Source organism: Burkholderia sp. 572, from assembly GCF_040545135.1.
Taxonomy (GTDB): Bacteria; Pseudomonadota; Gammaproteobacteria; order Burkholderiales; family Burkholderiaceae; genus Burkholderia; species Burkholderia cepacia.
In genome coordinates this window covers 1-55,723 of the sequence record NZ_JBEPLH010000010.1, presented here as the reverse complement: position 1 = coordinate 55,723, position 55,723 = coordinate 1, and the positions used below count along the sequence as shown (strand labels likewise).

Annotated in this window: 57 protein-coding genes, 1 tRNA gene and 1 rRNA gene (1 of these 59 cut by a window edge); 38 read left to right on the top strand and 21 right to left on the bottom strand. The window is 64.6% G+C overall.

Annotation, left to right across the window (positions count from 1 at the left end; all coding sequences use genetic code 11):
- The 10 genes from ABIC51_RS19940 to ABIC51_RS19895 all read right to left on the bottom strand — a co-directional run.
- On the bottom strand, positions 1–599 hold the 5' portion of the coding sequence (locus tag ABIC51_RS19940) for an SDR family oxidoreductase (RefSeq protein ID WP_354006598.1). 163 nt of this gene lie to the left of the window's left edge; only the first 599 of its 762 coding nucleotides appear in the window; it begins with the start codon at positions 597–599; its stop codon lies beyond the left edge, outside the window.
- A gap of 22 nt (positions 600–621) precedes the next feature.
- Positions 622–1,203, bottom strand: a complete 582-nt coding sequence (locus ABIC51_RS19935) for an LOG family protein (RefSeq protein ID WP_175898291.1) — start codon at positions 1,201–1,203, stop codon at positions 622–624.
- On the bottom strand, positions 1,200–1,958 hold the full coding sequence (locus ABIC51_RS19930; RefSeq protein WP_021161119.1) for a TetR/AcrR family transcriptional regulator: 759 nt from the start codon (positions 1,956–1,958) through the stop codon (positions 1,200–1,202). The genes ABIC51_RS19935 and ABIC51_RS19930 overlap by 4 nt, the downstream gene beginning before the upstream one ends.
- A gap of 206 nt (positions 1,959–2,164) precedes the next feature.
- Positions 2,165–2,701 (bottom strand): diacylglycerol kinase, encoded by a 537-nt coding sequence (locus tag ABIC51_RS19925; RefSeq protein ID WP_027786854.1) that lies wholly within the window; start codon positions 2,699–2,701, stop codon positions 2,165–2,167.
- Positions 2,698–3,732: a glycosyltransferase family 4 protein gene (locus tag ABIC51_RS19920; protein ID WP_027786855.1), complete on the bottom strand. Its 1,035-nt coding sequence runs from the start codon at positions 3,730–3,732 to the stop codon at positions 2,698–2,700. Before ABIC51_RS19920 ends, ABIC51_RS19925 begins: the two co-directional genes overlap by 4 nt.
- Positions 3,733–3,763: 31 nt before the next feature.
- A complete protein-coding gene (locus tag ABIC51_RS19915; protein WP_027786856.1) occupies positions 3,764–4,702 on the bottom strand; it encodes a UDP-2,3-diacylglucosamine diphosphatase in 939 nt (312 codons plus the stop codon).
- 233 nt (positions 4,703–4,935) lie between these two features.
- Complete coding sequence (locus tag ABIC51_RS19910) at positions 4,936–5,442, bottom strand: RDD family protein (protein ID WP_060086020.1); 507 nt, start codon at positions 5,440–5,442, stop codon at positions 4,936–4,938.
- Positions 5,443–5,448: 6 nt separating this feature from the next.
- Positions 5,449–6,207, bottom strand: a complete 759-nt coding sequence (locus ABIC51_RS19905) for a DUF3106 domain-containing protein (RefSeq protein ID WP_027786858.1) — start codon at positions 6,205–6,207, stop codon at positions 5,449–5,451.
- A gap of 26 nt (positions 6,208–6,233) precedes the next feature.
- On the bottom strand, positions 6,234–6,668 hold the full coding sequence (locus ABIC51_RS19900) for a DUF3619 family protein (protein ID WP_027786859.1): 435 nt from the start codon (positions 6,666–6,668) through the stop codon (positions 6,234–6,236).
- Positions 6,665–7,228, bottom strand: a complete 564-nt coding sequence (locus ABIC51_RS19895) for an RNA polymerase sigma factor (RefSeq protein ID WP_027784998.1) — start codon at positions 7,226–7,228, stop codon at positions 6,665–6,667. Before ABIC51_RS19895 ends, ABIC51_RS19900 begins: the two co-directional genes overlap by 4 nt.
- A 355-nt stretch (positions 7,229–7,583) precedes the next feature.
- Between ABIC51_RS19895 and ABIC51_RS19890 the strand changes: the two genes are divergently transcribed.
- From ABIC51_RS19890 to ABIC51_RS19865, 6 genes are all read left to right on the top strand, one after another.
- Complete coding sequence (locus ABIC51_RS19890; protein ID WP_027786860.1) at positions 7,584–9,347, top strand: acetolactate synthase 3 catalytic subunit; 1,764 nt, start codon at positions 7,584–7,586, stop codon at positions 9,345–9,347.
- Positions 9,348–9,458: 111 nt separating this feature from the next.
- The gene (gene ilvN, locus ABIC51_RS19885; protein ID WP_011352712.1) at positions 9,459–9,950 is read left to right on the top strand and encodes an acetolactate synthase small subunit; all 492 of its coding nucleotides are present in this window, start codon (positions 9,459–9,461) and stop codon (positions 9,948–9,950) included.
- Between the two features lie 104 nt (positions 9,951–10,054).
- The gene (gene ilvC / locus ABIC51_RS19880; protein ID WP_021162800.1) at positions 10,055–11,071 is read left to right on the top strand and encodes a ketol-acid reductoisomerase; all 1,017 of its coding nucleotides are present in this window, start codon (positions 10,055–10,057) and stop codon (positions 11,069–11,071) included.
- A 127-nt stretch (positions 11,072–11,198) separates the two neighbouring features.
- On the top strand, positions 11,199–11,843 hold the full coding sequence (locus ABIC51_RS19875) for a phosphatidylserine decarboxylase (protein ID WP_011352710.1): 645 nt from the start codon (positions 11,199–11,201) through the stop codon (positions 11,841–11,843).
- Positions 11,844–11,858: 15 nt separating this feature from the next.
- Entirely contained in the window at positions 11,859–12,731 is an 873-nt protein-coding gene (pssA, locus tag ABIC51_RS19870) for a CDP-diacylglycerol--serine O-phosphatidyltransferase (RefSeq protein WP_021162801.1), read from the top strand.
- A 315-nt stretch (positions 12,732–13,046) separates the two neighbouring features.
- A complete protein-coding gene (locus tag ABIC51_RS19865; RefSeq protein ID WP_027786861.1) occupies positions 13,047–14,591 on the top strand; it encodes a 2-isopropylmalate synthase in 1,545 nt (514 codons plus the stop codon).
- Positions 14,592–14,662: 71 nt separating this feature from the next.
- On the opposite strand, the gene ABIC51_RS19860 is transcribed toward ABIC51_RS19865, so the two are convergent.
- The 3 genes from ABIC51_RS19860 to ABIC51_RS19850 all read right to left on the bottom strand — a co-directional run bounded on the left by ABIC51_RS19860 (position 14,663) and on the right by ABIC51_RS19850 (position 17,784).
- The gene (locus tag ABIC51_RS19860; RefSeq protein WP_175898292.1) at positions 14,663–16,213 is read right to left on the bottom strand and encodes a SulP family inorganic anion transporter; all 1,551 of its coding nucleotides are present in this window, start codon (positions 16,211–16,213) and stop codon (positions 14,663–14,665) included.
- Between the two features lie 34 nt (positions 16,214–16,247).
- Entirely contained in the window at positions 16,248–16,889 is a 642-nt protein-coding gene (locus ABIC51_RS19855) for a carbonic anhydrase (protein ID WP_146253608.1), read from the bottom strand.
- A gap of 382 nt (positions 16,890–17,271) precedes the next feature.
- Positions 17,272–17,784, bottom strand: a complete 513-nt coding sequence (locus ABIC51_RS19850) for a hypothetical protein (RefSeq protein WP_027786864.1) — start codon at positions 17,782–17,784, stop codon at positions 17,272–17,274.
- A 169-nt stretch (positions 17,785–17,953) separates the two neighbouring features.
- Here ABIC51_RS19850 and ABIC51_RS19845 point away from each other — a divergent pair, with 169 nt between their 5' ends.
- The 28 genes from ABIC51_RS19845 (at position 17,954) to ABIC51_RS19710 (ending at position 44,714) form a co-directional block, all read left to right on the top strand.
- Positions 17,954–19,213 (top strand): branched-chain amino acid ABC transporter substrate-binding protein, encoded by a 1,260-nt coding sequence (locus ABIC51_RS19845; RefSeq protein ID WP_175898293.1) that lies wholly within the window; start codon positions 17,954–17,956, stop codon positions 19,211–19,213.
- Between the two features lie 118 nt (positions 19,214–19,331).
- Positions 19,332–19,601 (top strand): 30S ribosomal protein S15, encoded by a 270-nt coding sequence (rpsO, locus tag ABIC51_RS19840; protein ID WP_006398792.1) that lies wholly within the window; start codon positions 19,332–19,334, stop codon positions 19,599–19,601.
- 290 nt (positions 19,602–19,891) lie between these two features.
- Positions 19,892–22,039 carry a polyribonucleotide nucleotidyltransferase gene (pnp, locus tag ABIC51_RS19835; RefSeq protein WP_146253610.1) on the top strand — a complete coding sequence of 716 codons (2,148 nt, stop codon included), beginning with the start codon at positions 19,892–19,894 and terminating at the stop codon, positions 22,037–22,039.
- A gap of 152 nt (positions 22,040–22,191) precedes the next feature.
- Positions 22,192–23,211 carry an NAD(P)H-quinone oxidoreductase gene (locus ABIC51_RS19830; RefSeq protein WP_060357746.1) on the top strand — a complete coding sequence of 340 codons (1,020 nt, stop codon included), beginning with the start codon at positions 22,192–22,194 and terminating at the stop codon, positions 23,209–23,211.
- A gap of 141 nt (positions 23,212–23,352) precedes the next feature.
- Entirely contained in the window at positions 23,353–24,108 is a 756-nt protein-coding gene (gene tpiA / locus ABIC51_RS19825; RefSeq protein ID WP_021162811.1) for a triose-phosphate isomerase, read from the top strand.
- Positions 24,109–24,180: 72 nt separating this feature from the next.
- Positions 24,181–24,561, top strand: coding sequence for a preprotein translocase subunit SecG (gene secG / locus ABIC51_RS19820; protein WP_027786867.1), 381 nt, complete (start codon positions 24,181–24,183; stop codon positions 24,559–24,561).
- Positions 24,562–24,673: 112 nt separating this feature from the next.
- A tRNA-Leu gene (locus tag ABIC51_RS19815) sits at positions 24,674–24,758 on the top strand.
- 153 nt (positions 24,759–24,911) lie between these two features.
- Positions 24,912–25,271 (top strand): NADH-quinone oxidoreductase subunit A, encoded by a 360-nt coding sequence (locus ABIC51_RS19810; protein ID WP_006398798.1) that lies wholly within the window; start codon positions 24,912–24,914, stop codon positions 25,269–25,271.
- Between the two features lie 62 nt (positions 25,272–25,333).
- Positions 25,334–25,813, top strand: coding sequence for a NuoB/complex I 20 kDa subunit family protein (locus ABIC51_RS19805; protein WP_006398799.1), 480 nt, complete (start codon positions 25,334–25,336; stop codon positions 25,811–25,813).
- A 21-nt stretch (positions 25,814–25,834) separates the two neighbouring features.
- A complete protein-coding gene (locus ABIC51_RS19800; protein ID WP_006478264.1) occupies positions 25,835–26,437 on the top strand; it encodes an NADH-quinone oxidoreductase subunit C in 603 nt (200 codons plus the stop codon).
- A gap of 9 nt (positions 26,438–26,446) precedes the next feature.
- A complete protein-coding gene (locus ABIC51_RS19795) occupies positions 26,447–27,700 on the top strand; it encodes an NADH-quinone oxidoreductase subunit D (RefSeq protein ID WP_006478265.1) in 1,254 nt (417 codons plus the stop codon).
- A 185-nt stretch (positions 27,701–27,885) separates the two neighbouring features.
- Complete coding sequence (nuoE, locus tag ABIC51_RS19790; RefSeq protein WP_006756903.1) at positions 27,886–28,371, top strand: NADH-quinone oxidoreductase subunit NuoE; 486 nt, start codon at positions 27,886–27,888, stop codon at positions 28,369–28,371.
- Positions 28,368–29,678: an NADH-quinone oxidoreductase subunit NuoF gene (gene nuoF / locus ABIC51_RS19785; protein WP_006478267.1), complete on the top strand. Its 1,311-nt coding sequence runs from the start codon at positions 28,368–28,370 to the stop codon at positions 29,676–29,678. Before nuoE ends, nuoF begins: the two co-directional genes overlap by 4 nt.
- Positions 29,679–29,760: 82 nt before the next feature.
- Positions 29,761–32,091: an NADH-quinone oxidoreductase subunit NuoG gene (gene nuoG / locus ABIC51_RS19780; RefSeq protein WP_175898295.1), complete on the top strand. Its 2,331-nt coding sequence runs from the start codon at positions 29,761–29,763 to the stop codon at positions 32,089–32,091.
- Positions 32,092–33,159, top strand: a complete 1,068-nt coding sequence (nuoH, locus tag ABIC51_RS19775) for an NADH-quinone oxidoreductase subunit NuoH (RefSeq protein WP_027786869.1) — start codon at positions 32,092–32,094, stop codon at positions 33,157–33,159.
- A gap of 10 nt (positions 33,160–33,169) precedes the next feature.
- Positions 33,170–33,658, top strand: coding sequence for an NADH-quinone oxidoreductase subunit NuoI (gene nuoI / locus ABIC51_RS19770; protein ID WP_009691265.1), 489 nt, complete (start codon positions 33,170–33,172; stop codon positions 33,656–33,658).
- 103 nt (positions 33,659–33,761) lie between these two features.
- Positions 33,762–34,412: an NADH-quinone oxidoreductase subunit J gene (locus ABIC51_RS19765; protein WP_021162815.1), complete on the top strand. Its 651-nt coding sequence runs from the start codon at positions 33,762–33,764 to the stop codon at positions 34,410–34,412.
- A gap of 18 nt (positions 34,413–34,430) precedes the next feature.
- Entirely contained in the window at positions 34,431–34,736 is a 306-nt protein-coding gene (gene nuoK / locus ABIC51_RS19760; protein WP_006478272.1) for an NADH-quinone oxidoreductase subunit NuoK, read from the top strand.
- Between the two features lie 17 nt (positions 34,737–34,753).
- On the top strand, positions 34,754–36,808 hold the full coding sequence (gene nuoL, locus ABIC51_RS19755; RefSeq protein WP_021162816.1) for an NADH-quinone oxidoreductase subunit L: 2,055 nt from the start codon (positions 34,754–34,756) through the stop codon (positions 36,806–36,808).
- A 16-nt stretch (positions 36,809–36,824) separates the two neighbouring features.
- Positions 36,825–38,315: an NADH-quinone oxidoreductase subunit M gene (locus tag ABIC51_RS19750; protein ID WP_175898297.1), complete on the top strand. Its 1,491-nt coding sequence runs from the start codon at positions 36,825–36,827 to the stop codon at positions 38,313–38,315.
- A gap of 36 nt (positions 38,316–38,351) precedes the next feature.
- Positions 38,352–39,806 (top strand): NADH-quinone oxidoreductase subunit NuoN, encoded by a 1,455-nt coding sequence (gene nuoN / locus ABIC51_RS19745; protein WP_027786870.1) that lies wholly within the window; start codon positions 38,352–38,354, stop codon positions 39,804–39,806.
- Complete coding sequence (locus tag ABIC51_RS19740; RefSeq protein ID WP_021162819.1) at positions 39,806–40,102, top strand: DUF2818 family protein; 297 nt, start codon at positions 39,806–39,808, stop codon at positions 40,100–40,102. The genes nuoN and ABIC51_RS19740 overlap by 1 nt, the downstream gene beginning before the upstream one ends.
- 36 nt (positions 40,103–40,138) lie before the next feature.
- Complete coding sequence (locus ABIC51_RS19735; RefSeq protein ID WP_059697917.1) at positions 40,139–40,729, top strand: NUDIX domain-containing protein; 591 nt, start codon at positions 40,139–40,141, stop codon at positions 40,727–40,729.
- Positions 40,730–40,865: 136 nt separating this feature from the next.
- Positions 40,866–41,288, top strand: a complete 423-nt coding sequence (locus ABIC51_RS19730) for a DUF1178 family protein (protein ID WP_048020504.1) — start codon at positions 40,866–40,868, stop codon at positions 41,286–41,288.
- A gap of 104 nt (positions 41,289–41,392) precedes the next feature.
- Positions 41,393–42,589 carry an acyl-CoA dehydrogenase family protein gene (locus ABIC51_RS19725; protein WP_060086026.1) on the top strand — a complete coding sequence of 399 codons (1,197 nt, stop codon included), beginning with the start codon at positions 41,393–41,395 and terminating at the stop codon, positions 42,587–42,589.
- A 19-nt stretch (positions 42,590–42,608) separates the two neighbouring features.
- Positions 42,609–43,742, top strand: a complete 1,134-nt coding sequence (locus ABIC51_RS19720) for an acyl-CoA dehydrogenase family protein (RefSeq protein ID WP_175898299.1) — start codon at positions 42,609–42,611, stop codon at positions 43,740–43,742.
- Between the two features lie 37 nt (positions 43,743–43,779).
- On the top strand, positions 43,780–44,241 hold the full coding sequence (locus ABIC51_RS19715) for a MaoC family dehydratase (RefSeq protein ID WP_027786875.1): 462 nt from the start codon (positions 43,780–43,782) through the stop codon (positions 44,239–44,241).
- Entirely contained in the window at positions 44,238–44,714 is a 477-nt protein-coding gene (locus ABIC51_RS19710; RefSeq protein WP_059697913.1) for a MaoC family dehydratase, read from the top strand. Before ABIC51_RS19715 ends, ABIC51_RS19710 begins: the two co-directional genes overlap by 4 nt.
- A gap of 47 nt (positions 44,715–44,761) precedes the next feature.
- Here the strand turns inward: ABIC51_RS19710 and ABIC51_RS19705 are convergent, their stop codons facing one another.
- Together ABIC51_RS19705 and ABIC51_RS19700 are read right to left on the bottom strand one after the other, a co-directional pair.
- Positions 44,762–45,454 carry a glutathione binding-like protein gene (locus tag ABIC51_RS19705; RefSeq protein ID WP_059688508.1) on the bottom strand — a complete coding sequence of 231 codons (693 nt, stop codon included), beginning with the start codon at positions 45,452–45,454 and terminating at the stop codon, positions 44,762–44,764.
- A 204-nt stretch (positions 45,455–45,658) separates the two neighbouring features.
- Positions 45,659–46,450 carry an oxepin-CoA hydrolase, alternative type gene (locus ABIC51_RS19700; RefSeq protein ID WP_027786878.1) on the bottom strand — a complete coding sequence of 264 codons (792 nt, stop codon included), beginning with the start codon at positions 46,448–46,450 and terminating at the stop codon, positions 45,659–45,661.
- 202 nt (positions 46,451–46,652) lie between these two features.
- Between ABIC51_RS19700 and ABIC51_RS19695 the strand changes: the two genes are divergently transcribed.
- On the top strand, positions 46,653–47,309 hold the full coding sequence (locus ABIC51_RS19695; protein ID WP_175898300.1) for a glutathione S-transferase family protein: 657 nt from the start codon (positions 46,653–46,655) through the stop codon (positions 47,307–47,309).
- A 42-nt stretch (positions 47,310–47,351) separates the two neighbouring features.
- Here the strand turns inward: ABIC51_RS19695 and ABIC51_RS19690 are convergent, their stop codons facing one another.
- A complete protein-coding gene (locus tag ABIC51_RS19690) occupies positions 47,352–48,524 on the bottom strand; it encodes a pyridoxal phosphate-dependent aminotransferase (RefSeq protein ID WP_027786880.1) in 1,173 nt (390 codons plus the stop codon).
- A gap of 34 nt (positions 48,525–48,558) precedes the next feature.
- Positions 48,559–49,038, bottom strand: coding sequence for a putative toxin-antitoxin system toxin component, PIN family (locus ABIC51_RS19685; protein WP_175862592.1), 480 nt, complete (start codon positions 49,036–49,038; stop codon positions 48,559–48,561).
- A 57-nt stretch (positions 49,039–49,095) separates the two neighbouring features.
- On the opposite strand from ABIC51_RS19685, the gene yaaA reads away from it, so the two are divergent.
- Both yaaA and ABIC51_RS19675 read left to right on the top strand, forming a co-directional pair.
- Positions 49,096–49,878: a peroxide stress protein YaaA gene (gene yaaA, locus ABIC51_RS19680; protein WP_175862591.1), complete on the top strand. Its 783-nt coding sequence runs from the start codon at positions 49,096–49,098 to the stop codon at positions 49,876–49,878.
- Positions 49,879–50,015: 137 nt separating this feature from the next.
- Entirely contained in the window at positions 50,016–51,170 is a 1,155-nt protein-coding gene (locus ABIC51_RS19675) for a M14 family metallopeptidase (protein WP_146253615.1), read from the top strand.
- Between the two features lie 82 nt (positions 51,171–51,252).
- Here the strand turns inward: ABIC51_RS19675 and ABIC51_RS19670 are convergent, their stop codons facing one another.
- The 4 genes from ABIC51_RS19670 to ABIC51_RS19655 all read right to left on the bottom strand — a co-directional run bounded on the left by ABIC51_RS19670 (position 51,253) and on the right by ABIC51_RS19655 (position 55,061).
- Positions 51,253–51,906 (bottom strand): BspC domain-containing protein, encoded by a 654-nt coding sequence (locus ABIC51_RS19670; protein ID WP_027786881.1) that lies wholly within the window; start codon positions 51,904–51,906, stop codon positions 51,253–51,255.
- A gap of 139 nt (positions 51,907–52,045) precedes the next feature.
- A complete protein-coding gene (locus ABIC51_RS19665; protein WP_048020521.1) occupies positions 52,046–52,720 on the bottom strand; it encodes an energy-coupling factor ABC transporter permease in 675 nt (224 codons plus the stop codon).
- A 75-nt stretch (positions 52,721–52,795) separates the two neighbouring features.
- Complete coding sequence (locus ABIC51_RS19660) at positions 52,796–53,632, bottom strand: response regulator transcription factor (protein ID WP_027786883.1); 837 nt, start codon at positions 53,630–53,632, stop codon at positions 52,796–52,798.
- 211 nt (positions 53,633–53,843) lie between these two features.
- Entirely contained in the window at positions 53,844–55,061 is a 1,218-nt protein-coding gene (locus ABIC51_RS19655; protein WP_027786884.1) for a DUF2863 family protein, read from the bottom strand.
- A gap of 566 nt (positions 55,062–55,627) precedes the next feature.
- Between ABIC51_RS19655 and ABIC51_RS19650 the strand changes: the two genes are divergently transcribed.
- Positions 55,628–55,723 (top strand): 16S ribosomal RNA (locus ABIC51_RS19650); the annotation flags it as partial.

The following is a 55,723-nucleotide window of genomic DNA, read 5'->3' as shown; positions in this document are numbered from 1 at the left end:
TGAATTTCGGTCTCGATCAGGCCGGGGCGTACCGCGTTGACGCGCACGCCGTGCGGGCCGAGTTCCTTCGCAAGACCGATCGTCAGCGAATCGACCGCGCCCTTCGAGCCCGCGTAGTCGACGTATTCGTTCGGCGAGCCGAGCCGGGAGGCGATCGATGATACGTTGACGATCGCGCCGCCGCGACCGCCACGGTCGGTGGACAGCCGGCGCGCCGCTTCGCGCGCGCACAGGTACGCGCCGAGCACGTTGGTGTCGAACATCCGCCGCAGCCGGTCGGCCGGCATGTCGGCGAGCGGCATCGACGGCGCGACGATGCCCGCGTTGTTGACGAGCGCGTCGAAGCGACCGAATGCGGCCGTGACGGTGTCGAACATCGCGACGACGTCGGCTTCGTTCGCGATGTCGCCCGCGACGACGCATGCACGGCCGCCCGCGTCGCGGACGGCCTGCGCGGTGAGTTCGGCCGCCGCCGCGTCGCGCGCGTAGTTGATGCCGACGTCCCAGCCGCGCCCGGCCGCGAGCACGGCGGTCGCGCGGCCGATGCCACGGCTCGCGCCGGTGATGAGGACGGCCTTGCGGTCGGACGGTGCGGTCATCGCGTGCGGGTTCCGGTGGCGCTTACTTGGCTGCGTCGGGCGCCCACTTGTCGCGGGCGGGCGGCTGGTAGCGACGCAGTCGCTCGATCAGTTCGACGGGTTCGGATTCGATGCACAGCGCGTCGAAATAAGCCGGACGCATGAAGCCTTCGTCGACCGTATGGCGCAGCAGCGCGATCAACGGATCGTAGAACGAATCGATGTTGTAGACCGCGACGGGCTTGCGGTGATAGCCGAGCTGCGCCCACGTGTAGACCTCGAAGAGCTCTTCGAGCGTGCCGGCGCCGCCGGGCATCGCGACGAACGCGTCGGAGAGGTCGGCCATCATTTTCTTGCGGTGGTGCATGTCGGGCACGACGTGCAGTTCCGACAGCCCCGTATGGCCGACTTCCTTGTCGACGAGCAATTCGGGGATCACGCCGACCGCACGGCCGCCGGCCGCCATCACTTCGTCGGCGATCACGCCCATCAGGCCGACGCGGCCGCCGCCGTAGACGAGCGTGAGGTCCGCATCGACGAGCGCGCGGCCGAATGCGCGCGCGGCGTCGGCATAGATGGGCCGGACGCCGGACGACGAGCCGCAGTAAACACAGACTGCCTTCATTGCTTGGAATCCTTGGCGGGGGCCTGCCCGGTGACGACGGGGCTGTCTGCCGGGCGCGGCGAGCCGTCGCGCGGCGGCAGGTAGTCGGTGAACTGGCGCTTCGGCAGCTTGCCGGAGACCAGGTCGTCGAACAACTGGCGCGAACGGCCGCGCAGATACGGTGCCATCACGGAGATCACGTGCATGCTGACCTGATGCAGTTCCTCGCGGATCGCGTCCTGGTCGTTGTACTTGCGCGGATGCATCACGTACTGATACGACAGCCAGTACGTCGAAATGACGGCCATGTTGGTGGCGATGACCTCGATCTCGGCGGGTGTCGCGACCATCTCGGCGTCGGATACGAGCAGCTCGCACATGTCGCGCGCGAAGCGCACCTTGTGGCTGATGATCTGCTTGAAGTGCGTCTCGAGCGTGCGATTGCGCGCGAGCAGGTCGTTGAGGTCGCGATACAGGAACCGGTAGGTCCACATGAAATCGGCCATGTACTGCAGGTACGACCAGGTTTCGTCGATCGTCGGACGGTGATCTTCGGGAAAGCGCAGCCGCCGTTCGATCTGCTGCTCGAACTGCGCGAAGATGCTGTTGATGATGTCGTCCTTGTTGCGGAAATGGTAGTACAGGTTGCCTGGACTGATTTCCATTTCCTCGGCGATCGTCGTGGTCGTGACGTTCGGCTCGCCGATCTCGTTGAAGAGTTTCAACGACAACTCGAGAATCCGTTCGCGGGTGCGGCGGGGAGGTTTCGCTTCCATGTCGTCCGGCCCTGTGTGTGCCGGACTGGCGGGCGCTGCAATCGATGCTGCGTGATTCGTCCGGCGCGGGTTGCTGTTCTATGTCTAGCGGACGATTATAAACCGGGGTTTCGCCACATCGGGCGCATTTCGTGTGCGCGGCCCCGCACGGCGCATGGTGCAGCGCCGCACGCGGGCGGTGCGCGGCGCGTGCGCCCGGCGCTTGTCTAGAAGCCCAGCCAGTGTGCGACGACCGGGCCGAGCACGAAGGCCCACGTCGTCACGCATGCGAACAGCGCGACCGTCACGGCCGCGCTGCCGAGGTCCTTCGCACGTTTGGAGAGTTCGTGGCGTTCGAGCGAGATGCGGTCGATCGCGGCCTCGACGCTCGAGTTCAGCAGCTCGACGATCAGCACGAGCAGCACCGACGCGATCAGCAGCGCGCGCGAGGCGGCCGGCACCGGCGCAAACGCACCGATCGGGAGCATCAGCGCGGCGAGCGTGAGTTCCTGGCGAAACGCGCTCTCCTCGCGGATCGCGACGCGAAAGCCGTTCAGCGAATGCTTGAGCGCGTACCAGGCGCGCGTGATGCCGCGGTGGCGCTTGTACGGGTTCGGCGGCAGCGGCGTTAGCCGATCGTCGGGGCCGAGCGGCTCGTGCGCATGCACGTCCGCATCGGCATGCGGCTCTTCCTCGTCGAACGGACGGTGCCGTTGCGGCGTGGCGTCGGGGGGCGGGGACTTGTCGTTCAGGTCTCGTTTCAAACGGCGGCACCTTCTGCTGGCGAGTACGCGGTCTTCGGCAGCGGCTTCAGATGCGACGCGAACTGCTCGGACGCCGCGCGCCACGAAAAGCGTTCGGCCCATGCGCGCGCAGTCGCGCGTTCGATCTTCAGCGCTTCGAGGCAGGCTTCCTGCAGGTCCTCGTGCATCGCGCCGGCGTCGCCTTCGCCGAGCACGTCGATCGGGCCCGTCACGGGATACGCGGCAACCGGCGTGCCGCAGGCGAGCGCCTCGAGCAGCACGAGGCCGAACGTGTCGGTGCGACTCGGGAACACGAACACGTCGGCCGCAGCATACACCTTCGCGAGCTCGGCCTGTGACAGCACGCCGAGATAGTTTGCTTCCGGATAGCGCGACTTCAGTTCCGCGAGCGCGGGGCCTTCGCCGGCGACCCATTTCGAGCCGGGCAGGTCGAGGCGCAGGAACGCCTCGACGTTCTTCTCGATCGCGACGCGGCCGACATAGAGGAAGATCGGCCGCGCGGTATTGAGCACCTTCGATTCCATCGGTCGGAACACGTCGAGGTCGACGCCGCGGGTCCACAGCACGACGTTCGTGAAGCCGAATTTCTCGAGATCCTGCTTGACGACCGGCGTCGGCGCCATCACCGCGAGCGACGGGCCATGGAACCAGTGCAGGAAGCGGTAGGTCGCCGCGAGCGGGATGCCGAAGCGCGCCTGCACGTACTCCGGAAAGCGCGTGTGATACGCGGTCGTGTACGGCAGCTTGCGCGAACGTGCATAGCGTCGTGCGGCGAGGCCGAGCGGGCCTTCGGTCGCGATGTGCAGCGCGTCGGGGGCGAACGCGTCGATCCGCGCGCGCAGCTTGCGGTACGGCAGGATCGACAGGCGGATCTCGGGGTAGGTCGGGCAGGGCACCGTGCGGAATTCGAGCGGCGTCAGCAGTTCGACGCGGTGGCCGAGCGCGGTGAGTTCGCGCGACGTGCTCTTCAGCGTGCGCACGACGCCGTTGACCTGCGGTTCCCACGCGTCGGTGACGATCATGATCTTCATCGCGGCAATGTCCTGTAGGTGCGGGGTTGTGTCAGGCAGTGGCCTTGGCCTTGCGCGACGTGGTTTCCGACGGTGCGGTGCGCATCACCGTCCAGTAGACGATCTTCAGTTCGCCTTCCATCGTTTCGACGAGTGCGGACAGGCTCTCGACCCAGTCGCCGTCGTTGCAGTACAGCACGCCGTCGATGTCGCGGATCTCCGCCTTGTGGATGTGCCCGCACACGACGCCGTCGCAACCGCGCCGGCGCGCCTCGTCGGTCATCACGGTCTCGAACTGCGAGATGAAGTTGACGGCGTTCTTGACCTGGTGCTTCAGGTACTGCGACAGCGACCAGTACTGGAAGCCGAGCCGGCTGCGGATCCGGTTGAACCAGCGGTTCAGCACGAGGATCAGCGTGTAGAGCGTGTCGCCGAGGTACGCGAGCCATTTCGCGTGCTGGATCACGCCGTCGAACAGGTCGCCGTGCACGATCCACAAACGTTTGCCTGCGAGCGTCGTGTGGAACGCCTCGCCGCGCACCTGGATGTCGCCGAACGCGAGGTCGCAGAACTGCCGCGCGCCTTCGTCGTGATTGCCCGGGATGTAGACGACCTGCGTCCCCTTGCGCGCCTTGCGCAGGATCTTCTGCACGACGTCGTTGTGCGCCTGCGGCCAGTACCAGCCCTTTTTCAGTTGCCAGCCGTCGATGATGTCGCCGACGAGGTACAGGTACTCCGAATCGTTGTGGCGCAGGAAGTCGAGCAGGTACGGCGCCTGGCAGCCGCTCGAACCGAGGTGGATGTCGGACAGCCAGATGGTGCGGTAGCGATGCGCGGACGAGTCGGGGTCGTCATGCCGCGTGGCGTGACCGGCAGGCGGTTCTTGCGACACCCGCCCGTCGGTTGCGGCGGAACCGGACAGGAAGGCGGTGGCGGCGCGGGCGCCGAGAGGGTGACGGAACAGGGAGGTCGCAGACGTTTTCTGGCCCATGCATGACTCGCGCCGGTTGACATTACCGGCATTCCGCCATGCGGGCGTGACTGTGCCGTGACAGTCACGAGACGTTCTTATTACGACCGCTGCAAGGTGTTTAGCAGTGAATGTCGGGACGTTGTGTGACCTGCCGTACGGAACGTCAGGCGCTTGTCCGGCAAGGCTGTCGGGCCGGGCGGGAGTCGCCTCGGCGACGTGCTTTCGTCTGGTGAATGCGGTGCGTCAGCGCTTCAACGCGGGATGGCGACGACGCGCGTGCGTGCGATCCGGTCGTGCGGAAACTGGCGGCCGGCATGCAGCCGGGCCGCGCCGGCCCACACGACGATCCACGCGGCGGTGAGTGCGAGCGTGACGGGTACCGACAGGCCGAGGAGCGGATGCAGCGCGAGCGGCGGCAGGAACCACAGCCAGCCGAGCGCATAGCGGACGAGCGCGTGGCCCGCGCTCAGCGGTCGGCCGCTCGACGATTCGAGTCGCAGCCGCCATGTCTTCATCGGCAGCGTCTGGCCGCCGTGGGTCCAGAACCAGACGAAGTACGCGCCGACCACGAGCGCGATCCAGGCGGCGAGCAGGTTGTGATGGACGAGGCCGTTGCGTTGCTGCGTCGCGAGGCTGAACGCGAGTCCGGCGAAGAACACCACGCCGAACAGCAGCACGCCTTCGTAGAGCAGCGCGGCGAGACGCCGCCGCACGGACGGCGCGGCGGCCGGGGTTTCGGGGGCGCGGGCGTTCGCCACGGCCGCTCAGGAGCCCTTGAACAGCGAGGGCGCGTCGGCGGGTGACACCGGCGCCACGGCGGCCGGCGCGGACGCGGTGCCGGCCGTCGACGACGCGGGCACCGGCTGCGCGGCGGCCGCCGAGACGGGCGCCGGCGCGGTGGCTGCGCCGCTTGCGGCGTGATCGTGCGAATTGACGAGGCGACGGACGTCACGGTCGGCGACGGTCGGCGGCGCGCTGACGACGCTCGGCCGGCGGCGGCGCTCGGCGGCCGCGAGACGTTCCTTCTGCTCCTCGGGGAGTTGCTGGTACGCCTTCCAGGCCCGCTCGCGCGCCTGCGCGGACAGCTCCTTCGCACTCTGGTAATTCTCGCGCGCGACGCGGCGCTGCTCGGGCGTCATCCGCGCCCATTCGGTCATCCGGTCCTGCAGGCGCTTTTGATCATCGGGCGTCAACTTCGCGAAACGCGACGCGATCTTCAGCCATTTGCGCTTGCGTGCGTCGCTGAAGCCATCCCACTGGTCGGCGAACGGCGCGAGTGCCGCGTGTTGCGCCGGCGTGAGGCGCGCCCAGGACAGCGGGCCGGACGCGGCCGGCAGCGGCAGGGGCAGCGGGGGGAGTTCGGTGGTCAGCCCGGTCGCGGCCGATGCGGGCGCGGCAGGGCTGTTGGCCGCGGCGGTGGGCGTCGCGGGGGCCGGGTGGAATCGTGGGTACGTGGCGACGTAGGAAACGGCGATCGCGATTACGCATCCGAAAAATACGGCCAGGCCGCGCTTCTGACTCACCCGTGCGATCCCCTCGTTATTGTCTGTTAGTGCGCACGCGACAGATACGCGTTGAACCCGTGATCGAGATACGCGTTGAGCGGCAGGTCGTCGCTGAGCATCGCCGCGTCGATGTCGGCGAGTTCGGCGGTGCGCTGCATGTCTTCCCAGTAGGCGATGCCGACGAGCCCCGCGAGCAGCAGCGCCAGCGGCCACGCGCGCAGCAGGCGGCGCGCGAACGACGGGCGGCCGGCCTGCGGGCGGCCCGCGGGCGCCGTGCCGTACGCACCGGCCGCGCCGGCGAAGGCCGGCACGAACACCGGCACGGTCGCGGCTTCGGGCTTCTTGCGCGCGAGCGCAGCCCGGCGGGCGGCGGCCAGACGGTCGGTGGTCGCGGCAGGCAGGTCGGCCGCGCGCTCGTCCAGCGCGCGGCGCACCTTCAGCGCGAATTCGTGTTCTCGATTTGCGGGAGCGGAGCTCATAGCGTGATTCCTTTGGCCTTGAGCGCTTGCGCCAGGGTGTGGGTGGCTCGCGAGCAGTGCGTCTTGACGCTGCCCTCGGAGCACCCCATTGCGGCGGCAGTCTCGGCGACATCCATATCTTCCCAATAACGCATCAGGAACGCTTCCCGTTGACGCGTCGGAAGTTTCTGGATTTCTTCGTCGATCAGGGCCAGAACCTGCTCTCGTTCGAGGCGGTGCTCGCTGCTTTCGACGCCCGCGTTGTCGTCCGCGGATTCGAGGGTTTCGAGCGGGTCGAAATCGTCGTCGTCGGTGTTGTTCAGCGACGAGAACAGCGTGACCCACGTGTTGCGGACCTTCTGCCGGCGGAACCAGTCGTGGATCGCGTTCTGCAGGATCCGCTGAAAAAGCAGCGGCAGCTCGGCCGCCGGCCGGTCGCCGTACTTCTCCGCAAGCTTGATCATCGCGTCCTGCACGATGTCGAGCGACGCATCGTCGTCACGCACGGCGTACGCGGCCTGCTTGAACGCGCGCCTTTCGACGCCCGCCAGAAAGTCGGCGAGTTCCTTGTCTGATGCCATTCCGTGAAGGTATGCGCTGCGGGCCGCTGCGTGGTGAAAAAGGTCGAAAAATTTCGTAAAACCCGCGGATGCTATCAAATTTTCGTGCCGCTTGGCACCGGGGCGGGCGCCGCACGTTGCGCGCGAGCCGCGGCGGCGGGGTGCCGGGCGGGGCCCATGATGCGCTGCGGGATATTTTGCTTGACGACCCATTCGCGACCCGCTATCGTCAGCGATTCGCAACATGAAGTGATGGTCTCATTTGAGGCTGGCCCAAGAAGCCTGCCCTTCAAACTGGACGCGCCGCTTGAACCCGAGCCACAAGCCCGGCAGAGAGCACCCGATCAATTTTTTGCCGAAAATTCGAAAGGTCAAAATGAACATGCCCAGCGCGGAATTCTCCACGTCGGAACCCCTTTCCCCTCCCGATAGCGACTCCATCGGCGGCACCGTGCTCATGAAGGCACTGGCCGATGAAAACGTCGAATTCATCTGGGGCTACCCCGGCGGCTCGGTACTCTACATCTACGACGAGCTTTACAAGCAGGACAAGATTCAGCACGTGCTGGTGCGCCACGAACAGGCGGCCGTGCACGCAGCCGATGCGTATGCGCGTTCCACCGGCAATGTCGGCGTCTGCCTCGTGACGTCGGGCCCCGGTGTCACCAACGCGGTGACCGGCATCGCAACGGCGTACATGGATTCGATCCCGATGGTCGTGATCAGCGGCCAGGTGCCCACGGCCGCGATCGGCCAGGATGCCTTCCAAGAGTGCGACACCGTTGGCATCACGCGTCCGTGCGTGAAGCACAACTTCCTCGTGAAGGACGTGCGCGACCTCGCGGAAACCGTCAAGAAGGCGTTCTACATCGCCCGCACCGGCCGTCCGGGCCCCGTGCTGATCGACATCCCGAAGGACATCTCGAAGACGCCGTGCCAGTACGAGCCCGTCAAGAGCGTGTCGCTGCGTTCGTACAACCCCGTCACGAAGGGCCATTCGGGCCAGATCCGCAAGGCCGTGTCGCTGCTGCTGACGGCGAAGCGTCCGTACATCTACACGGGCGGCGGCATCATCCTCGCCGACGCGTCGCGTGAACTGAACCAGTTCGCGGACCTGCTCGGCTACCCGGTCACGAACACGCTGATGGGCCTCGGCGGCTATCGCGCGTCGGACAAGAAATTCCTCGGCATGCTCGGCATGCACGGCACCTACGAAGCGAACATGGCGATGCAGCACTGCGACGTGCTGATCGCGATCGGTGCCCGCTTCGACGACCGCGTGATCGGCGATCCGGCGCACTTCGCGTCGCGTCCGCGCAAGATCATCCACATCGACATCGACCCGTCGTCGATCTCGAAGCGCGTGAAGGTCGACATCCCGATCGTCGGCGACGTGAAGGAGGTGCTGAAGGAGCTGATCGAGCAGTTGCAGACGGCCGAGCATGGCCCCGACACCGAAGCCCTCGCGCAATGGTGGAAGGACATCGAGGGCTGGCGCGCGAAGGACTGCCTGAAGTACGACCGCGAAAGCGAGATCATCAAGCCGCAGTACGTGGTCGAGAAGGCGTGGGAGCTGACGGACGGCAATGCGTTCGTGTGCTCGGACGTCGGCCAGCACCAGATGTGGGCGGCGCAGTTCTACCGTTTCAACAAGCCGCGTCGCTGGATCAACTCCGGCGGCCTCGGCACGATGGGCTTCGGCCTGCCGGCAGCGATGGGCGTCAAGATGGCGCACCCGGACGACGACGTGCTGTGCATCACGGGCGAAGGCTCGATCCAGATGTGCATCCAGGAGTTGTCGACCTGCCTGCAGTACGACACGCCCGTGAAGATCATTTCGCTGAACAACCGCTATCTCGGCATGGTTCGCCAGTGGCAGCAGATCGAATACAGCAAGCGCTATTCGCATTCGTACATGGATGCGCTGCCTGACTTCGTGAAGCTCGCCGAAGCGTACGGCCATGTCGGCATGCGGATCGAAAAGACTTCGGATGTGGAGCCGGCGCTGAAGGAAGCGCTGCGCCTGAAGGACCGCACCGTGTTTCTCGACTTCCAGACCGATCCGACCGAAAACGTCTGGCCGATGGTACAGGCCGGCAAGGGCATCACCGAGATGCTGCTCGGATCGGAAGACCTGTAACGGCGCGACGCGCGCCTGGGCCGAAGCGGCCGCCTTCACGAAGGGCGGTGCGGCACGCGGCGGCGCGCGGCGCGAGTGAATCGACACGGACACATTCTGGAAGAAGCGAACATGAGACACATCATTTCCGTCCTGCTGGAGAACGAACCGGGCGCGCTGTCGCGCGTGGTCGGTCTGTTTTCCGCACGCGGCTACAACATCGAAACCTTGACGGTGGCGCCGACCGAAGACCAATCGCTGTCGCGGCTCACCATCGTTTCCATTGGCTCCGACGACGTGATCGAACAGATCACGAAGCATCTGAACCGCCTGATCGAGGTGGTGAAAGTGGTGGACCTGACCGACGGTGCACACATCGAACGCGAGCTGATGCTGATCAAGGTACGTGCAGTGGGCAAGGAGCGCGAAGAAATGAAGCGGATGGCGGACATTTTCCGCGGCCGCATCATCGACGTGACCGAAAAGACCTACACGATCGAATTGACGGGCGCGAGCGACAAGCTCGACGCATTCATCCAGGGGCTGGACGCGGGCGCGATCCTCGAGACCGTGCGCACCGGCAGCTCCGGCATCGGACGCGGCGAGCGCATCCTGAAGGTGTGATGCCGACATTGCCAAAGTGGCACGCCGGGTGCGCCGTCATGTCCCGGCCCGCAGTACTCCATCCGAACGAATTGTTGAATTTTTGAATTAGCGAAGGAACCATCATGAACGTTTTCTACGACAAAGACGCTGACCTCTCCCTCATCAAGGGCAAGCAAGTCACGATCATCGGCTACGGCTCGCAAGGCCATGCACACGCGCTGAACCTGAAGGACAGCGGTGTCAACGTGACGGTCGGCCTGCGCAAGGGCGGCGCGTCGTGGAGCAAGGCCGAGAACGCCGGCCTGTCGGTCAAGGAAGTCGCGGAAGCGGTGAAGGGCGCCGACGTCGTGATGATGCTGCTGCCGGACGAGCAGATCGCCGACGTGTACGCGAAGGAAGTGCACGAGAACATCAAGCAAGGCTCGGCGCTGGCATTCGCGCACGGCTTCAACGTCCACTACGGCGCGGTGATCCCGCGCGCCGACCTCGACGTGATCATGATCGCGCCGAAGGCACCGGGCCACACCGTGCGCGGCACGTACTCGCAAGGTGGCGGCGTGCCGCACCTGATCGCGGTTGCGCAGAACAAGTCGGGCGCGGCACGCGACATCGCGCTGTCGTACGCTGCGGCGAACGGCGGCGGCCGCGCCGGCATCATCGAGACGAACTTCCGTGAAGAAACCGAAACCGACCTGTTCGGCGAGCAGGCCGTGCTGTGCGGCGGTACCGTCGAGCTGATCAAGGCTGGTTTCGAAACGCTGGTCGAGGCAGGTTACGCGCCGGAAATGGCGTACTTCGAGTGCCTGCACGAACTGAAGCTGATCGTCGACCTGATCTACGAAGGCGGCATCGCGAACATGAACTACTCGATCTCGAACAACGCCGAGTACGGCGAGTACGTGACGGGCCCGCGCATCGTGACGGAAGAGACGAAGAAGGCGATGAAGCAGTGCCTGACCGACATCCAGACGGGCGAGTACGCGAAGAGCTTCATCCTCGAGAACAAGGCAGGCGCACCGACGCTGCAGTCGCGCCGTCGCCTGACGGCCGAGCACCAGATCGAGCAGGTCGGTGCGAAGCTGCGCGCGATGATGCCGTGGATCGCGAAGAACAAGCTCGTCGACCAGACGAAGAACTAAGCACCGCGTGCTGTTCCGGCCCCTCGAATAGAGGGCCGGTACCAAAAAGCCGCCCGAAGGCAGCAGTGCCCCGGGCGGCTTTTGTTATGCTACGGGCTTTGCAATTCACCGAACACAGAACGAATCCATGAACTATCCTCATCCGATCATCGCGCGCGAAGGCTGGCCGTTCATCGCGATTGCTGCCGTCATCGCGCTGTTGATCCACGCCGTCGGGGGCTTCGGCTTCGCGTGGCCGTTCTGGCTGCTGCTCGTCTTCGTCGTCCAGTTCTTCCGTGATCCGCAGCGCCCGATCCCGGCGCAGCCGAACGCGGTGCTGTGCCCGGCAGACGGTCGCATCGTCGCGGTCGAGACCGCGCAGGACCCGTACGCGAACCGCGAAGCGCTGAAGATCAGCGTGTTCATGAATGTCTTCAACGTCCATTCGCAGCGTTCGCCGGTCGATGGCGCGATCTCCAAGGTCGAGTACTTCCCGGGTGCGTTCCTGAACGCGGCGATCGACAAGGCGTCCACCGAGAACGAGCGTAACGCGGTCGTGATCCAGACGGCGAGCGGCAAGACCGTGACCGCCGTGCAGATCGCCGGCCTCGTCGCACGCCGGATTCTCTGCTACGTGCGCGCCGGCGAGCCGCTGTCGCGCGGCCAGCGCTACGGTTTCATCCGCTTCGGTTCGCGCGTCGACGTGTACCTGCCGCTCGGCAGCCGCGCGAAGGTGTCGATCGGCGAGAAGGTCTACGCGTCGTCGACGATCCTCGCCGAGCTCGAACAGTAAGCGGCGGGGCGCACGATGGCCGCATTCAAACCGCGTCGGCCGCGCAACGGCGCCGGCCAGACGCCACGCCCGTTCCGTCGCAACAAGGGGATGGCCGCCGATCCGGTGCCGATCGAGAGCCGCCGCGCCGCGCGTCAGCGGTTCCTGAAGACGCGCGGCATCTACCTGCTGCCGAACGCGTTCACGACCGCCGCGCTGTTCTGCGGCTTCTTCGCGGTCGTGCAGGCGATGAACGTGCGCTTCGAGATCGCCGCAATCGCGATTTTCGTGGCGATGGTGCTCGACGGGATGGATGGGCGCGTCGCGCGCATGACGCATACGCAGAGCGCGTTCGGCGAGCAGTTCGACAGCCTGTCGGACATGGTGTCGTTCGGTGTCGCGCCCGCGCTCGTGATGTACGAGTGGGTGCTGAAGGATCTCGGCCGCTGGGGCTGGCTCGCCGCGTTCGTCTACTGCTCGGGCGCCGCGCTGCGCCTCGCGCGTTTCAACACGAACATCGGCGTCGTCGACAAGCGTTTCTTCCAGGGGCTGCCGAGTCCGGCCGCCGCCGCGCTGATCGCGGGCTTCGTGTGGCTCGCCACCGACAACCGCGTGCCGATGAAGCTCGGCTGGCTGCCGTGGGTCGCATTCGTGCTGACGATCTATGCGGGCGTGACGATGGTGTCGAACGCGCCGTTCTACAGCGGCAAGGCGCTCGACGTGCGGCACCGCGTGCCGTTCGCGGCGATCCTGCTGGTCGTCGTCGCGTTCGTGCTCGTGTCGTCCGACCCGCCGCTGATGCTGTTCTGCCTGTTCGTGCTGTACGGGCTGTCCGGCTACGTGTTCTGGGCCTACATGGCCGTGCGCGGGCGGGCAAACCCCGCGCGCTCGTCGCAGCGCGATCACTGACGCGCGTTGTTTACCCGGAAACGGCGGCCTCGGGGCCGCCGTTTTCATTTGTCCCCTGTTCGGCCCGGACTGCCGGAAACCCCGGGTGCCGTCCGATTGCGCACCCAACGGAATGCCGCTATAGTCTTCGGCATGACTGCATTTTCCCGCCTCTCCCTCCTTCTAGCCGGTGCGCCGCTACGCGCGCTAGCTTCGGCGCGCCTGCCGCGCTGACCGTTCCCGCCCTCCGTCAAGCTTCGTCTGTTGTTGAGCGTCGCCAACGGTGGCGCGATCTCGTTACGTTTGACTTCCGTATAAAGAGCCCTGGAGCCCCCCATGACAGACAAGCTGATCATTTTCGATACGACGTTGCGTGACGGCGAACAATCGCCGGGCGCGTCGATGACGAAGGAAGAGAAAATCCGCATCGCGAAGCATCTCGAGCGGATGAAGGTCGACGTGATCGAGGCCGGCTTCGCGGCCAGCTCGAACGGCGATTTCGACGCGATCCACACGATCGCCGGTCTCGTGAAGGACAGCACGATCTGCTCGCTGGCGCGGGCCAACGACAAGGACATCCAGCGTGCGGCCGACGCGCTGAAGCCGGCCAACAGCTCGCGGATCCACACGTTCATCGCGACGTCGCCGCTGCACATGGAGAAGAAGCTGCGCATGACGCCGGACCAGGTGTTCGAGCAGGCGCGTCTTGCGGTGCGTTTCGCACGCAAGTTCACCGACAACGTTGAATTCTCGCCGGAAGACGGCAGCCGTTCGGACCTCGACTTCCTGTGCCGCGTGCTGGAAGCCGTGATCGCCGAAGGGGCGACGACCATCAACATCGCCGACACGGTCGGCTACGGCGTGCCCGAGCTCTACGGCAACCTCGTGAAGACGCTGCGCGAGCGCATTCCGAACTCGGACAAGGCGATCTTCTCCGTGCATTGCCACAACGACCTCGGGATGGCGGTGGCGAACTCGCTCGCCGGCGTGAAGATCGGCGGCGCGCGCCAGATCGAGTGCACGATCAACGGTCTCGGCGAGCGCGCGGGCAACACGTCGCTCGAGGAAATCGTGATGGCCGTGAAGACCCGCAAGGACTACTTCGGCCTCGACGTCGGCATCGACACGACGCAGATCGTGCCGACGTCGAAGCTTGTGTCGCAGATCACCGGTTTCGTCGTGCAGCCGAACAAGGCGGTGGTCGGCGCGAATGCGTTCGCGCACGCATCGGGCATCCACCAGGACGGCGTGCTGAAGGCGCGCGACACCTACGAGATCATGCGCGCGGAAGACGTGGGCTGGACCGCGAACAAGATCGTGCTCGGCAAGCTGTCGGGCCGTAACGCGTTCAAGCAGCGCCTGCAGGAGCTCGGCGTGTCGCTCGACAGCGAAAGTGAACTGAACGCGGCGTTCATGCGCTTCAAGGATCTGGCCGATCGCAAGGCCGAGATCTTCGACGAGGACATCATCGCGATCGTGTCCGAGGAATCGGCGCTCGCACACGAGCAGGAACACTTCAAGTTCGTGTCGCTGTCGCAGCACTCGGAAACGGGCGAGCAGCCGCACGCGAAGGTCGTGTTCGGGGTCGACGGCAAGGAAGTGACCGGCGAGGCGCGCGGCAACGGCCCGGTCGACGCGACGTTCAATGCGATCGAGAGCGAAGTCGGCAGTGGTTCCGAGCTGCTGCTGTATTCGGTGAACGCGATCACGACCGGTACGCAGGCGCAGGGTGAAGTGACTGTCCGGCTGTCGAAGAGCGGGCGGATCGTCAACGGCGTCGGCACCGATCCGGACATCGTCGCCGCATCCGCGAAGGCGTACATCTCCGCGCTGAACAAGCTGCATTCGAAGGACGACAAGGTCAATCCGCAGCGCTCGTAAGCGCCGCGCGTCGCGCATCACCGAAACGCCCCGTGCGGCCCTGCGCCGCCGGGGCGTTTTTCATGCACCGCTCATTCGGCGGCCGGCGCACGGAACAGCCAGCGGCGCGCGGCCGTGCGCGGCACCGGGCTGCGGCGCCGGAACTCGACGGTGATGCCGCGTCGCGGCGCATCGCCGACGAACGCGTCGAGCAGTTCGAGCACGTCGTGATCGATGTAATCGGCGCGTGTCGCGTCGATGATCACCGCGGCCCGGTCGGGAATGTGCCGCAGGTGATGCTTGACCTGCACCTTGCCGAGAAACGACACGTCCTTGCGGAACGACAGCAGGAAGTGGTCGTCGTGCTGCGCGAGCGTCACGGGGCTCTTCAGGTTCGCGACGGCGACGGCCAGCACGCTGCACGCGAGGCCGAGCGCGATGCCGAACAGCAGGTCGACCGCGAGCACGCCGGCGATCGTCGCGGCGAACGGCACGAAGGCGGCCGGCCCCTGTTTCATCACCGAGCGGAACAGCGCCGGTTTCGCAAGCTTGAAGCCGGTATGGATCAGGATCGCGGCCAGGCTCGCGAGCGGGATCAGGTTGATCAGGCCGGTGAGCGCGAACACGCTCGCGAGCAGCAGCATCCCGTGCACGATCGCCGACATCCGGCTTTGCGCGCCCGCGTTGACGTTCACCGAACTGCGCACGATCACCGACGTGATCGGCAGCCCGCCGACCGCGCCCGCGACGAGATTGCCGACGCCCTGGGCCTTGAGTTCGCGATCGGGCTGGGTCGGCCGGCGCTTCGGGTCGATCTGCTCGACGGCTTCGAGGCTCAGCAGCGTCTCGAGGCTCGCGACGACCGCGAGCGTGATCGCGACGCGCCACACGTCCGGATTGACGAGCTGAGCGAAGTTCGGGCCGAGCTCCGCATGCTTGAGCGACGCCGCAAAGGCCGCGAACGAGCCGAGTTCGGGCAGCGTCACGCGATGGGCGGCGCCCGGCGCGACCGACGGTGCGACGATGCTCAGCACGAGCGTGGCGCCGATACCCAGCACGACGACCGCAAGCGGAGCCGGCACCGAGCGCACCAGCGCGAAGCGGCGCAGCGCGGGCGTGTCCCACGCGATCAGCAGCGCGAGCGACGCAAGCGCGATGGCCGTGGCGGCCCACGCGACCGGCAGGCCGGGCCAGTTCGCAAACGATTGCGCGGCCGAGCCGCCGATACCGAACGCGAACGGAATCTGCTTTACGATCAGCAGCAGGCCGATCGCGGCGAGCATGCCCTTGATGACGGGTGACGGTACGTAGGCGGCGAAGCGGCCGGCGCGCAGCATGCCGAACCCGAACTGCAGGACGCCGGACAGCAGCACCGCGAGCAGGAATGCGGAGAAGCTGCCGAGTTGTGCGATGCCTTCGACGACGATCACGACGAGGCCGGCGGCCGGCCCGCTGACGGACAGCGACGAGCCGCTCAGCAGCGCGACGACGATGCCGCCGACGATGCCGGATACGAGCCCGGCAAACGGCTCGACGCCGGATGCATTGGCGATGCCGAGACACAGCGGCAGCGCGACGAGGAACACGACGACGCCGGCGACGATGTCGCGCGGCAGGGTGGACAGGCGCTGGTTCAGTTTCATGGTCGGGATGATTTCATTGGCTTTTGGGGGCAGGTCAGCCGAGCGCGCAGGCAGCGACGGCCTGCACGAGTTCGGCGTCGGCGGGCGGGGTGGTGTAGCCGGAATCGAGTTCCTTCAGGCGGCCGTCCGCGAGCGAAAAGATCCAGCCGTGCACGAGCGGTGGCCGTTCGCGGCCCCGCACGATCGGGGACGCGCGCAGCAGCCGTACCTGTTCGAGCACGTTGAGCTCGGCGAGGCGGTCGGCGGCGGCCGTGTCGTCGAGCCCGTCCAGCGTGTCACGATGCCGTCGCGCGAGCGCGCACAGCGGCGCGATGCGGCGTGCGACGTGCGGCAGGTCGGACGGCGGCGGCAGCAGCGATGCGCGTACGCCTCCGCACCCGTAGTGCCCGCATACGATCACGTGGTCGACCTGCAGCACGCGCACCGCGTACTCGAGCACGCTGGCGGAATTGTCGTCGTCGGGATGGAACAGGTTCGCGATGTTGCGATGGACGAACAGCTCGCCGGGTGCGCAGTGCGTGATGGTTTCGGCCGGCACGCGGCTGTCGGCGCAGCCGATCCACAGCACGCGCGGGTTCTGGCCGCGCGCGAGTGCGTCGAAGAAACCGGGCGTGTGTTCACGCGTTTCGCGGGCCCAGGCGATGTTGGCAACCAGCATGCTCTTGGGGCGATTCATGAGGACTCCTTTGAGATAAAGGCAATCGAATATCGGCAAAAATGACGAAATGGCATTCTTTCTAAATTGAAAGGTTGAGTTTCGACTGATATTAGGGGTATGCCCTAGCGCTTCGGGGGTGTTGAAACAAATTGTTTCAAATTGGTTTGGCGTAGTGCATTGCATGCACCAACTCACCGCATGATATGCACTGCGCGTGCCTGTTTTCAGGCAAAGGCCCGTATGACGGGGATGTCAGCGAATTGCCATCGGCATGTCATCGATCGGAAAAGATTTCCGTCGCATTTGCCGAATTAATAAGCCGGCGGAAAAAAGGAAATGGCCATTCACGCAATGATTCGTGAATGGCCATCGAGATAATTGCGCGTAAATGCGTAATCGGTCAGAACAGGTTGCGGCGGTCGGGGTCGTGCAACGGGTCGGGTGTTTTCTGCGTGATGCGCAGGATGCCCTGCGGGTCGAAGTAGAAGCTGTACATCATGTACCAGACGTTGTCCTCGAGATACCGGTACGTCCATACCTCGCGCTTCATCAGCGGGAAGTAGGACGTCTCGACGGGGCGTCCGAAGTTGACGAGGACGTCGGTCTTCGTCCACTTGCCGATCTCCGCACGATAGAACTCGCTCGGCTGCAGGACCTGGCGCACGTTGACGATCTTGTGGGCCGCATCGACGTCGGCCGCGACGGTGATCTCGCCCATCGGCTGGGTTGGCCACATCAGGCGCTTGCCGCCGCCGGGCAGGTCGTAGATCTCGCGCGGCGGGCCCATGCGTGCGACGATCGCCGACTCGTCCTGGCCGGCCTGGTATTGCTGCCACGGTTGCGCGCAACCGGTCAGCAGCGCGGCGGCGCTGGCGAGCAGCACCGGCAGGCGCGCGGAAATGCGAATGCGCATGGGGATTCTCCAGAACACGGAAACAAGTCCCGTTTTATCACGGACGGCGAGCGATCGCGCATCGCTTGGAAAAAATCGGTGCGGATCGCCGGCACGGTCACGCTTGCGGGCGGCGGGGGCGCCGGCCTATGATCCGCGCTTCTCGGGCTGATTGAAGGGCAGGTGGCCGATGCAGGGGTGGAAGCGGTGCGCGCTCGCGTTGAGCGCGGGGTGGATGCTGGTGTCGTCCGCATTTGCCGGCGGCGAGCCGGTGCGGATCGCGCTGATCGAAGGGATGTCGGGCCCGTTCGCGAACGCGGGCGCGGCGGTCGAGCGCAACCTGCGCTTCGGCGTCGAGCAGGTGAACGCGGCGGGCGGCGTGAAGCTGCGCGACGGCGCGCACCCGCTCGAACTCGTCGTGCTCGACAGCAAGGGCAGCCCCGAGGAGGCGCTCGTGCAGCTGCGCGCGGCCGCGGATCGCCACATCGGTTTCGTCACGCAGGGCAACAGCTCGGCCGTCGCGGCCGCGCTCGTCGCGGCGCTCGACAAGCTGAACGCGCGCGATCCGGACAACCGGATGCTGTTCCTCAACTATTCGGCCGACGATCCGGCGCTGACCGGCGCGCGCTGCAGTTTCTGGCATTTCCGCTTCGATGCGCACGCCGGCATGCGGATGGCCGCACTCGCGGACGTGATGGCACGCGACCGCGCGCTGCGCAAGGTCTACCTGCTGAACCAGGACTACAGTTTCGGCCACGACGTCAGCACGCTCGCACGGCAGGCGCTGGTCGCGCGGCGCCCGGACGTGACGATCGCCGGCGACGAGTTCCACCCGATCGGCCGGATCAAGGATTTCTCGCCGTATATCGCGAAGATTCGCGCGAGCGGCGCCGACGCCGTCGTGACCGGCAACTGGGGCAACGACCTCACGCTGCTCGTGAAGGCGGCGCGGGAGCAAGGGCTGAATGCGAAGTTCCACACGTTCTACGGCAACAGCCTCGGCGCGCCGGCAGCCCTCGGCGACGCCGGTGTCGGGCGGGTCGTCGCCGTGGCGGACTGGCACCCGAACGCAGGCGGTGCGAAATCGGACGCGTTCTACCGGGCGTTCCGGAACCGTTTTCCAGCCGCCCAGGACGACTATCCGGTGCGGCGGATGAGCCTGATGATCGAGATGCTGGCCGCCGCGATGAACCGTGCGGGTTCGGCCGACCCTGTCGCGGTCGCGCGTGCGCTCGAGGGGCTGTCGTTCGACGACGGCTTCCACGCGTCGCGGATGCGCGCGCAGGATCATCAGTTGATCCAGCCCCTTTACGTGATGGAGATGGACAAGGCCGGCACGCCGGGCGTGCGCTTCGACAACGAGGGGTCGGGCTATGGCTTCCGGACGGTGCTCGCGGTGCCGGCGCAGCGTACCGAAATGCCGTCCGCCTGCTCGATGACACGCCCGTGACAGGGGGCGGTAAGAACGGCGTGGAGTTGTGCTACAATGCCCGCCGGTTGTAAGTCACGGCACGGCCATTCTTCCGTGTCCGCCTGTTCAGTTAGAAAGTAGAAACCAAGGAAATCTCATGTCTGTTGCAGATATCAAGAAGTCGGAAGTCGTTGCTCAGTTCGCCCGCGGTACGAACGACACGGGGTCGCCCGAAGTCCAGGTCGCACTGCTGACCGCACGTATCGTCGAACTGACGGGTCACTTCAAGACCCACGCGAAGGATCACCACAGCCGCCGCGGCCTGCTGCGCATGGTGAGCCGCCGCCGCAAGCTGCTCGACTACCTCAAGGGCAAGGATGCCGACCGTTACCGCGCACTGATCGAGAAGCTGGGTCTGCGTAAGTAATCGAGGCGATTGCCGCCAGCAAGATGCCTGTGTCAGTCCGCTGATACAGGCATTTTGTTTTTGCGCGTTGCGTAGCGTCACACGCATCGCAGGCTGTCCGGCACGACCGTGCGGGGCCGCCGCAACGACTGATACCGGGGCAGGATTTGTGTCATTCCAGCGCGTCGCTGCACGAGTGCCGCGCTGGAATGGCATAAAAAACACACCTTGCTCCGGGTGATTCGGTCGGGACGCCGCCGCGCGGGATGGCCGGCGCGGCGAATGAAATGCATGAATTCAAAGGAGCAACCATGTCCATGTTCAACAAGGTCGTGAAGGAATTCCAGTGGGGCCAGCACAAGGTGCGCCTCGAAACCGGTGAAGTCGCTCGCCAGGCAAGCGGCGCCGTGATCGTCGACGTCGAAGACACCGTCGTGCTGGCAACCGTCGTCGGAGCGAAGTCGGCGAAGCCGGGCCAGGACTTCTTCCCGCTGACCGTCGATTACCTCGAGAAGACCTACTCGGCCGGCAAGATCCCGGGTGGCTTCTTCCGTCGCGAAGGCCGTCCGTCGGAGCACGAGACGCTGACGTCGCGCCTGATCGACCGTCCGCTGCGCCCGCTGTTCCCGGAAGGCTTCTACAACGAAGTCCAGGTCGTGATCCACGTGCTGTCCGTGAACCCGGAAATCCCGGCGGACATCCCCGCGCTGATCGGCGCATCGGCTGCGCTCGCCGTGTCGGGCCTGCCGTTCAACGGCCCGGTCGGTGCCGCGCGCGTTGCCTACATCGACAACGCCTACGTGCTGAACCCGACGCGTGACCAGATCAAGGCATCGAGCCTCGACCTCGTCGTCGCGGGTACGGAGCGTGCGGTGCTGATGGTCGAATCGGAAGCCGACCAGCTGTCGGAAGACGTGATGCTGGGCGCCGTGGTGTTCGGCCACGAGCAGATGCAAGTCGCGATCGACGCGATCCACGAACTGGTGCGCGAAGGCGGCAAGCCCGAGTGGGACTGGCAGCCGGCGCCGAAGAACGAGGCGCTGATCGCACGCGTGACCGAGCTGGCACAGAACGACCTGCTCGCCGCTTACCAGCTGCGCGACAAGCAAGCGCGTTCGACGAAGCTGAAGGAAGTTTACGCAGCGACCTCGGCGAAGCTCGAGGAAGACGCACTGGCAGCCGGTACGGCAGCGGCCGACAAGGCCACCGTCGGCAACGTGCTGTTCGACATCGAAGCGAAGATTGTCCGTTCGCAGATCCTGAACGGCGAGCCGCGTATCGACGGCCGCGACACGCGCACCGTGCGCCCGATCGAGATCCGTACCGGCGTGCTGCCGCGTACCCACGGCTCGGCGCTGTTCACGCGCGGCGAAACGCAGGCGCTGGTCGTCGCGACGCTCGGCACGAAGGGTGACGAGCAGATCATCGACGCGCTCGAAGGCGAATACCGCGAGCGCTTCATGCTCCACTACAACATGCCCCCGTTCGCGACCGGCGAAACGGGCCGCGTCGGCTCGCCGAAGCGTCGCGAAATCGGCCACGGCCGCCTCGCGAAGCGCGCGCTGGTCAAGTGCCTGCCGAGCGCCGACGAATTCGGCTACTCGATCCGCGTCGTGTCGGAAATCACCGAATCGAACGGTTCGTCGTCGATGGCATCGGTGTGCGGCGGCTGCCTCGCGCTGATGGACGCCGGCGTGCCGATGAAGGCGCACGTCGCGGGTATCGCGATGGGCCTGATCCTCGAAGGCAACAAGTTCGCGGTGCTGACCGACATCCTCGGCGACGAAGATCACCTCGGCGACATGGACTTCAAGGTCGCGGGCACCGAGCAGGGCGTGACCGCGCTGCAGATGGACATCAAGATCCAGGGCATCACGAAGGAAATCATGCAGGTCGCGCTCGCGCAGGCGAAGGAAGGCCGCATGCACATCCTCGGCAAGATGACGTCGGCGGTTTCGGGTGCGAGCACGCAACTGTCGGAATTCGCGCCGCGCATGATCACGATCAAGATCAACCCGGAAAAGATCCGCGACGTGATCGGCAAGGGCGGTTCGGTGATCCGCGCGCTGACGGAAGAAACGGGCACGACCATCGACATCTCGGACGACGGCGTCGTGACGATCGCGAGCACGAACAGCGACGGCATGGCCGAAGCGAAGAAGCGCATCGAGCAAATCACGGCCGAGATCGAAGTCGGCCAGGTGTACGAAGGCACGGTTCTGAAGCTGCTCGATTTCGGCGCGATCGTGAACCTGCTGCCGGGCAAGGATGGCCTGCTGCACATCTCGGAAATCGTCAACGAGCGTGTGAAGGACATCAACGACTACCTGAAGGAAGGCCAGCAAGTGAAGGTCAAGGTCATCCAGACGGACGAAAAGGGTCGCGTGCGCCTGTCGGCGAAGGCGCTGCTGAATGAAGCAGCGGCAGCTGCGCAGTCGGATACGCCGCCGCAGCAGTAAGCGGGCAGGCAGACGAACGGCCGGCAGTGCGAAAGCGTGCCGGCCGTTTTTTCTGTAGCATCGTTGTGCGGCGCAGCAGCGCCGGCAACGCGTCCGTGCCGCGTGCGGGCGCACCATCCGATTCCGATCCTGATCCCGGAGCGACCATCACCATGAAAGCCATCGAAATCACCGAATTCGGCGCCCCCGACGTGCTGAAGCTCGCGGAGCGCCCGCGCCCCGAACCGAAGCGCGGCGAAGTGCTGATCAAGGTGGCGGCTTCCGGCGTGAACCGGCCCGACGTGTTTCAGCGCAAGGGCGCGTATGCGCCGCCGCCGGGCGCGTCGGATCTGCCGGGCCTCGAGGTCGCGGGTGAGATCGTCGGCGGCGACCTGTCCGACGCGGCGCTGAACCCGTTCGGCCTGAAGCTGGGCGATCGCGTGTGTGCGCTGCTCGCGGGCGGCGGTTATGCCGAGTATGCGGTCGCGCCGCTGCTGCAATGCCTGCCGGTACCCGACGGGCTTACGGATATCGAGGCCGCGTCGCTGCCCGAAACGTTCTTCACCGTATGGAGCAACGTGTTCGACCGTGCGCAGCTCGGCGCGGGCGAGGGCGGCGAGCAGGAGACGCTGCTCGTGCAGGGCGGCTCGAGCGGCATCGGCGTGACGGCGATCCAGATCGCGCATGCGCTCGGCTTTCGCGTGTTCGCGACGGCCGGTACCGCCGACAAGTGCCGCGCGTGCGAGGCGCTCGGCGCCGAACGGGCGATCAACTACAAGACGGAAGACTTCGTCGAGGTCGTGAAGTCGCTGACGCACGATCGCGGCGTCGACGTGATCCTCGACATGGTGGCGGGCTCGTATGTGCCGCGCGAACTGTCCGCACTCGCGGATGGCGGCCGTCTCGTGCTGATCGCGCTGCTCGGCGGCGCGAAGGCCGACATCAACCTCGGCGAGATCCTGCGTCGCCGGCTGACGATCACGGGTTCGACGCTGCGCCCGCGTCCGGTCGAGTTCAAGGCGCAGATCGCCGCGCAACTGAAGGCGCGCGTGTGGCCGCTGATTGCCGATGGCCGTATCAAGCCGGTGATCTATCGTGTATTGCCGGCCGCGGATGCCGCGCAGGCGCATGCGCTGATGGAAAGCAGCGAGCACACCGGCAAGATCGTCCTGGATTGGGGGTCGAACGCCTGACGGCCCGTATGGCCGGGCTTGACATGCGCGGTTTGACCGGTTCAAGCCGTGCGCAGTAAAATCGCGGGTTTGCTTCGCCAGATCAAACCTGACGGCCGGTTTCCGGCACGTTAATGACCAAGCGGTGACGAGACAGACACGATGTCGAAACAGAGAACTAAGCGTGTGATCGGCAACTGGAAGATGCACGGCCGGCTGGCCGGCAACCAGGCGTTGCTGAACGAAGTGGTGCAGGGTGCGGGCGCGGTGGCGGCCGAAACATCGGTCGGCGTGTGCGTGCCGTTCCCGTATCTCGCGCAGGTTCAGGCGCAGCTCGACGGCGGCCGTGTCGCCTGGGGTGCGCAGGACGTGTCGGCGCACGAGCAGGGCGCGTTCACCGGCGAAGTGGCGGCCGCGATGGTCGCGGAGTTCGGCGCACGCTATGCGATCGTCGGTCATTCGGAGCGTCGCGCGTATCACGGCGAGCGCAACGAGACGGTCGCGGCGAAGACGCAGCGCGCGCTCGCGGCGGGGCTCACGCCGGTCGTGTGTGTCGGCGAGACGCTCGACGAGCGCGAGTCGGGGGCGACCGAGCAGGTGGTCGGTGCGCAGCTCGACGCAGTACTGGCCGTGCTGACGGCCGACGAGGCTGCGCGCATCGTCGTCGCGTACGAGCCGGTCTGGGCGATCGGCACGGGCAAGAGCGCGACGTCGGCGCAGGCACAGGACGTGCATGCGTTCCTGCGTGGGCGTCTCGCGGCAAAGGGTGCGGCGGACGTGTCCGTGTTGTACGGCGGCAGCGTGAAGCCGGACAACGCGGAAGAGCTGTTCGCGCAGCCGGACATCGACGGTGGCCTGATCGGCGGCGCGTCGCTGAAGGCGGAAGATTTCCTGGCGATCTGCCGGGCCGCGCGATAAGCGGTCCGGGATCGAATTGAACCATGAGGGCGGCCGGTCGTTCCGGTCGCCCGATCCAATCGGGTGGGTGTGATGCTGTTATTCAAGACGCTGATTATTGTGGTGCAGGTGCTGTCTGCACTCGGTGTGATTGGTCTCGTGCTGCTGCAGCACGGCAAGGGTGCCGACATGGGTGCTGCGTTTGGCAGCGGCGCGTCGGGCAGCCTGTTCGGTGCCACGGGGTCGGCAAACTTCCTGTCGCGTACGACGGGCATTCTCGCGACGATCTTCTTCGTCGCAACGCTGGCGCTGACGTATCTCGGTTCGTACAAGTCGACGCCGTCGGCCGGTGTGCTCGGCACGGCAGCGACCGCACCGGCATCGGCACCTGCAGCATCGGCGCCGGTAGTCGCGGCATCCGCCGCCGTTGCGGGTTCGGCTGCGAGCGCGCCGGGCCAGGATGTCCCGAAATAAAAAGTTAAAATTTTTGCGATTGTGCGTTGAACAATTCCGGGACTCGGGTTAGAATTTAATTCTTGAAGCGATTCGCGGGAAACAAGTAGTTACAACCCCGGTTGCATGCAGTGCCGACGTGGTGAAATTGGTAGACACGCTATCTTGAGGGGGTAGTGGCGAAAGCTGTGCGAGTTCGAGTCTCGCCGTCGGCACCAAAGTTACTCAATGCCAGCCGCTTCTAGTGGCTGGCATTTTTCATTTCTGGGGTGTGCTTGCGGTTGTCTTGCGATCGCGTGCACTCCGAAATGATTCCTTCCGCCGGAAGTGGTATTCTCCGGACGCTCAGAACCAACCGATAGAGGATTGCCTTGAACCTCGCAGCCTATTACCCCGTCTTGTTGTTCCTCCTCGTGGGCACTGGTTTAGGTATAGCGCTGGTCAGCATCGGCAAGCTTCTTGGTCCCAACAAGCCGGACGTCGAGAAGAACGCACCATACGAGTGCGGCTTCGAAGCCTTTGAAGACGCCCGGATGAAATTCGACGTCCGGTACTACCTCGTCGCCATCCTGTTCATCATCTTCGATCTCGAAACCGCATTCCTGTTTCCGTGGGGCGTCGCGCTCCGGGATATCGGCTGGCCGGGTTTCATCGCAATGATGATTTTTCTGCTCGAATTCCTGCTGGGCTTTGCCTATATCTGGAAGAAAGGCGGCCTCGACTGGGAGTGATGGGTTAATCGCCGGTTTGCATGGGCGGCCACGCTCGGTCGCTCGTCTGGAGTGGAAAGCAAATGAGTATCGAAGGGGTCTTGAAGGAAGGGTTTGTCACCACGACGGCTGACAAGCTGATCAACTGGACGCGTACCGGCTCGCTGTGGCCGATGACGTTCGGGCTCGCGTGTTGCGCCGTCGAAATGATGCATGCGGGCGCGGCCCGTTACGACCTGGACCGGTTCGGCGTCGTGTTCCGCCCGAGCCCGCGCCAGTCGGACGTGATGATCGTCGCCGGCACGCTCTGCAACAAGATGGCGCCCGCGCTGCGCCGCGTGTACGACCAGATGGCCGAGCCGCGCTGGGTGATCTCGATGGGATCGTGCGCGAACGGCGGTGGCTACTACCACTACTCGTACTCGGTGGTTCGCGGCTGCGACCGGATCGTACCGGTCGACGTCTACGTGCCGGGCTGTCCGCCCACGGCCGAGGCGCTGGTCTACGGCGTGATCCAGCTTCAGGCGAAGATCCGCCGCACCAATACCATCGCCCGTCAATAAAGCCCCGAGCGTCCCCTCAATATGGCAAGCAAAATCGAGACCCTCAAGGCAAACCTCGAAGCCGCGCTCGGCGCGCGCGTGGTGAGCCTCACCGAAGCGATCGGTGAACTGACGCTCGTCGTGAAGGCGAGTGATTACCTCGAAGTCGCAAAGACGCTGCGTGACGATCCGAAGCTCCGTTTCGAGCAGCTGATCGACCTGTGCGGCGTCGACTACCAGACCTTCGGCGACGGCGCCTACGACGGCCCGCGTTTCGCGGCCGTGTCGCACCTGCTGTCGGTCACGAACAACTGGCGTCTGCGCCTGCGCGCATTCGCGCCGGACGACGACCTGCCGATCGTGGCATCGCTGGTCGACATCTGGACTTCCGCGAACTGGTACGAGCGCGAAGCGTTCGACCTGTACGGTATCGTGTTCGAAGGCCACCCCGACCTGCGCCGCATCCTCACCGACTACGGCTTCATCGGCCACCCGTTCCGCAAGGACTTCCCGGTGTCGGGTTACGTCGAAATGCGTTACGACCCGGAAGAGAAGCGGGTCGTGTACCAGCCGGTGACGATCGAGCCGCGCGAAATCACGCCGCGCGTGATCCGCGAGGATCGCTATGGCGGTCTGAAACATTAAGGGGGCGTCATGGCAGAAATCAAGAACTACACGCTCAACTTCGGCCCGCAGCACCCGGCAGCGCACGGCGTGCTGCGCCTCGTGCTCGAGCTCGACGGCGAAGTCATTCAGCGTGCCGATCCGCACATCGGCCTGCTGCACCGCGCGACGGAAAAGCTCGCGGAATCCAAAACTTTCATCCAGTCCGTGCCGTACATGGACCGTCTCGACTATGTGTCGATGATGGTCAATGAGCACGGCTACGTGCTCGCGATCGAAAAGCTGCTCGGCATCGAAGTGCCTGAGCGCGCCCAGTACATCCGCGTGCTGTTCGACGAGATCACGCGCGTGCTGAACCACCTGATGTGGATCGGCGCGCACGCACTCGACGTCGGCGCGATGGCGGTGTTCCTGTACGCATTCCGCGAACGCGAAGACCTGATGGACGTGTACGAAGCGGTGTCCGGTGCCCGGATGCACGCGGCGTACTACCGTCCGGGCGGCGTCTACCGCGACCTGCCTGACGCAATGCCGCAATACAAGGCGTCGAAGATTCGCAACGAGAAGGCGCTCGCGAAGATGAACGAAGCGCGCAGCGGCTCGGTGCTCGACTTCATCGACGACTTCTTCACGCGCTTCCCGAAGTGCGTCGACGAATACGAAACGCTGCTCACCGACAACCGGATCTGGAAGCAGCGTCTGGTCGGGATTGGCGTGGTCAGCCCGGAACGTGCGCTGCAGATGGGCCTGACGGGCCCGATGCTGCGCGGCTCGGGCATCGCCTGGGACCTGCGCAAGAAGCAGCCGTACGAAGTGTACGATCGCATGGATTTCGACGTGCCGGTCGGCGTGAATGGCGATTGCTACGACCGCTACCTGGTTCGCGTCGAAGAAATGCGCCAGTCGATCCGTATCGCGAAACAGTGTATTGAGTGGCTCCGCAAGAATCCGGGCCCGGTGATGACCGACAATCACAAGGTTGCACCGCCGTCGCGCGTCGGCATGAAGACCAACATGGAAGACTTGATTCACCACTTCAAGCTCTTCACCGAAGGTTTCCATGTGCCGGAAGGCGAAGCGTACGCGGCGGTCGAGCATCCGAAGGGTGAGTTCGGCATCTACCTCGTGTCGGACGGCGCCAACAAGCCGTATCGCCTCAAGATTCGCGCACCGGGTTTCGCGCACCTGGCGTCGCTCGACGAAATGGCGCGCGGTCACATGATCGCCGACGCCGTCACGATCATCGGTACGCAGGACATCGTGTTCGGCGAAATCGATCGCTAATGGTTGCGCCGCCCGTTTGTCGCGGGCGGCGAGCGGTAAGTCACACGCGAAGTCACATGCTGCATGCGCTGAACCGGCGCGGCTTCGCAAGCTGTCAACAGAGTGAGCGCCAGGTCTGCCGTCCATGCACCCCAGTGTGCGGCAGGTTGTTCGTTCGGTAGGAATTGAAAGAGTCGTGTCTGAAAATGATCTCAGCTGAAGGCCTGAAGGAAATCGATCGAGCGTTGACGAAGTATCCCGCCGATCAGAAACAGTCCGCCGTGATGTCGGCGTTGGCCGTTGCTCAGGAAGAGCACGGCTGGCTGTCGCCCGAACTGATGCAGTTCGTTGCGGACTATCTCGGCATGCCGGCCGTTGCCGTGCAGGAAGTCGCGACGTTCTACACGATGTACGAGCTCAACCCGGTCGGCAAGCACAAGATCACGCTCTGTACGAACCTGCCGTGCCAGCTTGGCCCGCACGGCGGCGCGGAAGCGACTGCCGACTACCTGAAACAGAAGCTGGGCATAGGCTTCGGCGAAACCACGCCTGACGGCAAGTTCACGCTGAAGGAAGGCGAATGCATGGGCTCGTGCGGCGATGCGCCGGTGCTGCTGGTGAACAATCACAGAATGTGCAGCTTCATGAGCCGCGAGAAGATCGACCAGCTGCTTGAGGAGCTCTCGAAATGACGTCCCTCCACGACCGTCACATCAAACCGCTGATCCTCGCTGGTCTGAACGGCGAGAACTGGCATCTCGAAGATTACGTCGCGCGCGGCGGCTACAAGCAGCTGCGCCGCATTCTCGAAGAAAAGATTCCGCCCGAGCAGGTGATCGCCGACGTCAAGGCGTCGGGCCTGCGCGGCCGCGGCGGTGCGGGTTTTCCGACCGGCCTGAAGTGGAGCTTCATGCCGCGCCAGTTCCCGGGGCAGAAGTACCTCGTCTGCAACTCGGACGAAGGCGAGCCGGGTACGTTCAAGGATCGCGACATCCTGCGCTGGAACCCGCACGCGCTGATCGAAGGCATGGCCATCGGCGCGTACGCGATGGGCATTACCGTCGGCTACAACTACATCCACGGCGAAATCTTCGAAGTGTATCGACGCTTCGAGGCCGCGCTCGATGAAGCGCGTGCAGCGGGTTTCCTCGGCGACAACATCATGGGCTCGGAATTCTCGTTCCAGCTGCACGCGCACCACGGTTACGGCGCGTACATCTGCGGCGAGGAAACGGCGCTGCTCGAATCGCTCGAAGGCAAGAAGGGCCAGCCGCGCTTCAAGCCGCCGTTCCCGGCGAGCTTCGGCGTGTACGGCAAGCCGACCACGATCAACAACACCGAGACGTTCGCCGCGGTGCCGTTCCTGCTGTCCATCGGGCCGCAGAATTACCTCGAGATCGGCAAGCCGAACAACGGCGGCACGAAGATTTTCTCGGTGTCGGGCGACGTCGAGCGTCCGGGCAACTACGAAGTGCCGCTCGGCACGCCGTTCGCGACGCTGATGGAGCTCGCCGGCGGGATGCGCGGCGGCAAGAAGATCAAGGCCGTGATTCCGGGCGGGTCGTCGGCACCGGTGATCCCGGGCGACATCATGATGCAGACGGATCTCGACTACGATTCGATCGCGAAGGCGGGCTCGATGCTCGGTTCCGGCGCGGTGATCGTGATGGACGAGACGCGCTGCATGGTGCGCTCGCTGCTGCGCCTGTCGTACTTCTACTACGAGGAATCGTGCGGCCAGTGCACGCCGTGCCGTGAAGGCACCGGCTGGCTGTATCGCGTCGTGAACCGTATCGAGCACGGCGAAGGGCGCCAGGAAGATCTGGACCTGCTGAACTCGGTGGCCGAGAACATCATGGGCCGCACGATCTGTGCACTCGGCGATGCGGCGGCGATGCCGGTACGCGGGATGCTCAAGCACTACTGGGACGAATTCGCGTACCACGTCGAGCACAAGCACTGCATGGTCGGCGGCCACGCGCACGCGGCGGCGGCCTGAAGCGAACCCGGTTGCGGAATTTGAGCGCACGGTCGGGCGAAGGCGCGAACGGGCGGAAATAGGTTAAGGACCATTCACCATCATGGTTGAACTTGAAATAGACGGCAAGAAGGTCGAGGTGCCCGAAGGCAGCATGGTGATCCAGGCTGCGCACAAGGCGGATACGTACATTCCTCACTTCTGCTATCACAAGAAACTGTCGGTTGCGGCCAACTGCCGGATGTGTCTCGTCGAAGTCGAGAAGATGCCGAAGGCCGTGCCTGCCTGCGCGACTCCCGTGTCGGCCGGCATGATCGTCCATACGCAATCCGACAAGGCCGTGAAGGCGCAGCAGTCGGTGATGGAATTCCTCCTCATCAACCACCCGCTCGACTGCCCGATCTGCGATCAGGGCGGCGAATGCCAGCTGCAGGATCTGGCGGTCGGCTACGGCAAGTCGTCGTCGCGTTACTCGGAAGAAAAGCGCGTGGTGTTCCACAAGAACGTGGGCCCGCTGATCTCGATGGAAGAGATGTCGCGCTGCATCCACTGCACGCGCTGCGTCCGCTTCGGCCAGGAAATCGCCGGCGTGATGGAGTTCGGCATGCTGGGCCGCGGCGAGCACTCGGAAATCACGACGTTCGTCGGCAAGACGGTCGATTCCGAAATGTCGGGCAACATGATCGACCTGTGCCCGGTCGGCGCGCTGACCAGCAAGCCGTTCCGCTACAGCGCCCGTACGTGGGAACTGTCGCGCCGCAAGTCGGTGAGCCCGCACGATTCCGTCGGCGCGAACCTTGTCGTGCAGGTGAAGAACAACCGCGTGATGCGCGTGCTGCCGTTCGAGAACGAAGCGATCAACGAATGCTGGATCTCGGACAAGGACCGCTTCTCGTATGAAGGCCTCAACAGCGAAGAGCGCCTGACGAAGCCGATGCTGAAGCAGGGCGGCCAGTGGATCGAAACCGACTGGCAGACCGCCCTCGAATACGTCGCGAAGGGCCTGAAGGGCATCGCCGCGGATCACGGCGCGAACGCGCTGGCGATGCTCGCGAGCGCGCACAGCACCGCCGAAGAGCTGTTCCTCGTGAAGCAGCTCGCCAACGAACTGAAGACGCCGAACGTCGATTTCCGTCTGCGTCAGCAGGATTTCTCGGCGCCGGTCCAGGGCGCACCGTGGCTCGGCATGCCGATCGCCGACCTGTCGAACGTGGATGCCGCGTTCGTTGTCGGTTCGTTCCTGCGCCGCGACCACCCGCTGTTTGCCGCCCGCCTGCGTCAGGCCGCGAAGAACGGCGCGAAGCTGCACTTCCTGCACGCGACCAGTGACGATGCACTGATCCCGACCGCACAGCGCATCGTTGCCGCGCCGTCGGCATGGCTCGACCAGCTGGCCGGCATCGCTGCCGCGGTCGCGCAACTGCGCGGCGTCGCGCTGCCCGACGCGCTGGCTGGCGTCACCGCATCGCCGGCCGCGCAGGCTGTCGCCCAGTCGCTCGCGAACGGCGAACGCCGTGCGGTGCTGCTCGGCAACGTCGCGGTCCGCCATCCGGAATTCGCGAAGCTGCACGCCGTCGCCAAGTGGATCGCCGACAACACCGGCGCCACGTTCGGCTTCCTGACGGAAGCGGCGAACACGGTCGGCGCGCACGTCGTCGGCGCACTGCCGGGCGAAGGCGGCTTGAACGCACGTGAAGCGTTCGCGCAGCCGCGCAAGGGCTACGTGCTGCTGAACGTCGAGCCGGAATTCGACACCGCTGATCCGGCACAGGCGCTGGCCGCGCTGAACCAGGCGGAAATGGTCGTCGTGATGTCGCCGTTCAAGCACGGCCTCGACTACGCCGACGTGCTGCTGCCGGTCGCGCCGTTCACGGAAACGGCCGGCACGTACGTGAATGCGGAAGGCACCGTGCAGAGCTTCAACGGCGTCGTGCGCCCGCTCGGCGACACGCGTCCGGGCTGGAAGGTGCTGCGCGTGCTCGGCAGCCTGCTCGGCCTGCCGAACTTCGAATACGAGACCGCGGAAGAAGTGCGTCTCGCTGCGCTCGGCGACGCCGGCGTCGCGGGCCGCCTGTCGAACCAGACGTCGGTCGCGCCGGTGCGCGCCGCCGCGAATGTCGCGAACGGCGGCTTCGAGCGTCTGGCCGATGTGCCGATCTATCACGCCGACGCGCTCGTGCGCCGCGCAGGTGCGCTGCACCTGACGGCCGCCGCGAAGGCGGCGAATGCCGCAGCCCTGCCGGCCGCGCTGTTCGACAAGCTGGGCTTGAAGGAAGGCGACGCGGTGCGCGTGCGCCAGGGCGAGCGTGCGGTGCAGTTGCCGGCCGTGCGCGACGCGAATCTTGCGGAGACGGTCGTTCGCGTGTCGGCGGCAACGCCTGCCGGCGCAGCGCTCGGCAGCCTGTCCGGTGAACTGGTGGTGGAGAAGGCGTAAATGAGCTTGTTCGATACGATCAACGCGGGCGGGTCCCAGCTTCTCGGCTTCGCATGGCCGACGGTGTGGGCCGTCGTGCGCATCCTCGTCGTCTCCGTCGTCATCCTGCTGTGCGTCGCGTACCTGATTCTGTGGGAACGCAAGCTGATCGGCTGGATGCACGTGCGTCTCGGCCCGAACCGCGTCGGCCCCGGCGGCCTGCTGCAGCCGATCGCCGACGTGCTGAAGCTGCTGCTGAAGGAAGTCATTCAGCCGAGCGCCGCCAGCCGCTGGCTGTACCTGATCGCGCCGGTGATGACCGTCGTGCCGGCGTTCGCCGTGTGGGCCGTGATCCCGTTCCAGGCCGAAGCGGTCCTCGCGAACGTGAACGCGGGCCTGCTGTACGCGATGGCGATCTCGTCGATCGGCGTGTATGCGGTGATTCTCGCGGGCTGGGCGTCGAACTCGAAGTACGCGTTCCTCGGCGCGATGCGCGCCGCGGCACAGATGGTGTCGTACGAAATCTCGATGGGCTTCGCGCTGGTGCTGGTGCTGATGACGGCCGGCAGCCTGAACCTGTCGGAAATCGTGGGTTCGCAACAGCACGGTTTCTTCGCCGGCCACGGCGTGAACTTCCTGTCGTGGAACTGGCTGCCGCTGCTGCCGGCGTTCGTCGTCTACTTCATTTCGGGCATCGCCGAAACGAACCGCCACCCGTTCGACGTGGTGGAAGGGGAGTCGGAAATCGTTGCCGGTCACATGATCGATTACTCGGGCATGGCGTTCGCGCTGTTCTTCCTCGCCGAGTACATCAACATGATCGTGATCTCGGCGCTGGCTGCGACGCTGTTCCTCGGTGGCTGGGACGCACCGTTCGAATTCCTGTCGTTCATCCCGGGCATCTTCTGGCTGGTGCTGAAGGTCTTCGCACTGCTGTCGGTGTTCATCTGGGTCCGCGCGACGTTCCCGCGCTACCGTTACGACCAGATCATGCGTCTGGGCTGGAAGGTGTTCCTGCCCGTCACGGTGATCTGGGTGGTCGTGGTCGGCTGCTGGATGATGTCGCCGCTGAACATCTGGGTGAAGTAAGGACGAAATCATGACGGCTATCCAACACTTCTTTAAGACTTTCTTCCTGACCGAGCTGCTGAAGGGGCTCGCGCTGACCGGTCGTTACACGTTCAAGCGCAAGTTCACCGTGCAGTTCCCGGAAGAGAAGACCCCGATTTCGCCGCGGTTCCGCGGGCTGCATGCGCTGCGCCGCTATGAAAACGGCGAAGAGCGCTGCATCGCGTGCAAGCTCTGCGAGGCCGTGTGCCCCGCGATGGCGATCACGATCGAATCGGAAACGCGCGCGGACAACACGCGCCGCACGACGCGCTACGACATCGACCTGACGAAGTGCATCTTCTGCGGTTTCTGCGAAGAGAGCTGCCCGGTCGATTCGATCGTCGAGACGCAGATTCTCGAGTACCACGGCGAAAAGCGCGGCGATCTGTATTTCACGAAGGAAATGCTGCTCGCGGTGGGCGATCGCTACGAGAAGGACATCGCCGCGGCGAAGGCTGCCGACGCGCCGTATCGTTGATTGTGTTTGCAGTGCCGGCCCGAAGCCTGGGCCGAGCCGCCGCGACGGGTGCGGGCGTCCCGCAAGCCGCGCCTGACTATGGCCTAACGATGAACCGGTAATCATGGAATTCACGACCGTACTGTTCTACATCTTCGCGCTGCTCCTGGTGGTATCAGGGCTGAAGGTGATCACTTCGCGCAACCCGGTGGCGTCTGCGCTTTTCCTTGTGCTGGCGTTCTTCAACGCCGCCGCGATCTGGATGCTGCTGGAAGCGGAGTTCCTCGCGATCCTGCTGGTGCTGGTCTACGTGGGCGCCGTGATGGTGCTGTTCCTGTTCGTCGTGATGATGCTGGACATCAACATCGACTACCTGCGCCGCGACTTCAAGCGATTCGTCCCGATGGCGACCGTGGTCGGCGCGATCATCGTGATCGAAACCGCGCTGATCCTGTGGCGCGGTTACGGCGACACGCAGACGGTGCACGCGATGGCGACGGGCGAAATGGCCAACTGGTCGAACACGCGACTGATCGGCAAGGTGATCTACACCGACTACATCTTCGCGTTTGAAATCGCCGGCCTCGTGCTGCTGGTCGCGATCATCGCCGCGATCGGGCTGACCGAGCGCAAGGGCAAGGACAGCAAGCGCCAGCGCGTGTCGGATCAGGTCAAGGTGCGCCGCAACGACCGTGTGCGCCTCGTGAAGATGGAAGCGGACAAGCCGCAGCCGGAAACGGCGCAGAGCGAAGCCGGTTCGGGCACCAACGGCTAAGCGGAGGAAAGGAAAACCATGCTGACTCTTGCTCATTACCTCGTGCTCGGCGCGATCCTCTTTGCGATCGCGATCGTCGGGATCTTCCTGAACCGCCGCAACGTCATCATCATCCTGATGTCGATCGAACTGATGCTGCTGGCGGTGAATACCAACTTCGTCGCGTTCTCGCACTACCTCGGCGATGTGCACGGCCAGATCTTCGTGTTCTTCGTGCTGACGGTCGCCGCAGCGGAAGCCGCGATCGGCCTCGCGATTCTGGTGACCCTGTTCCGTAAGCTCGACACGATCAATGTCGAGGATCTCGATCAGCTCAAAGGTTAATTTCAGGCAACGCTGTTATGTCAACGACACTCAATGAAAACCTGCTGCTGGCGATTCCGCTCGCTCCGCTGGCCGGCTCGCTGATTGCGGGGCTGTTCGGGAACGCAGTCGGGCGCAAGGGCGCACACCGGATCACGATCCTCGGCGTAATGATCGCGTTCCTCCTGTCGGCGAAAGTCTTCTTCGACGTGATGGGCGGCGCAAGCTTCAACGCGACCGTCTACGAATGGATGAACGTCGGCTCGCTGAAGCTCGAAGTCGGCTTCCTCGTCGATTCGCTGACCGCGATGATGATGGTCGTCGTGACCTTCGTCTCGCTGATGGTGCACGTGTACACGATCGGCTACATGGCGGAAGAAGACGGCTACCAGCGCTTCTTCTCGTACATCTCGCTGTTCACGTTCTCGATGCTGATGCTCGTGATGAGCAACAACTTCCTGCAGCTGTTCTTCGGCTGGGAAGCGGTGGGTCTGGTGTCGTACCTGCTGATCGGCTTCTACTTCACGCGTGAGAGCGCGATCTACGCGAACATGAAGGCGTTCCTCGTGAACCGCGTGGGCGACTTCGGCTTCCTGCTCGGCATCGGCCTGCTGCTCGCATTCGCCGGCTCGATGAACTACGGCGAAGTGTTCGCGAAGCGCGCGGAACTCGCGAGCCTGCACTTCCCGGGCACCGACTGGGGCCTGCTGACCGTGGCCTGTATCTGCCTGTTCATCGGCGCGATGGGTAAGTCGGCACAGTTCCCGCTGCACGTGTGGCTGCCGGACTCGATGGAAGGCCCGACCCCGATCTCGGCGCTGATTCACGCGGCGACGATGGTGACGGCCGGCATCTTCATGGTGTCGCGCATGTCGCCGCTGTTCGAGCTGTCGGATACCGCGCTGTCGTTCGTCACGGTGATCGGCGCGATCACGGCGCTGTTCATGGGCTTCCTCGGGATCATCCAGAACGACATCAAGCGGGTGGTCGCCTATTCGACGCTGTCGCAGCTCGGCTACATGACGGTCGCGCTGGGCGTGTCCGCGTACCCGGTCGCGCTGTTCCACCTGATGACGCACGCGTTCTTCAAGGCGCTGCTGTTCCTCGGCGCCGGCTCGGTCATCATGGGCATGCACCACGACCAGGACATCCGCAACATGGGCGGCCTGCGCAAGTACATGCCGATCACGTGGATCACGTCGCTCATCGGTTCGCTCGCGCTGATCGGTACGCCGTTCTTCTCGGGCTTCTACTCGAAGGACTCGATCATCGACGCGGTGAAGCTTTCGCACCTGCCGGGTTCGGGCTTCGCGTACTTTGCGGTCGTCGCGAGCGTGTTCGTCACGGCGCTGTACTCGTTCCGCATGTATTTCCTGGTGTTCCACGGTGAAGAGCGCTTCCGCAAGCCGAAGCATCCGGAATCGCCGATGGGCATGGCGGCCGCGCACGGCCACGACGACCACGGTCATGGCCATGGTCATGACGACCACGCGCACGAGCCGCACGAGACCCCGTGGGTCGTGTGGGTGCCGCTGGTCCTGCTGGCGATCCCGTCGGTGATCATCGGTGCGATCGCGGTCGGCCCGATGCTGTTCGGCGACTTCTTCCAGCACGGCGTTGCATTCGACAAGGTGATCTTCATCGGCGAAAACCACCCGGCGCTGGCCGAGATGGCCGAGGAGTTCCACGGCTGGGTGGGCATGGGCCTGCACTCGGTGTCGGGTCTGCCGGTCTGGCTCGCGCTCGCCGGTGTCGTTGTCGCCTGGTTCCTGTACCTGAAGCGTCCGGATCTGCCGGCGTCGATCCGCCGCGCGTTCGGCCCGATCTACACGCTGCTGGACAACAAGTACTACATGGACAAGATCAACGAAGTGGTGTTCGCCCGTGGTTCGGTGGCGATCGGCCGCGGCCTGTGGAAGGAAGGTGACGTCGTCGTGATCGACGGCCTCGTCAACGGCAGCGCCCGGTTCATCGGCTGGTTCGCCAGCGTGATCCGCTTCCTCCAATCCGGTTACATCTATCACTACGCGTTCGCCATGATCATCGGCATGCTGGGGCTCCTGACCCTGTTTGTAACGCTCGGCGGCAAATAAGGCGGGGGACAACTTAATGCACGCTTTTCCGATTCTCAGTACCGCGATCTGGCTGCCGATCGTTTTCGGCCTCCTCGTGCTTGCGGTGGGTAATGACAAAAATCCGGGGACGGCCCGCTGGATCGCGCTGATCGGTTCGCTGCTCGGCCTCGCGGTCACGATCCCGCTGATCACGGGCTTCGATTCGAGCACGGCTGCGCTGCAGTTCGTCGAGAAGTCGACCTGGATCGAGCGCTTTGACATCGCGTATCACCTCGGCGTCGACGGCATCTCGATGTGGTTCGTCGTGCTGACCGCGCTGATCACGGTGATCGTCGTGATCGCCGCATGGGAAGTCATCACCGAGAACGTCGCGCAGTACCTCGCGGCGTTCCTGATCCTGTCCGGGATCATGATCGGCGTCTTCTCGGCGGCCGACGGCCTGCTGTTCTACGTGTTCTTCGAAGCGACCCTGATCCCGATGTACATCATCATCGGCGTGTGGGGCGGCCCGAACCGCGTGTATGCGGCATTCAAGTTCTTCCTGTACACGCTGGCCGGCTCGCTGCTGATGCTGGTCGCGCTGATCTACCTGTACACGGAAACGCATTCGTTCGACCTCGCGACGTGGCAGAACGCCAAGATCGCGATGACGCCGCAGATCCTGCTGTTCGTCGCGTTCTTCCTCGCGTTCGCGGTGAAGGTGCCGATGTGGCCGGTGCACACGTGGCTGCCGGACGCGCACGTGGAAGCGCCGACGGGCGGCTCGGTCGTGCTGGCCGCGATCATGCTGAAGCTCGGCGCGTACGGTTTCCTGCGCTTCTCGCTGCCGATCACGCCTGACGCGAGCCACTTCCTGGCCCCCGTCGTGATCACGCTGTCGCTGATCGCGGTGATCTACATCGGCCTCGTCGCGATGGTGCAGGCCGACATGAAGAAGCTGGTCGCGTATTCGTCGATCGCGCACATGGGCTTCGTCACGCTCGGCTTCTTCATCTTCAACCAGCTCGGCGTCGAAGGCGCGATCATCCAGATGATCTCGCACGGCTTCGTGTCGGGCGCGATGTTCCTCTGCATCGGCGTGCTGTACGACCGCGTGCACTCGCGCCAGATCGCCGATTACGGTGGCGTCGTCAACGTGATGCCGAAGTTCGCGGCCTTCGCGATGCTGTTCTCGATGGCCAACTGCGGCCTGCCGGGCACGTCGGGTTTCGTCGGCGAGTTCATGGTGATTCTCGCGGCCGTCCAGTACAACTTCTGGATCGCATTCGGCGCGGCGTTCACGCTGATCCTCGGCGCTGCTTACACGCTGTGGATGTACAAGCGCGTGTACTTCGGCGCGGTGGCGAACGACCACGTTGCCAAGCTGAAGGACATCGGCCGTCGCGAATTCCTGATGCTGGCCGTGCTCGCCGCGTTCACGCTGCTGATGGGCCTGTATCCGAAGCCTTTCACCGACGTGATGCACGTTTCCGTGGAAAACCTCCTCTCCCATGTCGCGCAGTCCAAGCTGCCGCTGGCGCAGTAATCGCGAGCGGAGGAAATCAAGATCATGAACGCTCCTATGAATGTCCTGTTGCCTGACGCGCTGGTGATGGCCGCCATCGTCGTCGCATGGCTGAACGACACCTTTACCGGTGCTTCCGGCCGCCGCCTGACTTACCTGATCGCGGTTGTTTCGTCGGTCGTCGCCGGCGTGTGGTTCGCGGTGCAGGCACTCGACCCGCAGCAGTACTACTTCTTTTCGAAGATGGTCGTCGTCGACTCGTTCGCGAGCACGATGAAGGCCGTCGTGTCGTTCGGTTTCGCGGTCTCGCTCGTCTATTCGCGCAAGTACCTCGAGGATCGCGACATGTTCCGCGGCGACGTGTTCCTGCTCGGCATGTTCTCGCTGCTCGGCCAACTGGTCATGGTGTCGGGCAACAACTTCCTGACGCTGTACCTCGGTCTCGAACTGATGTCGCTGTCGCTGTACGCAGTCATCGCACTGCGCCGCGACGCCGCGCAGTCGAGCGAAGCCGCGATGAAGTACTACGTGCTGGGCGCGCTCGCATCGGGCTTCGTGCTGTACGGCATCTCGATGCTGTACGGCGCGACCGGCTCGCTCGAGCTGGGCGAGGTGTACAAGGCGGTCGGCGGCAACACCGACGCAGCCGTGCTGATGTTCGGCGTGGTCTTCATCGTCGCCGGTATCGCGTTCAAGCTCGGCGCCGTGCCGTTCCACATGTGGGTGCCGGACGTCTACCAGGGCGCACCGACCGCGATGACGCTGTTCGTCGGCGGCGGCCCGAAGGTTGCCGCGTTCGCGTGGGGCCTGCGCTTCCTGGTGATGGGCCTGCTGCCGCTCGCGCAGAACTGGCAGACCGCGCTCGTGATCCTCGCCGCGCTGTCGCTGATCGTCGGCAACATCACCGGTATCGTCCAGCGCAACATCAAGCGGATGCTCGCGTACTCGGCGATCTCGAACATGGGCTTCGTGCTGCTCGGCCTGCTCGCAGGCATCGTGAAGGGCGACGCGTCGGCGCCGGCGAATGCATACAGCTCGGCGATGTTCTACGCGATCGTCTACCTGATCACGACACTCGGCTCGTTCGGCGTGGTGATGCTGCTCGCACGCCGCGATTTCGAAGCCGACACGATCGACGACTTCAAGGGCCTCAACAAGCGCAGCCCGGTGTTCGCGTTCGTGATGATGGTCATGATGTTCTCGCTGGCAGGCATCCCGCCGACCGTCGGCTTCTACGCGAAGCTCGCCGTGCTCGAGGCGACCGTCAACGCGGGCCTCACGTGGCTGGCCGTGCTGGCCGTGATCACGTCGCTGTTCGGCGCGTTCTACTACCTGCGCATCGTGAAGCTGATGTACTTCGATGCACCGCAGGATGCAACGCCGATCACGGGTGATTTCTGCAAGCGCACGATCCTCGTGCTGAACGGCCTGGCGGTCGTCGTGCTCGGCCTGATCCCGAGCCCGCTGCTGACGGCCTGCCTGCAGGCAATTCGCCACACGCTGCCGCTGTAATGTCGGCAGCCGGCTGGTTTATCGTGCTGTTGGCGTTCGTCTGCGCCAACCTGCCGTTCCTGAACCAACGCCTCTTCGCCGTCGTGCCGTTCGGCGCGACGAAGAAGGGCGGGTGGGTGCGGATCGGCGAGCTGATCGTGCTGTACTTCATCGTTGGCGCGCTCGGCTTCTGGCTCGAGTCGCGCGCCGGCAACCGCTTCGAACAGGGCTGGCAGTTCTACGCGATCACGTTCAGTCTTTTCGTCGTGTTCGCGTTTCCCGGCTTCACGTTCCAGTATCTCGTCAAACGACGCTGACGGCTTCGGCCGTCGCGCTCATTTCCGGAGCCGCCGATGGCCGAACTACCCAATCACGACGCCGCACTGACCGAAACCTGCCTCGAGAGCGAGGCGATTTTCGACGGCGCGTTCCTCAAGCTCAAGCGCGATATCGTCCGCCTGCCGGATGGCAAGAAGGCCACGCGCGAATACGTCCAGCATCCGGGCGCGGTGATGGTGATCCCGCTGTTCGACGACGGCCGCGTGCTGATGGAAAACCAGTTTCGCTACCCGATCGGCAAGGTGATGGCCGAATTCCCGGCCGGCAAACTCGACCCGAACGAAGGCGCGCTCGCCTGCGCGGTGCGCGAACTGCGCGAGGAAACGGGTTACACCGCACGCGAGTACGTGTTCCTGACCCGCATTCATCCGATCATTTCCTACTCGACCGAATTCATCGACCTGTACCTGGCGCGCGGGCTGACGGCCGGCGAGCGCAAGCTCGATGAGGGCGAATTCCTCGAGACCTTCACCGCGACGCAGGCCGATTTGCAGGAATGGGTGCGCACGGGCCAGATTTCCGACGTGAAGACGATCATCGGTACGATGTGGCTCGACAAGGTGCTGTCCGGTACGTGGCCGCTCGGGCCGGTCCTGACGCCCTGAGTGCGGCGTCAGCGGCGGGTGGGGCGCCGCGTTACAATCCGGTGACGCGACGCCTCCACGTCGCGCGATCGGTAATTAGCACGGTCGTTCACAAAACCGCTTTTTGCGCTACACTCGCCACACGCCCTGATTCAGCATGAAGGTCCTCGATTTGCAGTGCCCGCACGGTCATCGGTTCGAAGGCTGGTTCGCTTCCGCCGATGAATTCGAAGCGCAGTTGTCCCGCAAGCTGGTCGAATGCCCGGTGTGCGGAACGACCGAGGTCAACCGTCTGCCGTCGGCGCCGCGCCTGAATCTGTCGGGTGCGACGCAGGCACAGCCGGCCGATCCGCGCGCAATGCAGGCGCAGGTGATGCGTGCACTGCGCGAGGTGCTGGAGAAAACCGAGAATGTGGGCGAGCGCTTCGCCGAGGAAGCGCGGCGCATCCATTACAACGAGGCGCCGGCACGCAGCATTCGCGGTGTCACGACGCCCGAAGATGCGCAATCCTTGGCCGAAGAAGGCATCGACGTGATGCCGCTGCCGATTCCTGCCGCGCTGAAAGAACCGCTGCAATGACGTATGCAGTGGGTCCTTGCCGGGCTGGACGGCCGCGGCCTGCGTCTGCATGGGACCTGAGTAAGTGTTGAAGCACTACCTCCGGTCGACAGGAGACACTGCGCATGGATCTGGATTATTCCCCCGCCGACGACGCGTTCCGCGTCGACGTTCGCGCCTGGCTCGAGGCCAACCTGCCTCACGCACTGCGCGCCAAAGTACTCGATCACAAACGACTCGACCGCGAGGATTTCGCGAGCTGGCACCGGATTCTCGGCCAGCGCGGCTGGTCCGCGCCCGCCTGGCCGGTTGAATACGGCGGGCCGGGCTGGAACGCGACGCAACGGCACATCTGGGACGAGGAGTGCGCGCGGATCGGTGCACCGACCGTGCTGCCGTTCGGCGTATCGATGGTCGCGCCGGTGTTGATGAAATACGGCAGCGAAGCGCAGAAGCGTCATTATCTGCCGCGGATTCTCGACGGCTCGGACTGGTGGTGCCAGGGCTATTCGGAGCCGGGGTCGGGATCCGACCTCGCCTCGTTGCGTACGCGCGCCGAGCGCCAAGGCGATCACTACGTCGTCAACGGCCAGAAGACCTGGACGACGCTCGGCCAGTACGCCGACATGATGTTCTGCCTCGTGCGCACCGATCCGGCCGCGAAGAAGCAGGAGGGCATCTCGTTCCTGCTGATCGACATGAAGACGCCCGGCATCACGGTGCGGCCGATCGTCATGCTCGACGAGGACCACGAGGTCAACGAGGTGTTCTTCGAGGATGTGAAGGTGCCGGTCGAGAATCTCGTCGGCGACGAGAATCGCGGCTGGACCTACGCGAAATACCTGCTTGGCCATGAGCGCACCGGCATCGCGCGCGTCGGCGCGTCGAAGCGCGAGCTCGCGTTCCTGAAGCGCGTGGCGTCGAACCAGCGCAAGAACGGCAAGCCGTTGCTTGCCGATCCCGTGTTCGCCGCCAAGGTCGCGGCGCTCGAGGTCGAACTGATGGCGCTCGAGGTGACGGTGCTGCGCGTCGTCAGCCGCGAGACGAGCGGGAAGGGGCCGGGCCCCGAGGCGTCCATGCTGAAGATCAAGGGCACGGAAGTGCAGCAGGCGCTCACCGAACTGATGGTCGACGCGATCGGCCCGCTCGCCGCACCGTTCGACGTTCCGTTCCTCGACGGCCAGCGCGAGCACAGCATCGCCGGCGACGACGACGCGGCGCCGCTGGCCGCGTACTACTTCAACTACCGGAAGACGTCGATCTACGGCGGTTCGAACGAGATCCAGAAGAACATCATCGCGCAGATGATTCTGGGGCTGTGATCAGGGAACGGAGACAACCATGGATTTCAGCTTTACCGATGAGCAGCAGCAGTTCGCCGACGCGCTGCGCCGGTATCTCGGCGAGCAATACGGCTTCGAAGCGCGCCAGGCCATCGTGCGCAGCGACGCGGGCGTGTCGAACACGCAATGGAGTGCGTTCGCCGAGCTGGGGTTGACCGCGCTGCCCGTGCCGGACGCACAGGGCGGTTTCGGCGGCGGCCCGGTCGACATGCTGGTCGTGATGCAGGAACTCGGCCGTGCGCTCGTGATCGAGCCGTACTGGGCAACGGCGGTGGGTGTCGAGGCCTTGCGCATCGCCGGCTCCGGCGCCGGTGAGGATGCCGCGCTGCTGGAGGCGGTCGCGCAGGGGCAGAAACGTGTGGCGGTTGCTTTCCACGAGCCGCATGCGCGCTACGACCTGTTCGAACTCGATACGCATGCGCGCGAGCAGGGCGGCACGTACCGCCTGACGGGCACGAAGTCGGTCGTTCAGCATGGCGCGCAGGCGCATGCGTGGATCGTGCCTGCGCGCGTCGACGACGGCGGCATCGGCCTGTTCGTCGTCGAACGGGATGCCGCGAATGCGAAGGTGGCCGACTACCGGACGATCGACGGCCAGCGTGCCGCGACGATCGGTTTCAATGAAACGCCGGCGCGACTGCTGACGGGCGGGGCGCGCGACGCCGCCGCCCTCGAGCAAGTTGCCGATTACGCGACGTTCCTGCTGTGCGCGGAGGCGGTCGGCGCGCTCGACGAACTGAACCGCGCCACGGTCGAATACACGAAGACGCGCGAACAGTTCGGCATGCCGATCGCGCGTTTCCAGGCACTGCAGCACCGGATGGTCGACATGCTGATCCATGCCGAGCAGGCACGTTCGCTGACCTACCTGGCAGCCGTGCGCTACGCGAGTAGCGATGCCGACGCGCGGCGCAAGGCGGTGTCGGCCGCGAAAGCGCGTGTCGGCGCCGCCGCGCGTTTCGTCGGCCAGCAGGCCGTTCAACTGCACGGCGGCATGGGCGTGACCAACGAGGTCGCCGCTGCGCACCTGTTCAAGCGGCTGACGATCATCGAGACGACACTCGGCGACACCGATCATCATCTTGCGCGCATCGCGGCACTGCCCGATTTCGCGCAGGCCGACGCGGCATGACGGCGACGCGCGAGCGCGCCAGACAAGGAGACATCTAGTGGGCATCAGTTACGAAGACCTGGTGGTCGGCAGCACCACCGAAGTGGGCCGTTACACGTTCGAACCCGACGACATCAAGACGTTCGCGCAACGCTACGATCCGCAGCCGTTCCATCTCGACGAAGAAGCCGGGAAGGCATCGCATTTCGGCGGGCTTGTCGCGAGCGGCTGGCATACGTGTTCGGTGTTCATGAGCCTGCTCGTCAAGAAGCTCGGCCCGGACTCGACCAGCATGGGCTCGCCGGGCATCGACTCGATCCGCTGGCTCAAGCCGGTGCGTGCGGGCGATACGATCACGATGTACCAGAAGGTCCACGACAAGCGCGTGTCGGAGAGCAAGCCCGACCGCGGCATCGTGTCGACGGAATGGGTCGGCGTGAACGAGGCCGGCGAGACGGTGATTACCGTGCACACGAAAGTGATCTTCGGGCTGCGCCATCCGGGAGGCGTGCAGGCATGACGGAGATGACGTTGCCGCTGATCGCGTCGGCGCAGGCGCTGCAGGCACGCGTCGGCGCGGAGCCGCTCGCGAGCGGCTGGATCGCGATCGACCAGCATCGCGTCGACGGGTTTGCCGACGCGACCGGCGATCATCAATGGATTCACGTCGATCCCGAGCGCGCGCGACGCGAATCGCCGTTCGGCGGGCCGATCGCCCACGGGTTCCTGACGCTGTCGCTGATTCCGGCGTTGATGACCGACGCGATGCGTTTCGAGCAGAAGATGGGCGTGAACTATGGACTGAACCGCGTGCGGTTCCTGAAGCCGGTGCCGGTCGGCGCGCGCGTGCGTGCGCTGTTTGCGGTAAAGGAAACCGCCGAGGCCGCGCGGAACGGCGTGCAGGTGACGTGGTCGGTGACGATGCAGGTCGAGCGTCCCGATGCGCCGCTGCCGGTTTGCGCGGCGGAATTCATCACGCTGCATTACTTCTGAAGCGGGGAGCGGCATGCATGGATGCCGCTCCGCCCGTCACTTGCGTGTCAGTGCTTCGCGTATTGCGTTGCGCCGAACAGCACCTCGCGTGCCTTGTCGTCCTGCAGCGCCTTGCGCATCGACGCGAGCACTTCGACACCGCGCTGCACGGCCGGTCGTGCGGCGATCGTGTCGTACCAGCGCTTCACGTTCGGCAATTCGTCGAGCACGATGCCCTGGTTCTGCCATGAGCGCGTCCACGGGAACGTCGCAATGTCCGCGATCGTGTACGTGTCGCCCGCGAGATATTCGGACTCGCCGAGTCGCTTGTCCATCACGTTGTACAGGCGCTTCGCTTCGTTTGTGTAGCGGTTGACCGCATACTCGATCTTCTCCGGCGCATACAGGCGGAAGTGATGCGCCTGCCCGAGCATCGGCCCGACGCCGCCCATCTGGAACATCAGCCATTCGAGCGTTGCATAGCGTGCGGCCGGATCGGTCGGCAGGAACTTGCCGGTCTTTTCCGCGAGGTAGATCAGGATCGCGCCCGATTCGAACAGCGCGATCGGCTTGCCGCCGGGGCCGTCCGGATCGACGATCGCGGGGATCTTGTTGTTCGGGCTGATCTTCAGGAATTCCGGCTTGAACTGGTCGCCTGCGCCGATATCGACCGGATGGACACGATAGGCGAGGCCCGTTTCCTCGAGCATGATGTGCACCTTGTGGCCGTTCGGGGTCGCCCAGCTATAGACGTCGATCATCGTGAACTCCTTTGTTGCGTGCGCGAAAACGGCGCTGGCAGCGCCGCGACAGGCGGTCATTAGAGCATGGATCGATGCGCGCTGCTGGCGACGCAAACGTGCGTGCCGATACGGGTACGCGGGCGAGCGAGCGCTCGCCGCCGACGTCGCGCGCGGCGCTTCGTGGCGGATGCGTTCAGGCAGGTGGAACGCGGGCGTGGCGGCTCAGCGCTTGTAGCGGGGCGGGCGCTTCTCGAGAAATGCGGTGATGCCCTCGAGCCCGTCCGCATGATGCAGCGACGCGACGAAATGATCGCGTTCGGTGCCGAGATGCGCGTCGAGCGGTTGCGTCGTTGCGTCGTCGAGCAGCGACTTGATGCGCGTGAGCGCGTTCGGCGAGATGCCGGCGAGTGCATCGGCCCATGCCAGCGCGTCGGTCAATGCCGCGCCCGGCACGGCGAGCCGGTTGACGACGCCGAGCGTGTGCAGACGTTCGGCTGCGACGGGTTTGCCTTCGAACAGGATCTCGGCCGCGAGCGCGCGCGGCAGTGCGCGGGCGATGAACCACGAACCGCCCCCGTCGGGTGTCAGGCCGACACGCGCGTATGACATCACGAATTTCGCATCGTGCGCGGCGACGATCAGGTCGCACGCGAGCGCGAGCGAAAAGCCCGCGCCGGCCGCCGCGCCTTCGACCGCCGCGATCACCGGCTTCGTCGAAGCGTGGATCGCCGTTACCCATGCGGCGAGCTGATCGATGCTGTCGGCCTGGTAGGACGGATCCTTCGAGCGGTTGTCGAGCAGCCGGTTCAGGTTGCCGCCCGCGCAGAAGAAGCGATCGGCGCCGGTGAGCACGACAGCGCGAATTCCGGGATCGCGCTCGGCGGTGGCGAGCGCCTCGACGCCGGCCGCGTACATGTCGGGATGCAGCGCATTGCGTGCGCCGGGATTGGATAGCGTGAGGACGAGCGTCGAGTCGCTCTCGGGCGGACGCGAGGCCAGCAGTTCAGCACTCATGCGAGCGTGTCTCCATCGGATGGCGGGGCTGCGGCGCCACGCGCGCCGCGCACGCGGATGCGGCCGATGCCGTAGCGGATGTAATGTTGTCGTGACGAACGCAATACTTGCTTTAGACTAGCACGAACGTGCTTTTCAGCGCGACGAATCTCGCTGCGGCCGGCACCGTTGCGGCCGCGTTCCAGCAACGAAGGAGACTCCGATGCTACAGCTGTGCGGTATTCCGTTGTCCAACTATTACAACAAGGTGAAGTTCGTCCTGCTCGAGCACGACATTCCGTTCGAGGAGTCGGTGTGCGGTTTGCCGATCAGCGATCCGGCCCGGCTCGCCGATTCGCCGCTCGGCAAGATTCCGTTCCTGAAGACCGAAGAAGGCGCATTGTTCGAGTCGCAGGTGATCATCGAATACCTGGCGGCGCGTTATCCCGAGAAAGGCATTTTCCCGGCGAGCCCGTTCGCGGCCGCGAAGGTGCGCGAACTGGTCGAGATGCTCGAGCTGTATCTCGAATGGATGGCGCGCGAGGTCTATACGGAAGCATTTTTCGGCGGCAAGGTCAGCGACGGGACGAAGGCGCACGTCGAGAAGCGCCTGCCGCGCGCGATCGATGCGTTCAAACAGATGACGCAATTTTCGCCGTATGTGCTCGGCGAGTCGTTCGGCCTTGCCGACATCGCCGCATGGGTCCATCTGCCCGTCATCGGGATGGCGACGAACGCCATTTTCGGACGCGATTTCCTGCTCGACGCGGGCATCGACTGGAAGGCGCACGCGAAGATCGTCGGCGAGCGTCCGGCCGCGCAGCGCGTGGCAGCCGAGCGCAAGGCGTATATCGAGGCGACGAGCGTCGCGCGTTCGTAAACGCGGTTCCAGCAGGGCGGCCTCTGGCGGCCCGTGCGGGACTTACAGGCGGGCGAGCCGTTCGAGCGCGGATGCGAGCGTGCTTTCCTGCTTCGCGAAGCAGAAGCGTACGACGCCCGATTCGTGCGGCTCGTGATAGAACGCCGACACCGGAATGGCGGCCACGCCGATCTCCGACGTGAGCCACTTCGAGAATTCCGCTTCCGGCAGGTCGCTGATCGCCGAATAATCGACGCACTGGAAGTACGTGCCCGTGCAGGGCAGCAGCTTGAAGCGCGTGCGCTCGAGGCCGGCCCGGAAGAAGTCGCGCTTCTTCTGGTAGAAGTCGGCAAGCGTCAGGTACGGTGCCGGGTCGCGCAGGTAGTCGGCGAGCCCGACCTGCATCGGCGTGTTCACCGTGAACACGTTGAACTGGTGGACCTTGCGGAATTCGGCGGTCAGCGCGGCAGGGGCTGCGACATAACCGACCTTCCAGCCCGTCACGTGATAGGTCTTGCCGAAGCTCGATACGATGAAGCTGCGCGCGGCGAGTTCAGGATAGCGCGCGACGCTCTCATGGCGCGCGCCGTCATAGACCATGTGCTCGTAGACCTCGTCGGACAGAATCAGCACGTTGGTGCCACGCACGATCTCTTCGAGCTTGCGCATGTCGGCCTCGCGCCACACGGTACCCGTCGGGTTATGCGGCGTGTTGATCAGGATCATGCGCGTTTTCGGCGTGATTGCAGCCGCCAGACGGTCGAACGGAATCGCGTAGTCGGGCGCCTCCAGCGTGACGAACACAGGTGTGCCGCCCGCGAGTTCGATCGACGGCAGGTAGCTGTCGTAGGTCGGCTCGACGACGATCACTTCATCACCCGGATGCACCGTGCACAGGATCGCGGTCAGGAGTGCCTGCGTCGCGCCGGCCGTGACGGTGATTTCGGTCGCCGGATCGTAACGCCGGCCGTAGACCTGCGCGATCTTGTCTGCGATCGCCTCGCGCAGCGGTGCGACACCGGCCATCGGCGGATACTGGTTGTGCCCGTTGCGCATCGCGGCGGCAACCGCATCGACGATGCGCGGATCGCAGTCGAAATCCGGAAAGCCCTGGCCGAGGTTCACGGCGCCTTTTTCTGCTGCAAGCGCGCTCATGACCGTGAAGATCGTCGTGCCGACGTTCGGCAGGCGCGAAGGGAAAACGGGAGTCGTTGGCATGTCTGAAGGAGCGTTCATCGATACGGTCGAAATCGGGTGGTGTTGCGGTGCGTCAAGCCGGCGTGGCGTCGAGCGCGCAGGCCTCGGCAAAGGGGGCAGGTTGCGCGATCCGGAAGCCGAAATCGCGCGCGGTGCGCTTCGCGAGCTTCAGCAGCGCGCGGTCTTTCGACACGAGCCAATCGGCCTGGGCGGCGCGGGCGAGTTCAAGAAACTTCTGGTCGTCGCGGTCCTTGCACTTCGGCAGCGGCGGCGCGTCGGCGTCGACGGCCAGCGGCTCGACGAGGCTCGCCAGGCGGGCGACGGTTGCGAGCGCGGCCGCCTTGTCGACGGCGCGCGCCTGGAACTGCGGATAATCGAGCACATACTCGAGTTCGGTCAGGCAGCGGCCGTCGATCACGGCGGCAAGCGTGCCGCGTTCGAGCGCGGCGCGGATCGGGCGCGTAGCGGGGTCGTCGAATACGAGGATGTCGATCCAGACGTTCGAGTCGAGCACGACGCGATGCGCGGCATGCGGGGCGGGAGAGCGGGTCATTCGTTACAATCGGTGGTTTTCGTCTGACCGCAAGGCACGGCGTGCCAGCGAGCCTCTATGATAATCGTTCTCTCTCCCGCCAAATCCCTCGACTACGATACGCCCGCGCACGTCCAGTCTTACACGAAGCCTGCATTCGTCGACGACGCGTCCGAGCTGATCGACGGCCTGCGCAAGCTTTCGCCGCAGGACATCGCGACGCTGATGGATATCTCCGATCCGCTTGCACGGCTGAATTTCCAGCGCTACGCGGACTGGTCGCCGACCTTTACGCCGGCCAACGCGAAGCAGGCCGTGCTCGCATTCAACGGCGACGTATATGAAGGATTCGACGCCAAATCGCTGTCGTCCGCCGATCTCGACTATGCGCAGCAGCACGTGCGCGTGCTGTCGGGGCTGTACGGGCTGCTGCGTCCGCTCGATCTGTTGCAGCCGTACCGTCTCGAGATGGGTACGCGTTTCGCGAACGCGCGCGGCAAGGATCTGTACGCGTTCTGGGGCGACCGCATCACGCGGGCGCTGAACGAGCAGCTCGAAACGCGCAGCGGCGCGGCGCGCGTGCTCGTCAACTGCGCATCGACCGAATACTTCAAGTCGGTCAAGCCGAAACTGCTGGCCGCGCCCGTCGTCACGCCGGTGTTCGAGGACTGGAAGGGCGGCCGCTACAAGATCATCAGCTTCCGTGCGAAGCGTGCGCGCGGCCTGATGGCGCGTTTTATCGTCGAGAACCGGATTGCCGACCCGAAGGCGCTGAAGGAATTCGCGACGGAAGGCTATGCGTTCGATGCGGCTGCGTCGAACGATTCGACTTACGTATATCGCCGGCGAGTCGGCGAATGACCCTGCCGGCCGTTCACGAGACGGCCGGTGCATGCATGAGGCCGGGCAAGCGCTACACCGCCTGTTCCGGTCGCCAGCTTTACATGGGACCGGTGTAAGCGCTAAAGCGCTAACTCCGGTCGACAAAGGAGAGACAGATGGCCCTTTCGATCACCAGCAATTTCGACGCAGGCGCAATCGACGTCGTGTCGTGCGACAGCCCCGATGCGATTCGGTTGCGCGTGCGCGGCGACAACCGCTCGGAATTCGCGCAATGGTTTTACTACCGCTTGACGGGCGCGCGCGGCGAGCGCTGTGTGATGACGTTCGAGAATGCTGCCGAATGCGCGTATCCGTCGGGCTGGCGCAATTACAGCGCGGTGGCGAGCTATGACCGGGTCGACTGGTTCCGCGTGCCGACGACGTTCGACGGCAAGACGATGACCATCGACCATACGCCGGAATTCGACAGCATCTACTACGCATATTTCGAACCGTACTCGGAAGAGCGTCATGCGGCATTTCTCGGTGCGGTCCAGCAGTTGCCGCAGGCGAGCGTCGTCGAACTCGGTCGCACGGTCGAAGGTCGTCCGATGTCGCTGCTGACGCTCGGTACGCCGGAGACCGACGGCGCACCGAAGAAGAAGGTGTGGATCATCGCGCGCCAGCATCCCGGCGAGTCGATGGCCGAGTGGTTCGTCGAAGGCCTCGTCAAGCGGCTGGCCGGATGGGGCGACTGGGCCGGCGATCCGGTCGCGCGCAAGCTCTACGATCGCGTGACGTTCCACATCGTCCCGAACATGAATCCGGACGGCAGCGTGCATGGCAACCTGCGCACCAATGCGGCGGGCGCGAACCTGAACCGCGAGTGGATGGCGCCCGATGCCGAGCGCAGCCCCGAGGTGCTGGCCGCGCGCGATGCGATCCATGCGATCGGCTGCGACATGTTCTTCGATATCCACGGCGACGAGGATCTGCCGTACGTGTTCGTTGCCGGGTCGGAAATGCTGCCGAGCTTTACCGAGCAGCAGGGCAAGGAGCAGACCGCGTTCATCGAGGCGTTCAAGGTTGCGAGCCCGGACTTCCAGACTGAGCATGGCTATGCGGCGAGCAAGTACAAGGAGGACGCGCTCAAGCTCGCGTCGAAGTACATCGGCCACCAGTTCGGCTGCCTGTCGCTGACGCTCGAGATGCCGTTCAAGGACAACGCGAACCTGCCCGACGAGCGAGTCGGCTGGAACGGCGAGCGAAGCGCGGCGCTCGGCGCGGCGATGCTGGCTGCGATCCTGGTGCACGTCGACACGTTCGCGTAAGCGCAGCGTCGCCGTATGAAAAAAGCCGGAGCATCTCTGGATGCTCCGGCTTTTTTGCTTCTGTCGATGTCGCTTCGTCGAATCAGGACTTCTTCGCGCTCTTCTTCACGACCTTCTTCTGTCCGCTCGACTTTTTCGTTGCGGCGGCCTTCTTGCTGCCGGTGCGGCTCGATGCTTTCGCCTTGACCTTGCCTCGGTGCGACTTGCCCTTGAACTTCTTCGTCGAGGACGTGGAGCGCTCGACGCGCGGCTTCAGCGGCGGAACCGGGTCGTTCCAGCTGAAGGCGAGCATTTGCTGACCGACATAGCCGCATCGGAATTTCAGCGGCGTCGGGTCGCTGCCGTCGCTGTGGATGCCGAGCCCGTCGACCGTGACGATATTGTCGACCTTCACGCGCTGCTTGCCCTGGTCGAACGAGTCGTTCCATGGCGTGATTGTCGCGTTGCCGCTGTCGAATGTGTTCGGCGCGAAGTCGACGCGGTCGAACGCCGACGACGTGCTGGCGATGAAGCTGCCGTGCGCCGCACAATCGGCGGCGAGCGGATCGGCATGCATTTCGTTGACGAATTTGTTGATCAGTTCGGAGCGCTGGTCGAGCAGGTCGGCGAATGCCGGTGTCGGAAGCGCAAGCGACAGGCCCGCAATACAGGCTGCCAGCTTGCCGAGCGCCCGGATAATCCGGAGCGACGCAGGAGAGCTGTCCATCTGGTTATTGGTGAGGAGCGAATGAGACATCGGGCACGTATAGATGCCCGATGAAGAACCGGAGTTCAATCTTAGCGTAAAAAAGTTGTGCGGCAGTAAATGTCGCATTCTGCCGCACCGCGCGAGGCCCTGCCGGCGGGTGGTGGCGGTACCGCTGCCGGAGGGCGATTCAGGCGCGCGGGCCGCCGAGGCGATAGCGCCGGACGTCGAAGGTCGTGACCCACGCGGGACGATAGACCGCGATGAGTGCCGTTGCCATGCCGGTGAACCACGCTTCGCCGAGTGCGAGAAGCGCGGTGTTCAGCAGATAGCCGGCCGGAATCACGACAGGCACGCCGTCCGCCAGCGCGAGCTGGACCCCGGCCGCGGCAGCAGCGACTGCGATGATTGCGATGGCCGGCGACAGGAATCCCTGGCCGGTGATGAACGACGCGAGATTGTGCGGCAACCATGCGAGTGCGGCGCGCTGCAGCAATGCCGACACGGCGACCGGCAGCGCGCCGTAGATCAGATAGGTCAGGCCAATGCCCTGCCAGGGCGCGTCGAAAATGATCGCGGCAACCGCCGTGACGGCGCCCATCGCGATCAATGCGAGTGTCCAGTCGAACAGTGTGACGAGCAGCGTCGCGCCAAGCAGATGCATGACGATGCCGTCTTCGAGCCACGCATTCGAGGCCCAGAGGACCGTAATGGCGGTGACGAGCGCAAGCCACACGTGCTGGAGCGTGGCGTCCTGCAGGCGCACGAAGGGACGATTCCAGATCGCGAGCGCGAGCAGGGCCACGGCGGCGATCCAGCCACCGATGCCAACCCAGAGCGGAAGCGGTGTGAAGAGAAAACCCATTCGTCCATATTACTCGTTGAGCATCAAAGGTGGGAATCCACACACGCCGACCGTCGCAATATCGAGACTGTCTGGCTAGCGTTCGCGCCGGAACCGCGCTGGCGGTTCAGCGGCGATCGGCAAGTCCTGCGTGCTGTCGATCGAGGCTGGCAACGGGTACGGGCGGTCTTTCCGTTGCGTACGCAGCGGAACCGGGCCCTGTTCGCCGATGGGCGGCTTGCGCGTGCGGTTGCGATTCGCCAGCAGCACCTCGAGGTGGGGCGACAGCCAGCCGTTGTAGATCGCGACTGCGGCGGCGCGGTTGGCGGCACCGAGTTGCTGGAAGATGCTGGCGAGGTGGATCTTGACGGTGCCTTCGCTGATGCCGAGCGTACGGGCGATCATCTTGTTGGTGCTGCCCATATGGACGAAGCGCATGATCTGAGCTTGGCGTGGCGACAAGAGGCCGCTCGGCGGCCGGCGGGGAAGCGATCCGGCGAGCGTCTGGAAATGGGCATCGTAGCGCGCCGCAGCAGTGGAAGGCAGCAGACGGAGCGCGATCGGCGGGATGTAATGCCCGCCCAGCAGAACGATCTCGAGCGCACGCACGATCAGGTGTGGCCGGGTGGAATGCGGGATCACGCCGGAGACACCATAGTTGAAGAAGCGCTGGATGGCTTCCGGCGATGTTTCGTCGACCAGAACGGCGACGGGTGTCGGCGAGCACGCGCTGCAGATCGCCTGAAGCTCGCTGAGTCGGCCGACGTCGAGCCAGTCGATCGCGACGAGGTCGAAACGCTGGTTGCGCAGCAGCCTGCGCGCCTGAAAACTGTCGGGCGCATCGTTGATGCTGGCGTGACGGTCGATCTGTCGTAACAGAGCCTTCAGTCCGTCACGCCGCTCGGCGTCTGAATTGAGCATCAGGAACCGCATATTCAACCTCCTTAATGTGAGCCATTGATTTGCCGTCTGGCATGCCTTGGGTCTGATGATGACAAAGACCTTACACGATGTCTGCTTGGCTGAAAGGCTTAGGAAAAGTATGAAATTTCGGGCGGCAGGATGGCGGACAAGAAAAAAGCCGCTCCGGCGGGAACCGTGAGCGGCTTCGGACGGGCAGGCCGTCAGGGTATTGCTGTGTAGTTCAGTGAAAGTGCGGCTGGGCGGGTGACGCGTCTTCCGGCATTTCCGCGTGGACGATTTCGCCGAGCGGATCTGCGTAAAGCGGTACGCCGCAATCGTCGCAGTATTCGGGTTCGAAGCGGCCCGCGTGCCGCCGGACGTCGGTTACACCGCATTCCTTCAACAGGCTCACGATTTCCTCGAGCGGTCCTTCGATCGGCGCTTCGCCTTCGAGCGTCGCGCTGTCGATCGACACGTCGCCGTTTTCACGGCCGTAAAGCGGCCATACGACACCGTAGATTACGTCGTTGCTGGCACGCCGCGTGAAGCCGACACGATACTCGTCGATACGGCGTTCGCCGAAGCCGGCGACCACCGCGCGCAGCTCTTGCGGTGCCGCACCAAGTGTGTCGAAAAGATAACGAATGGCGGTTCGCACCGTGTGCGGACGCACCCGTTCGTCCGCATCCCGGCAAGCCGAATAGTACGCGTCCGGAAGCAGGCATTCGAACTCGCAGCCGGGCAGGGCGATCGACAGGTTCGGGCCGCCCTGGGCCGTCCATTGCTCGAGGCACTGGCCGCGCTCGATCCGGCTGCCGTTTTCCTCTTCCTGCCATCGGAACAGCGGCGCGCCGGCGGGTGCGGCGACGACGGCGAGCAGGAAGCGCGGGTCGGCCAGGATCGGCGAGGTTTCAGGCAGGTCGCCGAAGCTGAGCTTGGGGGTGTGCTGGGTGATCGCTGCATGAGCGAGCTGCTGGGCCAGCCGGTAGGTCTCGACGTGGTGCCGCGGCAACTGGTCAATGCTGTAAAGGAACGGTGCCAGGCCGACGAGGGTGCCGTTCGCAAGGACGTGTGCCTGCAGGTGCGTTCGCAGCGCGTCGGCAACGTCACTCTTGAGCGGGCCGGACGGAATCATGTAGCGCGTCCATGCGAGAACCGGGACGGCGACCAGCAGCGCGTCGAACGGTTGGCCGTCGTGCTCGATCACCATCGACTCGCTGTGCGTCTCGGCCATGTCGGCGAGCGCGCCATAGGCGTCGGGATGATTCTGCTGAAGATGGTCGAGCGCTGCGTCGAGCGTGGTCTGGTTGCCGTTGCGGACAATCTTGGCGAGCAGCGCGTCGAGCTTCGCTTCCCAGAAGCGATCCTCGATGCGGCTGCCCGACGCGAAGAGCGCAAGCGACAGACCGACCAGTTTGTCGGCATCGGGGGGGAGGCGTTTGGCGATTCGCTGGCGCATATTAAAGACGTATATAGAAAGAGGCGAAGAACCTCACATTCTAGTCCGTTCTTTGCACCATAAGCGGTCTCGTGCCAAGGCATGGCAGATCGGCCGGATTGCAGCCTTTGTAAAAAAGTTGCGTCAAACCCCTTGCGCAGTTGGAAGAGGGTGCTTAGAATCACGCCTCTTTCGCGCTAACGGAAACGCGGTGCGGAAGAGGAAGCAAAGCTGGTGGTGTGCTGCAGTGTCGGGCGCGCGGCTGGCCTGGAAGTTGAACCCCGCAGTCGCAACGATGTAGTGTAAAAAGTTGTTGACGAGCTGCGAAACACGGTTCATAATCTCGCTTCTCTGCTGCTGAAAACGCAGCGCTGCCGGGAAACACGAAGTTCCTCGCAGATTGCTCTTTAAAAATTAACAGCCGATAAGTGTGGGCGCTTGATGGAAGCGAGCTGATCTTCGGATCAGATAGCAAAAGTATCAAGAGTCTCACACTAAAGTAAGTCAGGTTTATGAAGTGATTCATATTCCTGTCAGCTTTGAGTGAGCGACCGGTTCTTAACCGAACCGAAAACAGTAACAGGTTTAAACTGAAGAGTTTGATCCTGGCTCAGATTGAACGCTGGCGGCATGCCTTACACATGCAAGTCGAACGGCAGCACGGGTGCTTGCACCTGGTGGCG

Coding starts and splice junctions, on each gene's coding strand:
- pnp (WP_146253610.1), top strand. CDS start 19,892: ATGTCCATGTTCAACAAGGTCGTGAAGGAATTCCAGTGGGGCCAGCAC.
- nuoE (WP_006756903.1), top strand. CDS start 27,886: ATGATCTCAGCTGAAGGCCTGAAGGAAATCGATCGAGCGTTGACGAAG.
- yaaA (WP_175862591.1), top strand. CDS start 49,096: ATGATAATCGTTCTCTCTCCCGCCAAATCCCTCGACTACGATACGCCC.
- ABIC51_RS19930 (WP_021161119.1), bottom strand. CDS start 1,958: ATGGAAGCGAAACCTCCCCGCCGCACCCGCGAACGGATTCTCGAGTTG.
- ABIC51_RS19900 (WP_027786859.1), bottom strand. CDS start 6,668: ATGAGCTCCGCTCCCGCAAATCGAGAACACGAATTCGCGCTGAAGGTG.
- nuoK (WP_006478272.1), top strand. CDS start 34,431: ATGCTGACTCTTGCTCATTACCTCGTGCTCGGCGCGATCCTCTTTGCG.
- ABIC51_RS19875 (WP_011352710.1), top strand. CDS start 11,199: ATGAACTATCCTCATCCGATCATCGCGCGCGAAGGCTGGCCGTTCATC.
- ABIC51_RS19865 (WP_027786861.1), top strand. CDS start 13,047: ATGACAGACAAGCTGATCATTTTCGATACGACGTTGCGTGACGGCGAA.
- ABIC51_RS19920 (WP_027786855.1), bottom strand. CDS start 3,732: ATGAAGATCATGATCGTCACCGACGCGTGGGAACCGCAGGTCAACGGC.
- ABIC51_RS19700 (WP_027786878.1), bottom strand. CDS start 46,450: ATGAGTGCTGAACTGCTGGCCTCGCGTCCGCCCGAGAGCGACTCGACG.
- nuoG (WP_175898295.1), top strand. CDS start 29,761: ATGGTTGAACTTGAAATAGACGGCAAGAAGGTCGAGGTGCCCGAAGGC.
- ABIC51_RS19750 (WP_175898297.1), top strand. CDS start 36,825: ATGCACGCTTTTCCGATTCTCAGTACCGCGATCTGGCTGCCGATCGTT.
- nuoF (WP_006478267.1), top strand. CDS start 28,368: ATGACGTCCCTCCACGACCGTCACATCAAACCGCTGATCCTCGCTGGT.
- ilvC (WP_021162800.1), top strand. CDS start 10,055: ATGAACGTTTTCTACGACAAAGACGCTGACCTCTCCCTCATCAAGGGC.
- ABIC51_RS19730 (WP_048020504.1), top strand. CDS start 40,866: ATGAAGGTCCTCGATTTGCAGTGCCCGCACGGTCATCGGTTCGAAGGC.
- ABIC51_RS19725 (WP_060086026.1), top strand. CDS start 41,393: ATGGATCTGGATTATTCCCCCGCCGACGACGCGTTCCGCGTCGACGTT.
- rpsO (WP_006398792.1), top strand. CDS start 19,332: ATGTCTGTTGCAGATATCAAGAAGTCGGAAGTCGTTGCTCAGTTCGCC.
- ABIC51_RS19795 (WP_006478265.1), top strand. CDS start 26,447: ATGGCAGAAATCAAGAACTACACGCTCAACTTCGGCCCGCAGCACCCG.
- ABIC51_RS19720 (WP_175898299.1), top strand. CDS start 42,609: ATGGATTTCAGCTTTACCGATGAGCAGCAGCAGTTCGCCGACGCGCTG.
- ABIC51_RS19660 (WP_027786883.1), bottom strand. CDS start 53,632: ATGCGGTTCCTGATGCTCAATTCAGACGCCGAGCGGCGTGACGGACTG.
- ABIC51_RS19845 (WP_175898293.1), top strand. CDS start 17,954: ATGCAGGGGTGGAAGCGGTGCGCGCTCGCGTTGAGCGCGGGGTGGATG.
- ABIC51_RS19655 (WP_027786884.1), bottom strand. CDS start 55,061: ATGCGCCAGCGAATCGCCAAACGCCTCCCCCCCGATGCCGACAAACTG.
- ABIC51_RS19850 (WP_027786864.1), bottom strand. CDS start 17,784: ATGCGCATTCGCATTTCCGCGCGCCTGCCGGTGCTGCTCGCCAGCGCC.
- ABIC51_RS19695 (WP_175898300.1), top strand. CDS start 46,653: ATGCTACAGCTGTGCGGTATTCCGTTGTCCAACTATTACAACAAGGTG.
- nuoL (WP_021162816.1), top strand. CDS start 34,754: ATGTCAACGACACTCAATGAAAACCTGCTGCTGGCGATTCCGCTCGCT.
- ilvN (WP_011352712.1), top strand. CDS start 9,459: ATGAGACACATCATTTCCGTCCTGCTGGAGAACGAACCGGGCGCGCTG.
- ABIC51_RS19860 (WP_175898292.1), bottom strand. CDS start 16,213: ATGAAACTGAACCAGCGCCTGTCCACCCTGCCGCGCGACATCGTCGCC.
- ABIC51_RS19830 (WP_060357746.1), top strand. CDS start 22,192: ATGAAAGCCATCGAAATCACCGAATTCGGCGCCCCCGACGTGCTGAAG.
- ABIC51_RS19670 (WP_027786881.1), bottom strand. CDS start 51,906: ATGTCTCATTCGCTCCTCACCAATAACCAGATGGACAGCTCTCCTGCG.
- ABIC51_RS19935 (WP_175898291.1), bottom strand. CDS start 1,203: ATGAAGGCAGTCTGTGTTTACTGCGGCTCGTCGTCCGGCGTCCGGCCC.
- ABIC51_RS19735 (WP_059697917.1), top strand. CDS start 40,139: ATGGCCGAACTACCCAATCACGACGCCGCACTGACCGAAACCTGCCTC.
- ABIC51_RS19705 (WP_059688508.1), bottom strand. CDS start 45,454: ATGATCGACGTCTATAGCTGGGCGACCCCGAACGGCCACAAGGTGCAC.
- ABIC51_RS19740 (WP_021162819.1), top strand. CDS start 39,806: ATGTCGGCAGCCGGCTGGTTTATCGTGCTGTTGGCGTTCGTCTGCGCC.
- nuoN (WP_027786870.1), top strand. CDS start 38,352: ATGAATGTCCTGTTGCCTGACGCGCTGGTGATGGCCGCCATCGTCGTC.
- ABIC51_RS19690 (WP_027786880.1), bottom strand. CDS start 48,524: ATGAACGCTCCTTCAGACATGCCAACGACTCCCGTTTTCCCTTCGCGC.
- ABIC51_RS19675 (WP_146253615.1), top strand. CDS start 50,016: ATGGCCCTTTCGATCACCAGCAATTTCGACGCAGGCGCAATCGACGTC.
- ABIC51_RS19915 (WP_027786856.1), bottom strand. CDS start 4,702: ATGGGCCAGAAAACGTCTGCGACCTCCCTGTTCCGTCACCCTCTCGGC.
- nuoH (WP_027786869.1), top strand. CDS start 32,092: ATGAGCTTGTTCGATACGATCAACGCGGGCGGGTCCCAGCTTCTCGGC.
- ABIC51_RS19890 (WP_027786860.1), top strand. CDS start 7,584: ATGAACATGCCCAGCGCGGAATTCTCCACGTCGGAACCCCTTTCCCCT.
- ABIC51_RS19685 (WP_175862592.1), bottom strand. CDS start 49,038: ATGACCCGCTCTCCCGCCCCGCATGCCGCGCATCGCGTCGTGCTCGAC.
- ABIC51_RS19895 (WP_027784998.1), bottom strand. CDS start 7,228: ATGGCATCAGACAAGGAACTCGCCGACTTTCTGGCGGGCGTCGAAAGG.
- ABIC51_RS19855 (WP_146253608.1), bottom strand. CDS start 16,889: ATGAATCGCCCCAAGAGCATGCTGGTTGCCAACATCGCCTGGGCCCGC.
- ABIC51_RS19765 (WP_021162815.1), top strand. CDS start 33,762: ATGGAATTCACGACCGTACTGTTCTACATCTTCGCGCTGCTCCTGGTG.
- secG (WP_027786867.1), top strand. CDS start 24,181: ATGCTGTTATTCAAGACGCTGATTATTGTGGTGCAGGTGCTGTCTGCA.
- pssA (WP_021162801.1), top strand. CDS start 11,859: ATGGCCGCATTCAAACCGCGTCGGCCGCGCAACGGCGCCGGCCAGACG.
- tpiA (WP_021162811.1), top strand. CDS start 23,353: ATGTCGAAACAGAGAACTAAGCGTGTGATCGGCAACTGGAAGATGCAC.
- ABIC51_RS19710 (WP_059697913.1), top strand. CDS start 44,238: ATGACGGAGATGACGTTGCCGCTGATCGCGTCGGCGCAGGCGCTGCAG.
- ABIC51_RS19805 (WP_006398799.1), top strand. CDS start 25,334: ATGAGTATCGAAGGGGTCTTGAAGGAAGGGTTTGTCACCACGACGGCT.
- ABIC51_RS19800 (WP_006478264.1), top strand. CDS start 25,835: ATGGCAAGCAAAATCGAGACCCTCAAGGCAAACCTCGAAGCCGCGCTC.
- nuoI (WP_009691265.1), top strand. CDS start 33,170: ATGACGGCTATCCAACACTTCTTTAAGACTTTCTTCCTGACCGAGCTG.
- ABIC51_RS19665 (WP_048020521.1), bottom strand. CDS start 52,720: ATGGGTTTTCTCTTCACACCGCTTCCGCTCTGGGTTGGCATCGGTGGC.